Genomic DNA, 55,828 nt, shown 5'->3' with positions numbered 1-55,828 from the left:
ACCTCTGGGGCCACGGAGTCCGTGAACTTGCGCTGTCAGGGCTGGATGCCCTGCGCGGCGCGACGAAGCGCCATGTAATCACCTCGATGATCGAGCACAAGGCGGTACTGGACACCTGTGCGCGACTCACCGACCGCGGCGTTCCGGTGACCTGCCTGCGTCCCGGGGAAGATGGCGTGGTAACCCCGGCGTCGGTCCGGCATGCGATACGCGATGAAACACGGCTCGTATCTATCATGGCCGCCGACAATGAAACAGGGACCTTGAAGCCAAAGTTGTCGTCCTGGCCACGTCGGACGGTTGTGATCTGCCTGTCTTCGGCTTCCCGGCAGTGGGAGGATCGCTGCTCGTGGCGGCCGGCAGGAGCACTTTCATCTGGCTCCTGGCGGCGCTGGTGATGGTGGAGCTTGCCGTGGCCACCGCTTGCGGCCGCCATGGCGTCACGGCAGGGCGATAGCGGTTGCTTCAAAAGGACCCGATACGAACGACACGCTCCACCTCGTCCAACCAGAGCAATTGGACCGGTTCCTGCCCCGCATCCAACCGGATGAGGCCGTTGGTTCCCTCGTTGCCTTCTTCGTCGATGAACTGCTGGATGTTCGGCCGCTCCACGACGGTTCCGATGATGACGCGTCCATCGCGCATATGGAGCTCTGCCAGCAGTTCGGCATCGAGCTGAAGCTGCAGCGCCTTCAGGCGCTGGATGGCGTCAGGGTCAGTATGGATGCGGGGCGCGCGTTGGCTCATGATCAGCTTCCAGTGCGGAGGTGCGTCACACGTTACCTGCGCGCGCGCTAAAGTCACCTCTGCGCGGCGTGCAGCCGGCGCGAATGCCTGCGTGCCCTACGCGGCTGCAGCAGCGTTGGGTGCAGCCTGCCTGATGGAACGCAGCATCTGGGGCGCATAGACACGCTGGCCGGCGGCGCCCACCAGCGCCAGCAGCCGGGGCGCAAGCGGCTCGGCGGACTTGCGCACGCCGGTGAAGTGGACCCAGCAGCCATCGACCTCCGCTGTCACTCCCGGAAGCGTGTGGTCCTGCACCAGGGTGTCGGCCAGGGCCTGCGCCCATGCGTCGCAGGGGTGGCCATCAAGCTCCACGGCGGCGGTGTTGCCGCCAACGTAGAGGTCAGCCAGCTCCACGCGGACCACGCGCGGGGTGGCTGTCTGGAACTGCGGTTCGTGATCCATGGCGGCGTCTCCATCAAACAGGGGGGTTGCGGCCACTATCGTCCGCGCCGGTCATGAAACACGTAGCGGCGGCGTCACCGGTGCATCAACCAGCGCCCTCATTTTCCTCACGTCGCCGCCACGCGGGTCTGCAGCGCACCACGTTAGAGTCAGCACTCCGAACCCTATCCGGGAGGCCACTCGGCTCATGGACAGTATCGTGACGATCGGCACCGCTTGCGGCGCGCTCGCGGCAGTGCTCGTGCCACCAGCGGACACCGCTCGCGTGACCGTATGGCATGCGCTGTACCTGGTCTGGCTGGTCGCCGGAGCATCGGACTTCCTGCTGCACTGGCGCAGCCACATCGAGGCCACCTCCGGGCTTCGGGAGTCCTCGCTGCATCTGCTGCAGATCGCCCTGCTCGGTACCGCTACCGTATTGTGGCTGCTGTTCGCCGACACGCCTGCGCTGTGGTTCGTCCTGCTGGCAATGACCTGCCTGCATGCGCTGACGGGATACTGGGATACCCGCATCGCCTATCCCACCCGCGACATCATTCCCCTCGAGCAGCACGTGCACAGCATCCTGGATCTTGCGCCATGGATCGCACTGGGGGCGATCGGCTTCCCGCTGTTGTCCCCGCATCACTTCCCCACCGCAGCCGCCTTCACGGTGTCCCCTGCCCCGCTTTCAACGTGGACGTTCGCGCTGGTGCCGGGGTTGCTGCTGAGCGTGGTGCCGGGGGTGTATGAATACCATCGGTGCCGACGCTGGGCTGCCCGTGCGCAGGCGCCCGAGGATCGGCGTTGAGCGATCCCACAGCGCGTCGCATGCAGCGAAGGCTGCGCAGCCGACGTCGGCGCAGGTCGTTCACCGGGGTCGACGTCGGCGGCTACTACACTGTGCCTGCGGCGCACCGCGCGCCGCGCTGATCCACTTCTGGAGGTGTCCGATGACAGAGGACGTTCGCCAGTCGGTCCTGGATTCGCTGCGCATCCTGGACTCCGACCCGGAGCCGTTCTTCGACGCGCTCACGCGTGCGGCCTGTGCGATGGCTGGCATGCCGATCGCGCTGATCTCGCTGGTGGACGGCGAACGCCAATGGTTCAAGTCGCAGGTGGGCCTGGACGGGACGCGCCAGACACCCCGCGACATCTCGTTCTGCACGTGGGCGATCGACGCTGACGGCGTGTTCGAAATCGAAGACGCGACGCGGGATCCGCGGTTTTCGGGCAATCCGCTGGTCGTGGGCGCGCCGAACGTGCGGCATTACGTGGGCGTGCCGATCCAGGCCGGCGCTGGCAGCCGGGTGGGTACGCTGTGCCTGCTGAGCCCGGAGCCGGGACGGCTCAGGCCGAACCAGCGCGAGGCCCTGAGCGGACTGGCCGAGGCCGCCGCACGCGGCATGGAACAGCGCGCCATGCTGCTGACGCGGATGGAGGAAGCGGTCAGCCTGCATGCCCGGCTGCAGCGCAGCCAGGCGTTCCTCGAACAGACCAACACCGCTGCAAAAGTGGGCGGCTGGGAGCTCTCCCTCGCAACGGGCGAACTGGCCTGGACCCGCGAAACTCATGTGCTGCACGGCGTGCAGGAAGGCGATGCTCCTTCGCTGCGCCACGCGCTGGCGTTCTATCTGGATGAACACGCCCGGCAGCTTGAAGAGGCGATGGACGCCTGTGCTGCGACCGGCTCGCCGATCGACCTGACCCTGAAGACCAGGCCGAAGGACAACCGCGAAGCGTGGCTGCACATCGTGGGGCGCCGCATCACGGACGAGGCGGGTACGCGCCTGATCGGTGCGATCCAGGACGTCACGGCCCAACGTGCCGCGCTGGAGGCGCTGGGGCAGAGCGAAGCACGCTACCGCCGTCTGTTCCAGCACAGCATGGGCCTGATCTGCACGCACACGCTGGAAGGTGTTGTGACCTCGCTGAACCCAGCCGCATCGTTGTCGCTGGGACGGCCGGAGGCGGAGGTCATCGGTCATTCCCTTGCAGCGATCATCCCGCTGGAAAAGCGCGCCCAGCTGCAAGGCTACCTGGCCCGGATCGTCGAGAACCAGAGCGATTCCGGCGTGATGGAGCTGGTGGCGGAGGACGGTTCACGGCGCTTCTGGATGTACCACAACGTGCTCGACAACGAAGCCGATCCTCCCTACGTGCTGGGCCACGCGCAGGACATCACCACCCAGCACCTGCAGGAGATCCAGCTGCAGGAGCTGGCGATCCGGGATCCGCTCACCCGCTGCTTCAACCGGCGTTACCTGGGCGAACTGGCGCACGACCAGCTGAGCGCGTGGGGCTGCCTGGTGTTTGACCTGGACCACTTCAAGGAGGTCAATGATCAGCTAGGCCACGCAGAGGGCGACGCGGTCCTGATCGCCTTCGTCGAGTTTCTTTCGGTCCGGCTGCAGCCGGGCGAAGTCGTGGTCCGCCTCGGTGGCGACGAGTTCCTGGTGTTCGTCCCGGGCGCGAACCTGGAACGACTGCAGGAACTGGAAGCCAGCTACGCTGAACACGCCTGCCAGGCGCCGATCCGGTTCTCCGCCGGGTGCGCCATCAGCCGCGCCGCAGAGACCGTCGCCGATACCATCAACCGCGCGGACCTGAAGCTGTACGAACGGCGCCGCCGCGAGCGCCCCACCCCCTGACGATCGCGGCTCAGCGGGCCGCGGCCGGGACCGTGACCAGCAGGCGGCCGACATGCCGCGTGGCCCTGCCGAGACCCGGCTCCAGCCCGAGCAGGTAGACATGGCAGCCGTCCACCTTCGCCGCCGAGGACTCCAGCCCTTCGGTGAAGCGCATCTCGCGCTGCAACGCCTCCAGCCAATGCGCCGGAGGCTCCGATTCGAGTTCGATCACCGCCACTGCTTCGCCTTCGTCCAACGGCATGACTTCGATCCTGCGCACCTTCGGCGCCGGTGCGATCCTGCTTTTCTGGGCCATGACCCCTCTCCTCTGCCACGATGATGCTGAAGTTTCCGCAGATCGCGCCAAGACGGCGTCAAAATATCAGCGACGCCTGCGCCGGCGCATGGCCAGCACCTGCCCGGTGACCGCCGTGGCCAGGATCAGGGTGTTGGTGACCACGAATACCGTCGAGCCGACCAGCGCGCTGTAGGCGATGAACAGCACCGAGGCGGTCATCTGGCCGACGAACAACCAGGTGGAGACCGCTTCCACCGAGTCGGCCGTGTGTTGCTTGTAGATCTGCCGCGCCAGGGGTGGCAATCAGCACCGCCGTCGCCGCCCCGCCCAGCAGGTCCGTCAGCCCGGCGCTCATCGCGGCGGCTCCGGTGGAGACGGTGCCTGCCTGCTGCGGGCTATGACCGTAGCGTGTCCCTGCATGTCACGGCACCAGGATCACTTTGCGGCAGTCTTCTTCCTTGCGGTCAAACAGTTCGTAACCCCGCACGGCGTCCTCGAGCGGCAGGCGGTGGGTGATGATCACGCCCGGGTCGAGCGCTCCCTCGCCGATGAGATCTAGCAGTTCCGGCATCAGCCCCTGTACGTGGGTCTGGCCCATCTTGAACGTCAGCCCCTTGTCGAACGCATCGCCGAGCAAGAATCCGTGCAGGAAGCCGGCGTAGACACCGGGAATGCTCACCGTGCCGCAGCGACGCGTGGCGGCGATGCACTGGCGTATCGCCACGCCGCTGCTGCCCTCCACCTTCAGCGTGGTCAGCGCGGTCTCAAGGGCGCTCCCCTCTGCTTCGAACCCCACCGCCTCGATCGACGCATCCACGCCGCGTCCGTTGGTCTGGGTGATGATGTATTCAGCAGGATCTTCGATCTGGGCGAAGTTCACCGGCGTGACCCCATAGGTCTGCACGGCAAAGGCCAGGCGATAGGCCAGATGGTCCACCATGAAGATGGTTTCCGCACCAAGCAGCCGGCAACACGCAGCCGCCATCAGGCCGACCGGCCCGGCGCCGAAGATCGCCACCGTCGAACCGGGCTTCACCCCGGCGTTGATCGCCGCCTGGTATCCGGTCGGCAGGATATCGGACAGGAACAGCACCTGCTCATCGGGCAATGCGTCGGGCACCCGCAGCGGACCCACGTTGGCTTTGGGCACCCGCACGTATTCAGCCTGGCCGCCGGATACCCCGCCGTACAGATGGCTGTAGCCGAACAGTGCCGCGGGCGGTCGTATGCCCTTCCGGTTCAGCGCAGCGCCCTTGCCGGTATTGGTCGTTTCGCAGGCGGCATGCTCGGCCAACCGGCAATGGAAGCACTCCCCGCAGGCCACGACGAACGGCACCACCACCCGGTCTCCCGGCTGCAGCGCGGTGACTCCGCTGCCGACCTCTTCCACGATCCCCATGAACTCGTGGCCGAGCACGTCGCCGGTGTGCAGGTCGGGGATTTTTCCATGGTAGAGGTGCAGATCGGAACCGCAGATGGCGGTGGCGGTCACGCGCAGGATGATGTCATCGGACGCGGCAAGGGCCGGGTCGGGAACGGTGTCCATGCGGACGTCTTTGCTGCCGTGATAGGTCAGTGCACGCATCGAGGGATCCTCACGCTATGGTGGCCCAGTGATAAACCCCGTGCCGTAACCCGCTGGTGACCGCGATGTGGTGGGCACGTGCAACCTCGGCGACACCGCACTCACCTGCGGGCGTGCATCGTCCGCCTGCACGGCCATGCTGCCAGTCCCCGGCACGCAGGCACGCTGCACGGAGACCCCGATGAGCAAGCTACCGTTGAACCCGACCGGCGACGTGGATGACCAGGAAAAGGCGCACACGCCCGACAAACTGCGCAACGAGGATGCGCGGTGGAAGGACAAGGACATGCCGGAATCCGAACACACCGCTACCCCCGACGACTACGAAAAGCCGCCCCGTCCCTGAAGGAGGCCGTCATGGCATTGATCCATTCGATACTGATGGGCGCGGTCGCCGGGATGCGTGCGATGACGCCGCTGGCGGCAGTGACCAACGCCGCGCGCACCGGCACCCTGCCTGCCGACAACCGTGCGCCGCGGCTGTTGTGCAACCCGCTGGCCTCGGCAGGCATGCTGGCGTTGGCCGGTGGTGAACTGCTCGGCGACAAGATGAAAACCGCACCGGACCGGATCGTGCCCGCCGGGATGGTCGCGCGCGTGGCCACCGGCATGCTGGCCGGTGCCGCGCTTGCCCCACGCAGCCAGCGCGGGCTGGGCGCGGTGCTGGGCGCGGGTACTGCGGTCGGCATGGCCTACCTCACCTTCAACCTGCGCATGCGCGCGATCGCACGGTATGGCCAGAAGCCCACCGGCGCGGTCGAAGATGCGATCGCGGTGGGCAGCGCGGCGCTGATCACCCGATGCGCGAAGCGAAGCAACCCCTGAGCGTGCACGCGCCGCCGAGCATCGCTCGGCGCTGCAGGGTCCGTCTGTCTTCCCGGGTTCACGCCGACCTCTGGTCGGCGAGCACCTGGACATGCGCTTACTTGGCGCAGGTCACCTTCTGGTCGTAATCCGTTCCGATGGCAACCTTTGCCAGCGACAGGCGCACGCCCTTGCCGGCCTGCAGGGCCATCGGGATATCGACCTGCTTCATGTCCACCCCGGCACCGCGCACGCAGCGCAGCGGCACGCCCACGCGGGTCCACTCGCCTACCTTGGCCGCCGTCAGCGCCTTGCTGATCGAAACTTCCCCGCGCGTGGTCTTCCCGCTCGTCGCGAGGTAACTCACCCGGGCACCGGCAGGCAGCGTATCGACCCGCAGTGTTGCAATCACGAAAACGTCGCCATTGGTTTCGCGGTCAAGGTCCAGCGGTGCATTGGCCCGCAGTTCGATCAATCCGTTCCCGGCGAAATTGAACTGGCGCCCGCCTTCCTGCACCTCCGTGTTGATCGCGGTCATGGCGACCGAGCCGTCCGCCGTGGTGGCATTGGGATGCACGATATCCATCGCCTCCCCATCGGCGCCGGTCAGGCGCAGCGTGAGCCCGGTCGCAGCCACGCCACGGTCGAACCAGGTGCTGGTGCGCGAGGCGGTGGGGTCGATGCCCGGCTCTTCCGAAAGCAGCTGCAGGTCGCCCTTGTCTGCATAGGTAAGCCCGTAGCCGAACGCGAACTGCGGGTCATAGCCCGGCTGGCCCACGTTGTTGGCGTACTGGTCGGCACGGCGCGGCCACGAGAAACTGAGCTTGCCGCTGAAATCATGCTGGGTCTTGCCATCGGGCCCACGCAGCAGCACATCGGCCACGCCTGCGCCTTCCGATCCCGGCAGCCATGCGGCAACGAAGGCGTCGGCGGCATTGATCTCGCGGTTCAGCCACAGCGGACGCCCGCTGATGAAGACCGCGACGACCGGAATCCCGTCGGCTTTCAGCTTGCGGATCAGCTCCAGATCACCCGAGCGGCCGCCCTTGAACATCAGGTCCGGCAGGTCGCCCTGGAACTCGGCATACGGGTCCTCGCCAAACACCACGATGGCCACGTCGGGCTTGTTTCTGTACGCGCCGTCCAGGGCCAGCTCGGCGTTGCCGCCGGCCGCCTGCACCTGGGCCTTCAGCCCATCCCAGAGGGTATCGGCGTTGGGGAAGTCCTCGCGCCTGGTGCCGTCCCCCTGCCAGGTCAGTGTCCAGCCGCCGGTCTGCTTGGTCATGCTGTCGGCACCATCACCTGCGACCAGCACGCGCTGCTTCGGCGACAGCGGCAGCAGTCCGCCCTGGTTCTTCAGCAGCACCAGCGACTCTCGCACGGCCTGCCGCGCCACGGCGCGATGTTGCGGCGAGCCGAGCAGTTCGAACTTGCCACCCAGTGCACGCGCGGACGGCTTGGGCTTTTCGAACAGCCCCATGCGCATCTTGGCCCGCAGGATCCGGCGCACCGCATCGTCGAGCCGCGCCATCGGCAAGCCCCCCTCCTTGACGTGCTTGACGGTGCTTTCGTACAGCCCCTTCCAGGTATCCGGCGCCATCGCCATGTCCATGCCGGCGATATACGTCTGCGCGCAGTCGGTATTGGTGCAGCCCTTCACCTGCCCGTGTCCGTTCCAGTCGCCGACCACGAAGCCGCCGAAGTTCATCTGGCCTTTCAGCACATCGGTCATCAGCGGCTTGTGGCCGTGCATCTTCTCGCCGTGGAAGCTGTTGAACGAGGCCATCACCGACTGTGCGCCGGCCGCGATGGCCGGCACGTAGCCAGCGGCGTGGATGTCACGCAGCTGCGCTTCGGTGACGGTGGTATCGCCCTGGTCCTTGCCGTTGGTGGTGCCGCCGTCGCCCAGGAAGTGCTTGACCGTGGTCATCACGTGGTGGTCGTCGAGGAAGTCGGCCGCGCCGGCCTTGCCCTGCAGCCCCTCGACGAACACGCCGGCATAGCTGGCGACCAGCGCCGGATCCTCGGAATAGCCCTCGTAGGCGCGGCCCCAGCGGTCATCCTGGGGTACGGCAACGGTGGGTGCGAAGGTCCACTCCATGCCGGTGGTGCGGGTTTCGGCGGCGGTGATGCGGGCGATCTCGCGCAGCAGGTCCGGGTTGCGCGTCGCGCCCAGGCCGATGTTGTGCGGGAACAACGTGGCACCGACCACGTTGCTTTGTCCGTGCATCGCATCGATTCCCCAGATGATCGGGATCGCATGGCCGCCGCCGCTGGTGTCCATCGATGCTTCCCAGTAGGCATCGGCCAGCGCCAACCATTCGGCCGGCTTGGCGTTGTAGCGCCCACCCGGATCGGTCCCGCCGCCGGCCAGCACCGAGCCGAGGCGATACTTCCTGACCTCTGCCGGGGTGATGCTGCCGATGTCGGCCTGCACGATCTGGCCAACCTTTTCTTCCACGCTCATCTTCGCCATCAGGTCGTCGATGCGGCGTTCGATGGCCGCGTCGGCGGGCAGCGGCCAGCTCGGCTGCGGCCACTGCGACGGATGGATCTGGCCGGCGGGCGTGGCCGCATGGGCGGCGCTGCTGCACGCCAGTGCCAAGGCGGCGCACAGCAACAGGGGCTTCAGAGACTTCATGATCGGCGAATTCCTTTCGAATCAGGACGGGGCGCGCTGGCGGCAACGCAGGGACGTTTCTATGTCCGGATTGACAACGCTGTCAACGGCGAAGCTCCCCATGCGCAGGTCACCCCTTGTGCGGCGTAGACCGTGGGCCGTGGATCCGAACCGGTACGCTGCGTCGCAGCATGACCGTGGCGGGAGGTCGGCGCGTGCGGGAGAAAGAAAGTTGCACGCTACTGCATCCAGCGCGCTGTCTGCCGCGTATCTGAAGTACCCCCTCATCCGAGGGAAGAACAGGAGACGCACCGTGCAAGCCACTATCAGGAAGCTCGCCCTCGCTACCGGCCTTGTCGTTCTCGGGTCCATCGCAGCGCCCGCCTTTGCCGCCGATCCGCCGATGGTCGGTGGCGCACCGATGGAGCCGACCAGGACCATTGTCGAGAACGCCAGCGCGTCGAAGGACCACACCACACTGGTTGCGGCGGTGAAGGCTGCCGGCCTGGTGGAAACCCTCAGCGGCCCGGGCCCGTTCACCGTGTTCGCTCCCACCAACGCCGCCTTCAACAAGCTCCCGGCCGGTACCGTGGATACGCTGGTCAAACCCGAAAACAAGGCCGCCCTGTCGAAAATCCTGACGTACCACGTCGTCCCCGGCAAACACACCGCCGCCGAACTGACCGCGGCGGCTACCCGGCAAGGCGGGGCCGCCACGCTTGCCACCGTGCAAGGGGAGCCGCTGACCTTCAAGCTGCACCAGGGCAAGCTCTGGATCGTGGACAACAAGGGAGGCAAGGCGTCGGTCAGCACCGCTGACGTGATGCAGTCAAACGGCGTGGTCCACGTGATCGATACCGTACTGATGCCGAAGTAAGGTTGCATGGCCGGGCGGGCGCCATCCGGCGTCCGCGCCGGGCATGCGGCGAACACACCAGACTGACGCTGCCCTGCCTATTCTCTGGGCACAGTCTGGACGCAGGTAGTGGCATGAAAAAGAGTACCAAGCTCCTGTTGATCGTGGTGATCGGCATCCTGGCGATGGTGGGGCCATCGTGCATCTGGCTGTCGCGCAACGGCAATCCGGATACGCCGCAGGAACCTGGCAAGCATGTGGACAAGAAAGGGGCAGCGCAGCAGCCCGGGCGTTGAACGCGGCGCCTCAGCCGACCAGCGCCAACGCGCGGCGCCCGAGCAGGCCGGCGAGCAGGCGAAATGCGGTGAGTACCCACCCGTCCGCGATGGCCAGCGACACCGTCAGTTCCAGCAGCACGATCACGGCCAGTGCCCATCGCCCCGGCATACGCCAGGCCAACCAGAAGCCCAGCAGGACCCACCCGGTATCGGCAAGCGAGTTGACGACGCTGTCCCCGCTGTAATCCGGCGCCATGTTGGTCGTGTTGTCCAGCAGCGAGATGACGAAGGGCGTGTTTTCCACGACCTCCCACACCGTGCTGCAAGCCAATGCGACCAGCCAAGCGTCTTGCCGTTGCCAGCGCGGCCTCAGCGTGCGCAGCGCCCAGGCCAGCCCGATGCCGAAGCCGCCGTGCAGCAGGGCATACCAGTCCGCCAGATGCTGCGAATTGTGCGAAATGCCGGATCCGGGCTGCCAGGCGAAGGTGTCTCCGCCGCTACATCCCCAGGGGCGCCCGGCGCCGAGCAGCCACAGCAGGTGGACCGCCAGCAGTGCGGCGGTGGCGGTGGTGCGTTGTGCGAAACAGGCGCGCAGCCAAGCATCAGCGCGTCCTGGATACTCGTGGCCGGCGGTGGAATCGGGCCTGTTCATCAGGGCGCTGCACTTCCCTCACTGGCCTCGCATGGGCGTTTGCTAGAGTGGCCTCCCTGTCCCGTTGCCGCCTGCCTACCGTGAGTCCTCTGGTCAATACGCTGGTGTTTCTCTCCACTCTCGCGGGAATGGAGGTGTTCTCCGCGCTGGTGCACCGGCATGTCATGCATGGCTGGGGCTGGGGCTGGCACAGGTCGCACCATGAGCCACGCACGGGACGCTTCGAGCGAAATGATCTGTACGCGGTCGTGTTCGCCGCGATCGCCATCGTGCTGATCTACCTCGGCACGCGCGGCTGGCATCCGCTGGAATGGGTCGGCGCAGGCATGACCGGGTACGGGATGCTTTATTTCATCGCCCATGATGGCCTGGTGCATCGGCGCTGGCTTTTCCGCAATGCGCCGCGCCGCGGCTACCTCAAACGGCTCTACCAGGCCCACCGGATGCACCATGCGGTGCAGGGCCGCGAGGGCTGCGTGTCGTTCGGATTCCTGTGGGCGCCGCCGGTGGACCGGTTGAAGCGCGAGCTGCAGCGCCTGCACGGCGGCCGCGTGGGCAGGACACGCGAACCGCGGTCGTGATCCCAGGCAGGCGTGCCGGTGCGATGCTGCGGCCATCATGCGCGCCCGGGCCGCTGCCAGAGAGTCGCCGGCCTGCCCTGCGCCGCAGCGACCCCGTCACCGCGCGAAGCGCGCGCCTGGTATGCGCCTCGAAGCAGCAGCCGGAGCTTGTCGCCGGTCGAGGTGGATACCCGGTGGTCCCAAGCCGCAGGCCCGAGGGCGCGCACGTGCAGGCCGATTTCGCGGTAGATGCCGTGCGCGGTGGCCACGGCCCAGGCAGAGCGCGCAGGTAGGGCGGGCAGCCCCTTCAGCGCGGAAGCGTAGTAGGTCTCGGCCGATTCCAGCAAACGCGCCACCACGCCCGCCAGCGCCTGCCGGTGCGCCTGATCGGCGTGGTTGCGCGGGTTCAACCCCGCCTGTTCCAGCCAGTCGACGGGCAGGTAGCAACGCCCTGCCTGGGCATCCTCCACCACGTCGCGCGCGATGTTGCTCAGCTGGAACGCCAGTCCCAGGTCGGCGGCGCGGTCAAGCACGGCAGGCTCGGTCGGACCCATGATGTGGCACATCATGATGCCCACCACGCCAGCAACGTGATAGCAGTACTCCAGGGTGTCGTCGAAGGTGCGGTACTCGCGTCCCGCCACATCCATTGCAAAGCCGTCCAGATGTGCCTGCGCATGCCGGGCCGGAATCGCAAACGTACGAACCACTTCCTGCAGGGCGGCAAACGGTGGGTCCTGCAGGAGGGGCTGCTGGTAGGCCAGCGCAGTGCAACGGCGTAGTTCGGCCAGCGCCGCGCCGGTAACCGAAACCGACGCCGGGACGTCGCGATGGCCGAGGACCTGCCCGTCCACGACGTCGTCGCAGTGGCGGCACCAGGTGTACAACAGGGTCGCCCCGCGCCGCGTGCGTGCATCGAACACCCGTGATGCAACGGCAAAACTCTTCGAACCCCGGCTGATGGTCACCCGCGCCTGGCGTTCGAGCGCATCGGTCATCGCCCCGCCTCCTGCAGCATCAGGCCCGCGGTCGCCTTGGCCGATGCCACCACGCCGGGCACCCCGGCGCCGGGATGCGTGCCCGCCCCGACCAGATAGAGATTGGCCAGGGTGCTGTCGCGGTTGTGCGGACGGAACCAGGCGCTCTGGGTGAGCACCGGTTCCAGCGAGAACGCCGAGCCATGGTGTGCGTTGAGCGTGTCGCGGAAATCAAAGGGTGTCACGAAGCGGCTGGTCACCAGGTCTTCGCGCAGGCCGGGTATGTAGTGTTTCTCCAGATAGTCGAAGATCCGCTCTCGGTAGCGCGGCCCCTCCACGTCCCAATCGATGTCAGCGTTGCCAAGGTGCGGAACCGGTGCCAGCACGTACAGGCTGCTGCACCCGGCCGGCGCCAGCGACGCATCGGTGACGCAGGGATTGTGCAGGTACAGCGAGAAATCCTCGGCCAGCTTGTCGCCGTTGAAGATCTCATCAATCAGGCCGCGATATCGCTGGCCGAAGCAGACGGTATGATGGCGCAGGTCTTCGTGACGCGTCCGGAGGCCGAAATACAGCACGAACAGGGACATGCTGGAACGCTTTGCGGCAAGCTTCCTGCCGTGGGCGACGCCACGCGGGTGGTGGCCAAGCAACTGCCGGTAGGTATGCACGACATCGGCATTGGATGCCAGCATGTCCAGCTCGATCCGCTCCCCGTCCTGCAGCGTCACCGCGCAGGCACGGTTGGCCTCCACCTCGATGCGGGCCACATCGGCGTTCAACTTCAGCTCGCCGCCGAGATCCTGGAACAGGCGCACCATCGCGCGTATCAGTGCGCCGGTTCCCCCGCGTGGAAACCACACTCCCCACTCGCGCTCCAGCGCGTGGATCAGGGTGTAGATCGATGAGGTCGCGAACGGGTTTCCGCCCACCAGGAGTGAGTGGAACGAGAACGCCTGGCGCAGGTGCTCGTCCTTGATGAAGCAGGACACCATGCCGTAGACGCTGCGCCATGCCTGCAGGCGCGCCAGCTGCGGTGCGGCTGCCAGCATGTCACGGAAGGACAGGAACGGGACGGCTCCAAGCTTGAGATACCCCTCCTTGAACACCGCGCGCGAGTACGCCAGGAAACGCCGATAGCCTTCGACATCGTCGGGCTGCAGGGCGTGTATCTGACGTTCCAGCGATTGCTGGTCGTTGACATAGTCAAACCGCGTCCCGTCCTCCCAGCCGAGCCGGTAGAACGGATCCACCGGAAGCAGCTCGACGTAGTCGGACATCCTGCGGCCAGCCAGGGTGAACAGCTCCTCCAGCGCGGAGGGGTCGGTGATGACGGTGGGCCCTGCATCGAAGGTGAAGCCGTCGTCCTCATACACATAGGCGCGACCGCCGGGTTTGTCTCGTTTTTCCAGCAGCGTGGTCTGGCAGCCACCGGCCTGCAGGCGGATGGCAAGGGCAAGTCCACCAAATCCGGCACCGATGACGACGGCGCGTTTGGGCGTGGGCATTCAGGAATTCCTTTGCAGAGAAGCATGCGAAGCAAGCGCCGCTCGAGCCGCTTTCAGCAGCGGCACCGGCGGCTTGCCGGAAAGCAGTCTCAGCTTGTCGGCCCAGCCGAGCCTGCCGGCGTAGAAGCGTTCGATGAGCGGCTCAGGCAGGGAGTAGAAGCGCTGCATGACCGTCCAGCGCCGGTTGGCAGGGCCGGCCAGGAACAGCATGCGGTTGAGCATCCGGAAGAAGCCCTGCTGCCGCCAGCGTTGGCGGGTGTAGCGCTGCAGGGAGGCAGACAGTGACGGCGCGTCCAGCCGTGGTAGTTGCGCCACGTGCTCGGCCAGGCGCACGGCTTCGGGAAGCGAATAGCCCGTGGTCGGGTGGAACAGGCCGGCACGCAGACCCACGCTGGGTTGGCCATCAAGCGCGCCATGGAAGGCGTCGAGGTCCCCTGCGAGGGTGATTGGCAACACGCCCTGTTCTTCGCGTAGCACCTGCTGTATTTCCCAGCCCTGCGCGCGCGCGTAGTCGGCGATGTTGTCGCGGAACTGCGCCGCCGACGGGCCCGCACCGTCCACGTAATGGGTGTCTTCGATCAGCAGCAGATCATCTGCGAACGGCAGGGTGTACACGAACCGGTACCCCTCGCCCTGCGCTACGTCCGCATCCATGATGATCGGGAAGCGCAGCCCATGCGGGACCGCGGTGCGCACGACCTGGCCGAGGAAAGCCTGTCTGCCCAGGGTCATGTGCGGGGTCGCCGAAGGGCCGCGGCCGTCGATGACCGCGCCGGCCTGCAACGTGCGTCCATCGGCCAGGCGGACCTGCCCAGGCCCGATGTCCAGCACGCGGCTGCCACAGCACGCCGCCGTGCCCAGACGCTCCCGCAGGCAGGTGTCGAACGTGTCCGCCAGGATGCTGGCGTAGCCGGCGCGCAGCTGCCGGCGGTGCCCGGGAAACCGGACCTGCTGCCCCTGCCAGCGATGCGACACCAGCGGGGCGACCCACGCCCACTGGGATGGCTCCAGGTCGTGCTGGTGGAAGGACCATGTGTGATTGCCGCCCAGGCGGTCGCCAGCTTCCAGCAGCAGCACCCGCAACTGCGGCCGCAGCGACCGCAGGCGCAGGGCGATAAGCCCGTTGGCCAGGCCACCGCCCACCAGGATGAGGTCGTAATCGTGGTGCATCAGGCGACGTGCGCAATGCCGGAGGGGCCGCTGCGCAGCACCCCTTCGATGAGCGCGACGGCGCGGTCGGTGCCGCCGGCCTGGCGGACCGCCTGCCCCAGTTCGGCCGAACGGGCGCCGAACGCCGGCTCGTCGAGCAGGCGCCGCAGCGCACGCCCCATCTCGCGCGAGGAGGTCCACCGAGGGGATGCCTTCAGGCCGGCGCCAGCGTGCACCAGCCGTGCGGCCACGCCGGGCTGATCGAAGGCGATGGGCAGCGCCAACACCGGCACGGCGGCGGTGAACGCATCCATCACGGTATTCAGGCCGGCGTGCGAAACCACCGCATCGGCCCGCTCCAGGACCGCCTGTTGCGGGGCGAAGTCGGTCACCCAGACCTGTCCTGGACGACGCAGCGCCTGCGCTTGCCGGGTGCTCAAGCCGCCGCAGTGTGCGATGAGCAGCTGTACGTCCTGGCTTGCGCACGCCTGCGCTATGCGCTGGAAGGTGCGTTCGCGCTGGCCCTGCAGGGTGCCCAGCGACGCAAATACGAAGGGTCGCCCGGCAGACAGCCCGCTGCCGTCGAACTCCTGCTGCATCGGCTCGCGCAGCGGCCCCACATGCTGCAGCTCGTCGCCGCCGGCGGGGCGGGGGAAATCGAAATCGCGCACCGTCTGGCTGATCTGCAGCCACGGCGACAGGCACTCATGCAGCGCGCCGCGCCGGGACAGTCCGAACGCGGCCGCATGGTGCTCGATCACCCGCCGCTGCGGCGACATCAGATGATCGTATACGCGTGTGCTGGCGGCCTGTATCTCAAGATCGCGTGGACGACGGGAGCAGGACCAGGGCATCACCGGCAACGGAATCCCCGGCTCGCGGTTGACCGGCAGTGCACATGCAACCGACACCCAGGGCATCTGCCGTGCCTCGGCGACCAGGCCACCGGCGGCCTCCATCTGATCGCAGACCAATGCGTCAACGCCAGCCAGCGACAACGCCTGCGGCAACTCGCGGCACAACATGTCCGTGGTCCGCGCAAGATCGGCAATGACCCGCTTCAGGCCCCAGGGAGAGCCCGGGTTGGCCGCGCGGCGCAGGACCGCATCCAGCGATCCAGGCGGATGCGTCTGTTGCCCCAGCGCGACAAACCCGAGGGCGGGGTCCGACAACAGCCGCGCCGCATCGTGCTGATGGAAGAAAGTCACCCGATGCCCTTGCCGCTGCAGGCCGCGGCCGAGCGCCTGCATGGCGCGCCAGTGGCTGGGAAACGGCGGTGCGATGATTCCGACGTGGCTCAAGGCGGGGCATCCAGGAGTTCGCCGTCAAGGAACATCGGCGCGCGCGCCAGCGCGGCCAGGTCAGCACTGCCGGTGCAGAAACAGACGATCTGCAGCTGGCGGATCACCGCCCGGAAGTGATCGACAACCGCTTCGGTCGACTCCAGCGCACTGGTCAGTACTGAAGCGGCCTGGCCGACCATGTCGGCACCGAGACGGATGGCCTTGGCGGCATCGATCCCGTCGCGGATGCCGCCGGAGGCAATGATCGGCAATGATGGCAGCGCCGCACGGGTGGCACGCAGTGCCAGCGCCGTCGGAATGCCCCAGTCGCTGAAGGCCATGGCGATTTCCCGGCCGAGCGGATCCGGAGACCGTTCGCCCTCCACCGCCGCCCAGCTGGTGCCTCCGGCTCCGGCCACGTCGATGACCTGCACCCCGGCCTGTACCAGCTGCCTGGCCACCGAAGCGGAAATTCCAGCGCCGACCTCCTTCACCACCACCGGCACCGACAGCGCGGCGGTCACCGCCGCAATCGCATCCAGTATCCCGCACCAGTCGCGGTCGCCTCCGGATTGCACGGCCTCCTGGAGGGGGTTGAGGTGCACGATCAGCGCGTCGGCGTCGATCATCTCCACGGCGCGCTGAGCCAATGCGATGCCCTTCCCGCGCAGCTGCGCAGCGCCCAAGTTGGCAAGCAGGGGTACGTCGGGCCCGCGCCGGCGCAACTCGTGGGTCAGGCCGTGGTCCAGTCCGGTTTCCAGCGCAACCCGCTGGGAACCTACGGCTAGCGCGATGCCCAGCTCCTGTGCTGCTTCCACCAGATGCAGGTTGATCCGGCTTGCACGCAGCGCGCCACCGGTCATCGAGCTCACCAGCAGCGGCGCACGCAGCGGTCGGCCGAGCAGCGTGGTACGCAGGTCGATGGCATCAAGATGCAGCTCGGGAAGCGCACAGTGTTCGAAACGGTAGGCGGCAAAGCCTGTTTCGGCGCGTTGCCACGCGCGTGCTTCATCAAGCACGATATCCAGGTGGTCATTCTTGCGCTTGACCAGCTCGCTCTGCGGCACGCCCTTGGCGACGGGGACACTCATGTGATGCGGAAGTGCTGGTGGGCGAAGGCGATCAGGTCGTCATGCTGGCCATCAAGCTCTGCCAGCAGGGCGAACGCCCGCTGCAGGTGGGCCTGCAGGCGGCGCTGCACTTCCTCGCGCCCGAGCAGCGTGATCAGCGTGCACTTGCCCGCATCCTTTCCGCCGTCCTTGCCGGACAGCGCACTGTCGTCGCCGTCGCGCAGGTCGTCCTGCAGCTGGAAAGCCTGCCCAAGTTGCACGGCGCACTCCCGTGCGAGCGCCCGCGCGCGCGCACCGGCGCCGGCGGTCATCGCGGCCATTTCCAGCGCTGCACTGAACAGCGCCCCGGTCTTGAGTTCGTTGGTGCGCTGGACGGCCTGGACATCGCGCGCTCCCTCGCTGCCATGCAGGTCGTTGAACTGGCCACAGACCAGGCCCTGGCTGCCAACCGCTGCCGCCAGCGTCGCCAGCAGTTCGCTCCGCAACGGCGCTGGAACGCCTTCCAGCTCCGCCAACACCTGGAACGCTCGGCTCAACAGCGCGACCGAAGCCAGGATGGCCACGTCCTCGCCATGCTGGCGATGCACGGTCGGCTGGCCCCGTCGCAGTTCTGCATTGTCCATGCTGGGCAGGTCATCGAGGATCAGCGAAGCGCCATGCACCATTTCCACCGCGCAGCCCACATCGATGATCGCGTCGTCGGCGTGGCCCATCCCGCGCGCCGCCATCACCATCAACACCGGCCTCATCCGTTTCCCGGCCGTGAGCATGAACTCGCGCATCGCAGTGCAGACCCGGTCGCCCTCCGGACCCGCCGGCAACAGCTCGGCCAGCCGCTGCTGCACCTGGTCGCGCACCATGCGCGGGTCCACGCCCGGTCGCGCCTCATGCGAGGCGTCGCCGAGGTTGACCTCGCTGAGGATGGAGCGGCACCTGATCGCCGTCTGAGTCATGCCGTTGCCGCTGGTTGGGTCGGGCTTCAGCTTCACCGATCCCGCGTGAAGGCGCCGCCATTGGCGGCCAGCTCACTGAAGTGGCGCCCGCCCCTGCCAATCAGGGACAATGGCCCCCGTCCGGGCCGTGCCCGGCCCGCAACAGCATGGACCCGCATCGAGCCGGTCACCGCTCTGCTGTCCATTCCAGGCCTTGTGCCGTTTCTTCCGGATCCGATGTGACTACCACTGCCCCACCCGCCGCGCCCGTGGCCGAAGACCTGCCCCTGACCGACCGCCTGCGCACCGCGCTGGACCTGCTGGAGGCCATCGAGGCCGACCGCAGCGTACTGGATGCGCTGCCCGAAGCCGACCGCGTGCGCCTGCACCAGGTGGTGGCCAAGGTGTATCACCCCGAACCCAAGGCACGCCGGGCAATGCTCAAACAGCAGGCCAAGGTCCGCCACCAGGAGAAGGTGCGCAAGGCTGAAGCGTTGTTGGAACAGACCGGCATCCGCACGCTGCGCCGCAAGCCCGTCTTCAGCACCCCGAATTACTTCCCCCCGCATGCGGCCGGCCTGCATGACGCACGCAACGGGGAAGGCGCCGAAACCGCTGCCGAGCCGGTGCACTCGCCCGAACTGCGCCACTGCTACGTGTGCAAGCAGAAGTTCACTCGGCTGCATCATTTCTATGACCAGATGTGCCCGGCCTGCGCCGAGCTGAACTTCACCAAGCGCACCGAGACCGCCGACCTGCGCGGCCGCGTCGCGCTGCTCACCGGTGGCCGGGTCAAGATCGGTTACCAGGCGGGCCTGAAGCTGCTGCGCGCCGGCGCCGAACTGATCGTCACCACGCGTTTCCCGCGTGATTCCGCTGCCCGCTACGCCGAAGAGCCGGATTTCGCGGTATGGGGCCATCGCCTGCAGGTGTACGGCCTGGACCTGCGCCACACCCCCAGCGTGGAAGCCTTCTGCAGCGAGCTGCTGGCCACCCGCAAGCGACTGGACTTCATCATCAACAATGCCTGCCAGACGGTGCGCCGGCCGCCGCAGTTCTATGCGCACATGATGGCCGGCGAAACGGCCGCGCTGCACGAACTGCCCGAAACCGTGCGCAGGCTGGTAGGCCATTACGAGGGCCTGCGCGGCGCCGAGCTGCTGAGCGATGCCTCGGCGATCGCGCTTCCGGCCGTGCAGGAACGGGGACTCAACGGTGCCGATGGCCTGACCCGCGCCGCCGAGCTGTCCCAGGTGGCCCTGCTGGAAGACGAGCTGGTCGGCCAGCAGCATCTGTTCCCGGAGGGCCGGCTCGACCAGGACCTGCAGCAGGTCGACCTGCGGGGACGCAATTCCTGGCGCCTGCTGATGGCCGAAGTGCCGTCGGTCGAGCTGCTCGAAACCCAGCTGGTCAACGCCATCGCCCCGTTCATCATCAACGCACGGCTGAAGCCACTGATGCTGGCCACGCCCGAGCGTGACAAGCACATCGTCAACGTATCGGCGATGGAAGGCCAGTTCTACCGCAACTTCAAGACCACCCGTCATCCGCATACCAACATGGCCAAGGCCGCGTTGAACATGATGACCCGCACTTCGGCGGCGGATTACCAGAACGACGGCATCCACATGAACAGCGTGGATACCGGCTGGGTGACCGACGAAGATCCGGCGGACATCGCAGCCAAGAAGGTGCAGGAAGAGCGCTTCCATCCACCATTGGACATCGTGGATGGCGCTGCGCGTATCGTCGACCCGATCATCCACGGCTTCAACACAGGCGAGCATGTGTGGGGCCAGTTCCTGAAGGATTACGCACCTACCGATTGGTAAGCCATGCCCCGGTAGTGACCGCCGCTGGTCGTCAGCGCCCGCCTTGGGTGGGTGACGACCGTTGGTCGTCAGCGCCCGCCCTTGGTGGGTGACGCCCGTTGGTCGTCACGCTGTTGCTTGCCGCTGCGCTCGCCGAGCATGGCTCGGCGCTACCGGTTCCCTGTCATCGCGCGAGCGCCATCAGCTCCGCTTTGTCCTGCAGCCCGCGCATCGCGCGCACGTGGTTGCGCAGCAGGCGCAGGTCCTGCTCCCGGCCCAGCGCATCGCTCAACCTGTGCAGCCCCTTGGCCTGTTTCCCGCCGTCACTGCCGGAATGACCCTTGACCAGGCCGCCGTCCAGCCGGGCCATCACCTCCAGCTGCATGCGCAGCCGCCGCACCCTGCGGCGCCACTCATGCAGCGCCTGCGCATCATCGCTGCGGCGGGCACGCGCGGCGGCCTTTTCGACCCTTCGCCGGCTGCGCGCCAACGCCCGCCGAAGATCCGCCTTGCGCACCAACTCCCAGCCCTGCGTATCCAGCTCCAGACCGACGCGCCGCACCACGCGCCGTTTCTTCTGGAAGCCGGGGTCCTGCGCACAGGCGCGCTGCAGCAGGCGGTCACGGCGGGCACCCAGATGCGTGATGACAGGGGCCCAGCCGGAGGCGGAAGCGCCGGCCTGCAGGGATTGCGCGGTGTCTACCAGCACATGCGCATCGCGCAGCGCCGAAAGACCACGACCCAGCCGCTGCAGCGCACGGTCGCTGCGTTGCAGCGGCTGTTCGTCGGTGGCAAACAGGGCCAGCACCGCGCGTAGACGCCGGATCGCCTTGCGGGCGTTGTGCACGCCCACATGGATATCCGGCCGCATCGCCAACGCATCGGCAATGGCCAGGCATTCTTCCTGCACCAGTTGGCGGGCGGCCGCCCCGATCACCGTGGAAGGCATTGCGTACTCCGCAGCGCGACTGCCCGGCAGTCTAGCCGAGATCCCCGTAGGCACCGGCAGTCCACGGGACCTTAACCCCGTCGCCCTATCCTGCTGGCCGGGCACCGATCGCCCGCCCCACCACAAGGAGCGTCCATGAAAAAGCTGCACCTGTCCCTGATCGCCGCCGGCCTGCTTGGCGGCTCCCCGGCCGCCTTTGCCGAGGTCGCCAACCTCACCAACAGCGCCGACGGGGCCAACCGCGAAGCCGGCATCGCCGCCGTCAAACAGAAGCTGCAGGCCGCCTGCACCGATCGCAAGGGGACGCCGGACCTGGCCTCGTTCGAGGTGGTGTTCGAAAAGACCAGTGAGAACCCGAACGTGCCCAAGCCCTACTACGTGGATGGCAAGATGCAGTGCAACCTGCCCTGATGCCGGCGCGTGTCGCCCGGGTGCACCGGCTGATATAGTCGGACGAGCACGACGGGCGTGGTGCCTGTCCACGAACAACAGGGAATTGTCATGGGTCTTCGACAGGCGGTGGCAGGTGCGGTGGGCGGTGTTCTGGCCGACCAGTGGAAGGACTTCTACACGGTGCCGAACGGCCTGCCCTCCACCGCAGCGCTGTTTGCCGCTGCGCCTCGTGGCACCAACGCCGGGCGCGGTTCCAACACCGGCGCCTCGAACCACATCATCAGCAATGGGTCGAAGATCGTCGTGCCCGAAGGCTATGGGCTGCTGCTGCTGCAGGACGGCGCGGTCACCGCCTTCGTCGCCGAGCCGGGCGGTTACATCTGGGAATCGGATGACATCAACTCCCAGTCGATCTTCGCCGGCGACGGCCTGGTCAGTTCGCTGATCCGGCAGAGCTGGGAACGCTTCAAGTTCGGCGGCCAGCCGGGGTCGCAGCAGGCAGCCTTCTTCGTGTCGTTGAAGGAACTGCCGGACAACCGCTTCGGCACCCAGTCGGAAATCTACTGGGATGACGGCTTCCTCGGCACCCAGGTCGGCGCGGTGACCCGCGGTTCGTACACGCTGAAGATCGTGGATCCGATCCTGTTCGTGAAGAATTTCGTTCCGGCAAGCTACCTGCAGCCCGGCGAGGTTTTCGACTTCACCGACCTGGACAATGCGGCAGCCAGCCAGTTGTTCAACGAAGTGGTCGGCTCGCTGGCGCCGGCCTTCAGCCTGTATACCAACGATCCAGGCAAGGGCAACCGCATCAGCAGGCTGCAGCAGGATTCAGTCGGCTTCGCGCAGAGCCTGTCCAGCGCGGTCGAGCAGGGTTACCAGTGGAAGTCCGATCGTGGCCTGGCCATCGTCAAGACCGCCATCGTTTCCATCGAGTACGACGCCAACACCCGTGAGCTGCTCAAGACGGTGCAGCGCGCCGATGCGCTGGGCGGTGCACGCGGCAATTCCAATCTGCAGGCCAGCGTGGCGCAGGGCATCCAGTCGGCCGGCGAAAGCGGCGGTGCCGCCGGGCTGGTGGGCGTCGGCATGGCCTCGGGGATGTTCGGTGCCGGCAGCCTGCAGCAGCCGGTCGCGCCCGCCGCAGCGGCTGCCGATGACACGGTGAGCCAGCTGAAGAAGGCCAAGGAACTGCTCGATCTCGGCCTGATCACCCAGGATGACTACGACAAGCTGAAAGCCAAGGCGCTGGGGCTGTAAACGCCAGGCGACGCCACGATGACCAACCCCAGAAAGCCGCCGCCCCTGCCCGGGGCGGTTTCCCCTGCCGGCCCGGGATCGCCGCAGGACATGCCGCCGCTGCCCGGCAGTTTCGGGGTGGACCCTTCCACCCTGCCCCCGCCGATCCGTGACGAACTGCTGGCGCCGGATCCCATCGCCCTGGACACGTCTGCTACGGAGCTGAAGGACGGACTGAATCGCTGCCCGAAATGTGGATCCAGCGATATCCGCCACGCGCTCGGCGCCGATGTGCTGGTCTGCCAGTACTGCCGCAACGAATGGCACGGCGACCGGATCGAGGAGGCCTTCGGGCTGGGCACGGGCATCGAGGAGCTGCGTGGCGATGTGATCGCCTCCGGCGCGCGGAATATCGACGCTGGTGCGGCCAGCCTGATGAGCTTCAAATGCAACGGCTGCGGCGCGGAAGTCACGATCAACACCGAAAGCAGCATGACGGCGCGCTGCCACTGGTGCCGTCACGTGTTCGGGGTCAACGAACAGGTGGCCAACGGTGCCGTGCCCGATGCGGTGCTGCCGTTCAAGGTCAGCAAGACCGATGCGGTGGCGCGCATCCGCCAGTTCGTGGACAAGCGGCGCTTCTTCGCGCTGAAGGCCTTCAAGGCCGAGTTCACGCCGGAGAACGTCATCGGCGTGTACCTGCCATACATGGTGGTGGACAGCAGCGCCAGCGCCAGCGTGGTGGGCAACGGCGAGATCGAAACGCGGCGTTATACCCGCGGCACCGAGAAGAACAAGAAAACCTACTACGACGCGGATGTCTACCAGGTGGAGCGCCAGCTCGATTTCACCGTCGACGACCTCCCGCTGGAGTCTTCGGCCCGGCGTGGCCGGCTGGACATACAGACCAATACCAACAACATCATCAACACCATCCTGCCCTTCGACACCAAGAACGCGCTGAAATGGAACGCGTCCTACCTGGTGGGGTACTCATCGGAAAAGCGGGACGTGGACATCGAACAGCTGCGACCGCGGCTGGAGGACCAGCTGCTGTCGATCGCCCGCTCCAGGCTGGAGCAGTCGGTGCGGCGCTACGACCGCGGAGTGCGTTGGGAGATGGAAAAAGTCGAGATCCATGGGTCGCGCTGGGTGTCGATGTATGTGCCGGTCTGGCTGTATTCGTACCGCCAGCGTGGCAAGGGCATGCTGCATTACATCGCGGTGAATGGACGCACGGGCGAAACCATGGGCAGCGTGCCGGTGCAGCACTGGAAGCTGCTGCTGGCGGCGCTGGGCGTGGGCACGATCGTCGAAGGCGCGGTCCTCTGGTTCCTGGGAATGACGCTATGAGCAGTGATGGGGGTGGATTGGTGGCGCTGCTTGCGCTGGGTCCGGCCAGCGCGACGGCGCTGTACTGGACGCTTTTCCGTTACTACCGCAACACGGACAAGTCCCATGCATTCGAGCGCGAGACGGCCGTGGCGACCAAGCCGGTGACCGGCAATGACCGCAAGCTGCATACGGTGACCGGCACCGAGCAGAAGCGCATCAGCGGGGACAACGTGCAGGACCACCGGAAACGGGTGAAGAAGATGCCGCCGGACGCCCGACCGGCGTGACCCGTCACGCCGTCGAGTCGCCTGCCGCGTGCCCGGGCCCGATGTCCACGCCGTAGGTCTTCAGGTAATGATCGCGGTGGCCCAGCACATAGGGGTGCAGCTCATGGAAGCACTCACTGCCGCCATCGTCGGTGACCCCGTACGCCGCCAGCAGCGGGTCGCGCAGGGCCGGCGCGATGAACCGCGACACGTAGGCACCGGGGGCATCGGGCGCGAAGGTGTCCGTCCACGCCTGCTGCACCTGTTCGGCGGGAGCATGGAACATCGCAATGACACCGCCATCGACCTCCGAGCGCCGCGCCAGCAGGTAACCATCGGCCGGCACGCGGGCTGGCTTGAAGGTTCCGAGCGTGTAGATGTAGCGCGTCAGTTCGATCTCACCCTTCAGCTGCGGAAACAGCCGGTACAGATCAAACAACATGTGGCGCGTCAGGGTCCGGGGCTCGGGACCCTTGATCTTCAGCAGCTTCTCCACGCGATCCCAGATCGGGAAGGTGCGCGGGGCGGCGACCAGCGTGATCTCGCGGCGCTCCAGCCGGCCGACCTTGAACAGTTCCTGCAGTACCAGATGCATGTCAGACATTGAAATACGTTCCGTTGGCCAAGGCCGCGTGCGGGCATGATAGTGGCATGGCGGGGCAGTTTTGCAGAAGCGCCCGTTTTGCGGTTAGGTTCAAGGCTGGTTCCTGCACCCGGAGCGCCCCCATGCCGACACGGTTCTCGATTCCCCTGCTGGCCACCAGCCTGGCGCTGCTGGCCGCCGCGCACGCCGCCTCCGCCCAGCGCGCAGAACCGCGCGACCCTGGTACGCACGCCTTCAAGGTGATCAACGAGGCCCCCTCTTCGGTGTTCGTGGATGCCACCGCGACCCATGTGCCGACCGCGCCCAGCCTGCATTCCACTGACTCGGTATTCGTCGACGTCAACGGCGATGGTCACCGCGACGTGGTGGTCTCGGTGGAACACGGCGTCAACCGGCTCTACCTCAACGATGGAACCGGAAAGCTGCGCTACGTTCCGGATGCGTTCGGCCGCACGATGCGTGACAACGAACATGTGCGCACTGCGGATTTCAACGGCGATGGTCACGCCGATATGGTGTTCATCAGCGAATCCGAGGAGGTGCACCAGTTGTTCCTCGGCGATGGCAAGGGCGGCTTCACCGATGCCAGTGAGCGCCTGCCAGCCGGCAGCCAGGGCAACGGGCTTGCAGTGGGCGATGTGGATGGCGATGGGCGCGCGGACATCTTCATCGGCAGCACCGGCGAGACAGGCCATGGCGCCGGGGTGCCTGCGCGGGCGTCGCGCAGTCTTCTTTTCCTCAACGACCCCAAACGACCCGGCCATTTCATCGATGCCAGCGCGACCCATCTGCCGCAGGGCGAGGCGCAGACCGAGGGCGTGGCATTGGCCGACATCGATGGCGACGGCGACCTGGACGCGGTGCTGGCCAGCCCGGCGCACCCCAATCGCCTGCTGATCAACGATGGCCGCGGACGATTCAGCGACCAGTCGCATCGGCTGGAACTGAGGGTGCCGATGGAAACCCGTGAAGTGCACGTGGCCGACCTCACCGGTGATGGCCGCCCGGACATCGTGTTCTTCAACATCACCAGCAACAACGCGGCCTGGGACAAGGACCCGCAGACGCGCCTGCTGGTCAACGATGGCAATGGCCGCTTCCGCGATGAGACTGCCGAGCGCCTTCCCGCGCACACGTTTTCCAGCTGGGCCGGGACGGTGGTCGACTTCAACCACGATGGCCACCCGGACCTGCTGGTCGGCGCGATCCAGGTGCCTGGGTTCGTGCCGTTGCAACTGCGTGCGTGGCAGAACGATGGCAAGGGCCACTTCCGGGATGTCACGCTTGCCGTGGTGCCGGGCATCACCGTGGGGCGCAGCTGGAGCATGGGCCAGGGCGACCTGGACGGCGACGGCAGGCCGGATGTGCTGATCGGCGGCTGGGGCACCCAGGCCCGGCTGCTGCTGACGGGCGGGCGCTAGACGGCCGCCGGGTGATCCAGCAGCCGGCGTATCGCCGCGACGACGGCAAGATAGCGATGGCGCTGTACAAGATAGCTGGCGATCAGCACCAGCGCGACCACCAGCACCCCACCGGGTGCGACCGTGAGCGCGGGGATGGCGGTGACCACGGCGACCATCAGCAGCCAGTTGCCGCGCCCGATGACATGGATCTGCCGGCGTCGCATGTCGACCACGACCTGGCCGCGCATCAACGGCGGGTAGCGCCAGCCGAAATGCAGGCCGAAGCTCTCGCGGAACGCATGGCTTCGTTTGTCGAGCGGGCGGAACACCAGGTCCGGCCATTGTTCCGCGGCCACTTCGCGCTCCAGCTGGTGGAAGGGAAATGCCTTCAACGCCGGGTAAGGCGCGGGGATGCGACGACTGAACACCGGCAGCCCCCATGCCCAGTACGGTCGCCACCATGACAGCAGCAGGATCCCTTCGATGACCACGATCGCAAGCAGCAGGACGGCCATCGAGCTTCCTTGAGCATGAAGGCCGAGTATAGCCGCGGAGCCGTGCGGCTTACCGGCAGATGGCCACCGCCCTGGTGCGCTGGTCGATCAGCACAACGGCCTGCTGCAGCGCATGTGCGCCTATCAGCAGCTCGGGATACTTTGCCGACACGCGCACCTCCACATCAGCGAGGCGCAGCTGGCCGATCTCGATCGGCCCCTGCACGGTGGCCCGCTGCGCCTCGACCTGGCTGTTGGTCAACCGCGAGCGGCCGGCTGCTTCCAGGGGTCCGGTGGAAACGGTGTCATACATCGCCCGTGGCAGCACGAAGCTGACGTTGGCGCCGGTATCGAGCTGGCCCAGCACCTGCTCCCCGCCGATCCGCACCGGTACGCGGAAGGCCCGCTCATAACGCAGGACATTCGTGCCCTGGGTGGGAAGCTGCTGGGTGCGGCTGAAGGACAGCATGCGCCGTGGATAGTCGATGACCAGCAGGCCGTCATCGAAGAAACCACGACCCAGTATCCCCATGAACGCCGCCTCCGGGGCGTTGTGCGCGTTGTAGTCGCGCGTGATGACCTCCACGTCGCGCCGGACCACCGCGCCCAGGGCAAGCGAGTCGATCCGGACCGTCTGCACGCTGGCGCTGGACACGCCATCGGAGGTGGTGGCCTGGCCGTGCAACGGCAGGTCGAGCGCGGTGGCCAGGCGGGTGTCGGCGCGGCCGATGCCGCTTGCCCCGGTATCGACGGCGAAGCGGAATGGTCCGCGGCCGTTGACCTGGATCTGGAGATAGATGCGGCCGTCGACGACGTCGAAGGGAACCTGCAGGTCCGGCGCGCGCAGGGGCCGTGCCGCCAGCGCGCACGCGTCATCCGGCGGTGCACTGGCGTCGGCCGCGGTCGCGCCGCTGGACAGCAGGGAACCGGCAAGCACGAAGCAAAGCAGTGGGGCTCGGGGTGGCATCGAACATTCCTTGTCGCGTCGGGTAGGTCGTACACCGGCAGACTGCACGCTGCGCCCCGGCCACTCCAGTGGCATCCGACGAAACCACCCTGCACGCGATGGACCGCACTGGAGCGCCGACCAAGCGCGGCAGCACGTCCACCGAGCGCGGGACAACCTCGGTCAGCGCGCGTCCAGCCGCTCGGCCGGCACGCCCTCCATCGTCATCCGGACCGGCAGGATCAGTCCCTTTTCATCGAAGTACATCCGGTCGATCGCGGTGGCGCGGTGATGGCGGCTGGTCTCTCCCAGCGGGCGACGGTGGTAGACGATGTACCAGTTGTCCGAGCCCGGCGCGTGGATCACCGAGTGGTGGCCGGCGCTGGTGGCGATGGTGGGATCCTGCTGCAGGATCTTGCCGATCCGCTTGAACGGTCCGGTCGGCTTGTCGGCGATGGCGTAAGCCACCGAGTACTCCGGCTCGCCCCAGCCGCCCTCGGACCACATGTAGTAGTAGCGGCCGCCGCGCTTGAACATCAGCGAGCCCTCCACGTATTCCGGTGCGGGGGTGATCTCCTTGTACAGCGTGCCATCCTCGTGCGGCTGCACGCCGGTGAAATCGTCCTTCAGGCGCACGATGTTGGCGTGCTTCCAGCCGCCGTAGATCATGTACCAGGCGCCGTCATCGTCCTCGAACACGAACTGGTCGATCGGCTGGGCACCGTTATGGAAGGTGCCGATCAGCGGCTTGCCCAGCAGGTCGCGGTAAGGACCCTCGGGCCGGTCGGCCACCGCCACGCCGATGCCACCGAGCTCCTGGTCGCTCTTGATGTCGTTGGCGGAAAAGAAGAAGTAATAGCGGCCATCGCGTTCCACGACCGAGGGCGCCCACAGCGCCTCCCTGGCCCACGCGATGGCGTCGGTGGTGAGTACGTTGCGATGCCGGGTCCACTGCACCAGGTCGGGCGAGGAGAATGCATCGAATCCGGTCTGCTCGGCATACGGCGCCGAGCGGGTCGGGAAGATCCAGTACGTGCTGCCGAACACCGCCGCTTCCGGGTCGGCATACCAGCCCGGCAGGATGGGGTTGCCGGATGTCGCCGCCGCAGGCCCAACCGGCCCCGCCGAGGCTGCCGCAGCGGCCACTGCCACAGCAACCAGTGCCGCGCCCACTGCTACCCTCATCTTCGCCATGCCCTGCCCTCCCAGGTGGTTTCGACCGAGTTTAGATCGATTCAGGGCGTGCTGGCCAATCAGTTGTAGAGCTCGTTGACCTCGGTCACCCTGCCATCGCGGAAAATGATCTGGACGGTCTTCTGCGCCTTGTAATATTCCCAGCGCTCGCCCACGTTGCCGCTGTAGTCGGTTTCCAGCTGGATCACCCGGTCCGGCTTGCCTGCCACCTGGGTCACCTTGCCTGCCCCGTCGCCGGTACTCACCAGCTTGTTGCCGAACCGGGCACTGCCGCCTGCCATCGCCGAACCCGCCGCGGCCAGGCACAGCACCAGCATCATCGTTCTCGCGCTCATTCCGATCTCCTTGACGTCGTGGTTGCTCCCGCGCCGCCACTGTGCCACACGTCAAAGGGGACCCGCAGGCCGCGGGCGGCGCTGGCGTGAAGGCACTGCGCCGGTGACATCCTGATCAGCTTCAGCAAGCCACGTTCCCAGCGCTGGGCGGCGGCGATAATCTATGCGGCCAAACACGTCATCCCCGCGCCTCGCCGTGAGAACACCTTGAACCTTGAAGACGGAAATTCGACCCGGGTGGCGCGTGATGCCGAGCGGGTCAAACTGGCGCTCGCCGCCGGGGCGATCGTGGGCACCTGGTTCTGGGATGTCGCGCACGACAGACTCGCCGTGGATGATGCCCTCGCCCGGGCGTTCGGCCTGGATCCGGCGCTGGCACGCAGCGAGCTGCGCCTGGACCAGGTGGTGGCCGCCGTGCACGCTGATGACCGGGACGGCCTGCAGCAGGCAATCGCCGAGGCAGTAGGCCGCGGCGGGCGCTATGTCCACCAGTTCCGGACGCGCGGCGCGGACGGACAGTACCGTTGGCTGGAAGCGGCCGGCCGTGTGGACCTGGATGCGCACGGTCGCGCGATCGACTTCCCCGGCGTGCTGATCGATATCGACGAGCGGCGCCGGCTTGAAGCTGAACGTGACCAGGCGCAGACCCTGCTGCGTTCCTTCGTCGAGGCCGCGCCCGGCGTGGTCTACGCCAAGGACCGCCAGGGCCGCATCCTGATGGGCAACCGCGGCACCACCGAACTGATCGGCATGCCACCGGAGCACTATGTCGGGCGCACCGATGCCGAGCTGCTGGGCGATCCCGGGCAGGCGGCAGCGGTGATGGCCACCGATGAGCGCGTGATGGCCAGCGGCCGCAGTGAGCAGGTCGAAGAAGAAATCAGTTTCCCCGATGGCCGCCGTGCGTTCTGGCTGTCGACCAAGGCGCCGTTGCGCGATGGTGAAGGCGCCGTGGTCGGCCTGGTCGGTACGTCGCTGGACATCACCGACCGCAAGGCCGCCGAAGCCCAGCACCAGGAAATCGAGGAACGCTACCGGCTCGCGGCCCGGGCCACCAATGATGCGATCTGGGACTGGCGGATGGCCGATGGGCACGTCATCTGGAACGAGGCGTTGAGTACGCTGTTCGGGCATGCGGTCACCGCCACCAGCGCGCAATGGTGGCTGGACCGTATCCATCCCGACGACCGTGGCCGGGTGGATGCAGCCATCCACGCGGTGATCGACAGCAGCAGCTCGGCCTGGTCGGGCGAGTACCGCTTCCGCCGTGCCGATGGCAGTTATGCGGCCGTGCTGGATCGCGGTACGGTGCTGCGCGGTCCGTCCGGCGAGCCGCATCGGATGATCGGCGCGATGCTCGACCTGACCACGCGCAAGGCCGCCGAGGCGGCCCTGGCCGAGAGCGAAGAGCGCCTGCGCTCGGCGACCGAAGCCGGGGACATGGGATTCTGGGACGTGGACCTGGTCAACAACGTGCTGATCTGGCCGCCACGCACCAAGGCCATGTTCGGCATCTCCGCGCAGGTCGAGGTGTCCCTGCAGGACTTCTACGACGGCCTGCATCCTGATGACCGGCAGGCGACCACCGCCGCCTTTGCCGCCGCCGCCGACCCGGCCGTGCGCGCGCTCTACGACGTGGAATACCGCACGGTGGGCCGGGAGGACGGCGTGCTGCGCTGGGTGGCCGCCAAAGGCCGCGGGCTGTTCGAAGGGGACCGCTGCCTGCGCGTACTGGGGGTGGCCATCGATGTCACCGAGCGCAGGCTGGCCGAGGCCCGCCTGAAAGAGCTGAACGAGCATCTGGAAGCCCGCGTGCTGGAGGAGGTACAGGAGCGCACGCGCGCCGAAGACGCGCTGCGGCAGAGCCAGAAAATGGAGGCCGTGGGCCAGCTGACCGGCGGCATCGCACATGACTTCAACAACATGCTGGCCACGGTCATCGGGCCGCTTGACCTGCTGGCGGCACGCCTGGGCGACCAGGATCCGCGTGCCAAGCGCTACATCGACATGGCGATCGATGGCGCGCGCCGGGCCGCGCAGCTGACCCAGCGTTTGCTGTCGTTCTCCCGCCAACAGCCGCTGCAGCCGGTTCCGGTGGATGCCAACCGGCTGGTGGCGGGCATGTCGGACCTGCTGGTGCATTCGCTGGGCAGCAGCGTGCGCCTGCAGACGGTGCTGGCCGCCGACCTGTGGTCGACCTTCGCCGACGCCAACCAGCTGGAAAACGTGATCCTCAATCTTGCGGTCAATGCGCGCGATGCCATGCCCGGAGGCGGCCGGCTCACGGTGGAAACGGCCAACTGTGCGCAGCAATGCGCCGAAGCCGGCGGCGTCCCCGTCGGCGAATACGTGCTGATCTCTGTCGCCGACAACGGCAGCGGCATGCCGCCGGAGGTGATGGCCAAGGCCTTCGAGCCGTTCTTCACGACCAAGAAGGTCGGCCAGGGGACCGGACTGGGGCTGTCCCAGGTGTACGGCTTCGTCAAGCAGTCCTGCGGCCACGTGCGCATCGATTCGCGCGTCGGCCAGGGCACCACCGTGATGCTCTACCTGCCGCGCCTGATGGCGGTGCTCGATGCGCCGCCCTCCACTACGGAGGATGTCCCGGTGGCGTCGTCCGGGGGGCAGGAGCTGGTGCTGGTGGTGGAAGATGAGCCGGGCGTGCGCCAGTTCTCCATCGACGCGCTGACCGAACTGGGCTACCCGGTGCTGGCCGCGGACGGCGCCGCCGCCGCGCTCAAGCTGCTCGATGCGCACCCGGCGATCGCACTGCTGTTCACCGATGTGGTCATGCCGGAAGTCAACGGCCGCGAACTGGCCGATGAGGCACTCAGGCGCCGGCCGGACCTGAAAGTGCTCTTCGCTACCGGCTACAGCCGTAACGCGCTGGTGCAGGACGGCGTGCTGGATCCCAGCGTGCAGCTGATCGGCAAACCGTTCAGCGTTGACGAGCTGGCCACGCGCGTACGCGCGGCGCTGGGTTGAGCGCCGTCCGCGCCGGGGATCGCCCGGCGCGGACGTAGCCGGCTTACGGGGTAACCGGAGCCGGCGGTGACGCCGCCGGTGCAGCCGGGGCGGCGACCGTATCCGGCGTCACCCGCCAGATCGTGTTGGCCAGGTCATCGGCAACGATCAACGCACCGCGCGGATCCACGGTCACGCCCACCGGGCGGCCACGGGTCAGCCCGTCTTCGCCGTGGAAGCCGGAGACGAAGTCGATCGGTTCACCGGCCGGGCGGCCGTCACGGAACGGCACGAAGACCACCTTGTAGCCCACGGGCGGATTGCGGTTCCAGCTGCCGTGCTCGCCGACGAACACGCCATCGGCGAACTTGGCGCCCATGGTCGGGCCGGAGAACGAGACACCCAGCGCGGCCACGTGCGAGCCCAGCGCGTAATCCGGCGCGATGGCACTGGCCACTTTCGCCGGATCCTGCGGCATCACCCGCTCATCCACATTCTTGCCCCAATAGCTGTACGGCCAGCCGTAGAACGCGCCCTCTTTCACCGAGGTCAGGTAGTCGGGCACCAGGTTCGGCCCGATCTCATCGCGTTCGTTGACGACCGCCCACAGCGCGCCGGTACCCGGCTGGATCGCCAGCGCGGTGGGATTGCGCAGGCCGGTGGCGAAGGTCTTGTGGGCGCCGGTCGCAGCGTCGATCTGCCACACCACCGCGCGGTCCACTTCGGCAGCCATGCCGCGTTCGGTGATGTTGCTGTTGGAGCCGATGCCCACGTACAGATGGCGGCCATCGGCGCTCGCGGTGAGTGACTTGGTCCAGTGGTGGTTGATCGCCGAAGGCAGCTCGGTGACCGTCACCGGCGCCGCACTGGCGCGGGTCTGCCCTTCGACATAGTCGAACCGTACCAGCGCATCCTGGTTGGCGACATACAGTACGTTGCCGATCATCGCCAGGCCATACGGGGCATTGAGCTTGTCGGCGAAGACGGTCTTCATTTCATACACACCGTCCCCATCGGCATCGCGCAGCAGCGTCAGGCGGTTGCCACTCTTCACCGCCGTGTTGCCCTTGGCCTTGATCTTGCCGGCGATGACATCCTTCGGCTTCAGCTTCGGTGCGTTGCCGCCCCGCCCTTCCGCCACCAGGATGTCACCGTTGGGCAGCACCAGGGTCTGGCGCGGAATGCCCAGGTCGGTAGCGATGGCCGAAATACGGTAACCGGCCGGCACGGTCGGGACGCTGTCGCCCCACGCGGTCGGCTTGGCGATGGTCATGTCCGGCATCAGGTCGCGCTTGGGCGCGGGCATCTCCGGGGTGGCACCGTACTGGTCCACCTGCGGGGCCTTGTTGCTGCAGGCGGCGAGCGCGGCAGCCAGCACCGAAACCGAGAGAATCGTGATCACCTGGCGGCTCATCGGACACCTCCCACGCGCAGGGTGGACAGGCCGATCCAGGTCGCCACCAGCGCCAACAGCGTACCTACCAGCGACATCACCAGGCCGGCCGGCATTACTGCCCAAGCATCACGCGCATGGTGCAGCGAATTGAAGAAGCCCAGCACCCAGGTCACCGCCAGCACCACCACGTAAGCCAGTCCGTGACGATGCCGGGCCAGGCCGACGACGCCGCACAGCAGGGCGAGCGTGGTCATCACCATGGCGCCGATCAGCAGCCAAGCAGCAAAATTGCTCCACTGGATCTCATGACTGCTCCAGTAGGCATAATCCGCCAGCAGCGTTCCGAGGAAAAGCGGAAGCACGCCACCGAGCACGGCGGCATGCACGGGATGTATCGCCCGCACGGGATGAAGGAAGGGGCTGGACGCCATGGCTGTGTGCTCCTGGAAGACGATGAAAGACGGCCGACAGGTTGCCATCGCCGCCTGCTAGAGCGTGTGACGCCGCACGGCTGCCTACGCTTCTCCCACTGCCTTGTAACTCATGAAGCGCTTCGCAGACTCTCAGCGAGGTAACCCTTCAGTTCGTCCAGTTCATAAGGCTTGCCCAGGAACGGCACGTCACGGTGCGCCACCGGCACTACCCCGCGGTAAACCGCGGACAGGAAGAAGAACGGAATTCCGCGCGCCTTCAAGCGATCGGCGACGGAGAACACCAGCCCGTCACGAAGCTCGACATCGAGTACGGCCGCATCAAACGCTTCTTCGTCGAGCGAATGCAGCGCATCTGACAAGGAATAGGCCTGCTCGACCTGGTATCCCTCCCCCACCAGGATGGTCTGCAGCAGCGTGGACAGCTCAAGCTCGTCTTCGACCACCAGGATCCTGGGTGCTGCGCCGTTCTCGGTGCGGGTGCGGGTGTCGGGGCGGTTCATGGCATCGGCAACACATCTCATGCGCACAGTGTCCATCAGCCCTCTGTGCGGCGGTGTGATGGACGCGCAAGGAATTCTTCACGGTGGCGCGCTCAAGCGACTTCGGCAACCGGCCCTGGCGCTGCCATCGCGGTGCCCGTGTGGGAGGCGGAGAATCGCGCCAGCTCACGGTTGGATACTGCCTGGCTGGCCGAGCATCCCGGGCAGGTCAACACGCGCGCACCGGTGACCGTCGCCATGCCATGGCCATCGCGTGCCGAGAAAGCGCGGTCGCAGCGCTGGCAGCAGGCATCGATGCGGTACAGGTGGACGATCCGCAGCGAGGTCGGCTCCTGCAGGCAGGAGACATCACGGATATCGAACGACCCGGTATTGGGTCGCACGAAGCTGCCCCAGCTCTTGCGCCAATAGGAAGTGGGGACCATGCGGAGTGTCTGCCAGGACGAAAGGATGGAAAGAGCATAGGCAGCCCGGCGTGCAGTGCGGGTGCAGGCCCGGGTTGAGGGAGCGTGAAGCGCGCGATCACGGTGCTCGCACGGAACGCGCGCCACCATGCGGACATCAACGAGTCAACCAGGGGCAATGCAGTGCGAGCGTTCAACATCGCGACGATGATCATGGTGCTGTTCGGTGCCATCTGCCTGGGCCTGCAGGGCCAGTTCCAGATCGACCTGATCGGGCTCGCCTGCGGCATTGACAGTCCGTGGCCGCGTGCGGTCTACGCATTGATCGGGCTTTCCGGACTGTGGCAGGCGATCTGGCTGGCCACGCACAAGCCCACCGCGCAACTGGTGTGATCGCCCCCTGCGGCAAGGGGGCGTTGCACGCCCCCCGGCCCGTCCTGCCGTCAACTACGGCATTCGAACACGGTGACGCTGCGCGGCGGGGCAAGGAATTCGGTTGAGCCCTTGGGCACCGACTGGCGATCCAGCGCTTCATCGGTGGACACCATCAGCTTCCAGTGCAGCGGCGTCTGCTCGTCATCGGGCAGCTTGAAGGACACCCCTTCGTGCCATGCATTGATGAGGATCAACAGGGTGGCATCGTTGGCATGCTCGCGCACCCCGGAATGCTGCGCCTTGCCTTCCAGCACCAGGCCCACCGATCGCGCGCCGGCATCGCTCCAGTCAGCCTCCTGCATCTCCGCCCCGCTCGGATTGAGCCAGGTCAGGTCCTTGACCCCGGCTTCTTCGCTGTAGCGCCCGTTGAGGTAGCGGCCACGGGTCAGGATCGGGTAGCGGCGGCGCAGTGCCGTCAGTTCGCGCACGAACTCCGCCAGCCGTCCTTCGCTTGGGTCCCGCTGCCAGTCGATCCAGGCGGTTTCGTTGTCCTGGCAATACGTATTGTTGTTGCCGCCTTGGGTCTGCGCACGTTCATCGCCGGCCAGCAGCATCGGCGTGCCCTGCGCCAGCAGCAGCGTGGCCAGCAGGTTCTTCATCTGCCGCTCGCGCAGTGCGTTGATCGCCGCGTCATCGGTCTCGCCTTCAGCGCCGTGATTGCATGAACCATCATGGTTGGACCCGTCCTGGTTGTCTTCGCCGTTGGCACTGTTGTGCTTTTCGTTGTAGCTGACCAGGTCATGCAGGGTGAACCCATCGTGGGCGGTGATGAAGTTGACCGATGACCACGGGCGACGACCACGGCGATCGAACAGGTCCGCCGATCCGGTGAAGCGCGTGGCGAACTCGGCCAGCATGCCCTCGTCACCCTTCCAGAAGCTTCGCGCGTTGTCGCGGAATTTGTCATTCCATTCCGCCCATCCCGGCGGGAAACGCCCGACCTGGTAGCCGCCCGGCCCGCAATCCCACGGTTCGGCGATCAGCTTGACCTGCGACAGCACCGGATCCTGTCCGCAGGCGTCCAGGAACCCGCCGCGCTGGTCGAACCCACTCGGTTCCCGGCCCAGGATGGTCGCCAGGTCGAAGCGGAAGCCATCAACGTGCATGTCCTGTGCCCAGTAGCGCAGCGAATCGGTGACGAACCGCATCGCCTGCATGTTGCTCAGGTTGAACGTGTTGCCGGTGCCGGTGTCGTTGATGTAATAGCGCTTGTCGTCGGCAAGCCGGTAGTAGGTTGCGTTGTCGATGCCCTTGAAGGACAGCGTCGGGCCCAGCTGGTTGCCTTCGGCGGTGTGGTTGTACACCACGTCCAGCACCACTTCCAGGCCCTTGCGGTGCATCGCCTTGACCATGTCACGGAACTCGTCGCGGTGTCCGCTGGCCAGGTAGCGGCTCTTCAGCGCGAAGAAGGCCAGCGTGTTGTAGCCCCAGTAATTGCGCAGGCCTTTCTCCAGCAGGTGGCTGTCATCCAGGTAGGCCTGTACCGGCAGCAGTTCCACCGCGGTGACCCCCAGCCCCTTGATGTAATCCAGCACCGCGTCGTGTGCCAGGCCGGCACAGGTGCCCCGCGCTGCTTCGGCGACGTCGGGATGGCGCATCGTGTAGCCGCGCACATGCGTTTCGTAGACCAGGGTCTGGTTCCAGGCGGTCAACAGGCGCTGGTCATCTTCCCAGTCATAGTCGTCGTGCACCACCACGGCCTTGGGCATGAACGGTGCACTGTCGCGCTCGTCGAAACTGAGATCCGCATCGGGGTGGCCGATGGTGTAGCCATACAGCTCATCGCTCCAGGTGAGGTCGCCTTCGATCTCCCGCGCATACGGATCAAGCAGCAGCTTGTGGTGGTTGAATCGATGGCCTTCGGCAGGCGCGTACGGGCCATGCACGCGATAGCCGTAACGCTGGCCCGGCTTTACGTCTGGCAGGTAGCCGTGCCAGACCTCGTTGGTGTACTCGGGGAGCTCGATCCGTTCTTCGTTGCCGGCGTCGTCGAACAGGCACAGATCGACCCGGGTGGCGTGCGCGCTGAACAGCGCGAAGTTGGTGCCCTTGCCGTCAAACGTGGCGCCCTGGGGGAACGGTCGGCCTTCACGGACGCGCGAGGGGGTGGCATAACGGGCGTGTACGGTATCGCGCATGGTCTGCTCGCTGGGCAGGCGGCGGAAGTGCGGCCTGGGACGCGCAAGAGTCTGCTGCGGCCCGTGCAGGCGATGTCATGGGCGGGCCGGCAGCGCATCGACGCCCTGCGCGCACGCTGCGTCGGCGATCACGATCGCGCGCATTCCTTGCAACGATGCAGTAGCGTGGGCCCCTGCCCCGACATGCTCCAAGGACTGCCATGAACTATGTCATCACTGGTCAATCGTTCCTCGCCTTCGCCGCCTTCATGGGGATCGGCCTGCTGATCCTGCTGCTGGCCATCACGTTGGTCGCGCTGATCACCCCGCACAAGGAAATCACCTTGATCCGGCAGGGCAACAAGGCGGCTGGCATCGGCATGGCCGGTGCCCTCGTCGGCCTGGCGCTGCCGATCAATTCGGTGATCAGCCACTCGGTGTCGCTGGTGGATGCCGCGATCTGGGCGGCCATCGCTGCGGTGATGCAGATGCTGGCCTTCGGTATCTCGCGCGCCATCATCACCCGTCGCGGACCGGACCAGATCGACGCTGGCAACGAAAGCGCCGGCTGGTTTTCGGCAGGCGTGGCAATTGCCGTAGGCTTGGTGAACTCTGCCGCGATGGTGCCCTGAACCGGTTGCTGTTCAAGGCAGGGCTTCAAGATCGGCCATGCCGCAGTGGTCCCCGCGCACCGGATTACAAGTCACCGCTGCCCCCTGCGGCAGCGGAACCTGGTAACCCGTGCCGAAGCGCGGATCGGGCCAGAGATAATCCGTCGATACATACTGCGCCCCGCTGGTCAGTGCCGCCTCGCGCCGCCGGGTATCCCCGGTACGCGCCTCACGGGTTTCCGCATCGGCACGGGTGCGCACGATGAAACCCTGTTTCACCGCGCGGCGGATCTGGCCCGCCTGGCCGATCGGGTCGTTGAGCGTCATGTAGGCAGCGGCCGGTGAATCGGCATCGGTGTTGACGAACAACACCCTGCCCTGCAATGAACGGCGATCGCCCCGATACAGCGCCACCTTTTCCGGACCTTCGTCCAGCGCGAACAGGAAGCGTCCACGGGCCTGCTCCAGCGCCGGCCAGTTTCCCGCCAGCACCGCCTCGCGCAGCGTCGGGTAGCCGGCCTGCACGTCATCGGGCACGATCAGTTTCTCCGGCCCGAGCACCGTGCGGATCTCCGCATCCAGCGCGTCGAACGCGGCCACATCGAAGCGCAGCGCATCGATACCACCCAGCCGGGCGTTCTGGTCATCCTTGGCGTTGACCAGCAGGAGGATCGGCGCGTGCCGGGGATGCGCATCGGACCACGCGCGCAGCTGCCGCAGGCACTGCAGCAGTCTGGTGCAGCTGCTGGCATTGTCCAGGCCGGGCATGTGCAGCACCTTGAAGCCCGGCCGCTGCAGGTCCGGGTCGGCCGATCCGGCCGCGTAATGGCCGCCCTGCGGATCGAAATTGACGTCCAGCTCGATCTGGCGCGCCCCGTGCTGCAGCTGCTCGACCAAAGGACGGTGGGCGTAGTCCAGCGCCTGGGCCATGCCCGGCTGCTGGATTGCCAGTGCCTGCAGACGGGCTTGTGGCATCGGTAGCTTGTAACTGTTGTGGGTGCCGACGGCAAGCACATCGTTGATGCGCAGCACCGGAGGCGCGGCGGAGGCGCCGGCGGCCAGCGCCAGCAACAACAGCAAGGTGGAACGGCGCCTGCGGGAGAATGCCACGTGCAACGACCTGTCAGCTTCGAGGCCCCGCAGTCTGCCGGCGGCCGCATACACACAGATGACAGTTGGCACCTGTTAGTATTCCTGCTAACGGAGCTGAAAGCGCTGCGGATCGTCGACTGAAGCCTTCAGATTGCCCTTGCTGTCCGTCTCACAGCCTGAGACGCGCCCTCCCTAGCGTGGCCCCATGGAAACCCTGCGCAAACTCGAAATCCTCGCCGACGCGGCAAAGTATGATGCCTCGTGCGCCTCCAGCGGGGCCGGCAAGCGCGACTCGAAAAAGTCCGGTGGCATCGGCAGCACCGAAGGGTCCGGCATCTGCCACAGCTATACCCCGGACGGACGCTGCGTCTCCCTGCTGAAGATCCTGCTCACCAACTTCTGCATCTACGACTGCGCCTACTGCGTGAACCGCGTATCGAGCAACGTGCCGCGCGCCCGCTTCCGCGTGGCCGAGGTCGTCGCGCTGACGTTGGACTTCTACAAGCGCAATTACATCGAGGGGTTGTTCCTGTCCAGCGGGATCATCCGCAGCGCCGACTACACGATGGAACACATGGTGGAAGTGGCACGCCAACTGCGCGAAGAACACCGCTACGCCGGCTACATCCACCTCAAGACCATCCCCGAGGCCTCGCCGGAACTGCTGGCGGCAGCGGGAAAGTACGCCGACCGCCTGTCGATCAACGTCGAGCTGCCGACCGAAGCCGGCCTTGCCGCGTTCGCGCCGGAGAAGACCATGCCCACCATCCGCGGCGCGATGGGTGAGCTGCGCTGGCGCATCGAGGAGTCCAAGGAGGAGCGCGCTCGTCCTTCCGTGGTGGCCACCCCGCACCGCAGCGCACAGAAGCGCGCGCCGAAGTTCGCGCCTGCCGGTCAGAGCACCCAGATGATCGTCGGTGCCGACGGTGCCAGCGACCGCGACATCCTGACCACCTCCGACCAGCTGTACGGCAATTACCACATGCGTCGGGTCTACTATTCCGCCTTCAGTCCGATTCCCGATGCCAGCAAGGCACTGCCGCTGCAGCCCCCGCCGCTGCAGCGCGAGCACCGTCTGTACCAGGCCGACTGGCTGCTGCGCTTCTATGGTTACGGTATCGAAGAGATCACCGACACTACCCAGGACGGCATGCTGGACCTGGACATCGACCCGAAGATGGCCTGGGCGCTGCGCCATCCCGAGCAGTTCCCGGTGGACCTCAACCTGGCACCGAAGGAACTGCTCCTGCGGGTGCCGGGACTGGGCGTACGCAACGTCAAGCGCGTGCTGATGGCGCGCCGCCACGGCCGCCTGCGGGTGGCCGACGTGGCGCGGCTGCGCGCGCCGATGCGCAAGCTGCTGCCGTTCGTGCAGCTGCTGGACCACCATCCGCACCGTCGGCTGGATGATCCGGCCAGCCTGCGCGCCAGCCTGGCGCCCCCGCCGCGGCAGGGTTCGTTGTTCGGCGAAAGCCTTGCCAGCTGAGATGCAGCGCTGGTCGGCACGGATCGATCCGCCGTGGTCACTGGATGGCTGGCGGGCGGCCGCGCGCCTGGGGCTTGCTGCAGCGGTGGCACCTGAACAGATCGACTGGCTGGAGGGCACCGAGGCCTCGCTGCTGGATACGCCGGCGCTGGCGGGCGCGGCAACGTCGGGCGCCGGCGGCGGCGCACCCGGCCCACGCGTGTCCAAGGCCTTCCTGGAACTGGCGGCCAGCGTGTTGTGCCATCGCGATCCGCAGCGCCTGCCGCTGCTGTACCGCTTGCTGTGGCGGATAGCCCACGGCCAGCGCGAGGTGCTGTCCAACCCCGCCGATGCCGATGTGCTGCGCGCCAATGCGCTGGCGCAGGCGGTACGCCGCGATTCGCACAAGATGAAGGCCTTCGTGCGTTTCCGCCAGGTGCCCGGCGAGGACGATGCGTTCATCGCCTGGTTCGAACCGGACCACCATATCGTGGACCGGGTCGCGCCATTTTTCGCGCGCCGCTTCGCCGGCATGCGCTGGGCCATCCTGACACCCTCGCGCAGTGCGTACTGGGATGGCAGCCAACTGAGCGACGGCCCCGGTGCGCAGCGCAGCGACGCCCCTGCCGATGATTCACGCGAGGAGCTGTGGCGCACCTACTACGCCAGCATCTTCAACCCGGCGCGGTTGAATGAGCGGATGATGCGCCAGGAGATGCCGGTGAAATACTGGAAGCACCTGCCCGAAGCCACGTTGCTGCCGCGGTTGGTGCGCGATGCCGGTACGCGCGTGGAGGAAATGCATGCGCGCCAAGCATCGGCGCCGCAGCGCCGGATTCCCGGGGCACCGTTGCTGCCGTCGGCAGCCGCCGCACGCGCCGCCGAGGCCCTTCCCGATTCACTCACCGCGCAGCGACACCGCGCCGCCGCCTGCCGGCGCTGCGCACTGTGGGAACCGGCCACCCAGACCGTGTTTGGCGAAGGACCGGCCGATGCGCGGGTGATGCTGATCGGTGAGCAGCCCGGAGACCGAGAGGACCTCAGCGGCCGACCGTTCGTGGGGCCGGCCGGCCAGTTGCTGGATCGCGTGCTCGCCGAGGCCGGCATTGATCGGACCACGCTCTACCTGACCAACGCGGTGAAGCACTTCCGCTTCCAGCGCCGTGGCAAAGTCCGCGTGCACCAGCGCCCCGACCGCGAGCACGTGCAGGCCTGCCGTTCCTGGCTGGCAGGTGAGATCGAACAGGTGCGTCCGGATACGGTGGTGTGCCTGGGCGCGACGGCCGCCTCGGCGCTGCTCGGCGCCGCGTTCCGTTTCAGCGAAGGGCGTGGCCAGTGGCACACCCTGCATGACGGCACCCCGGCGCTGGTCACCGTGCATCCGTCCTGGGTGCTGCGCCAGGGCGAGGGGGCAGCGCGCGAGGCCGCCCATGCGCTGCTGCTGGCCGATATCAGGAAGCTCGGCGGACCGCCGGCAGTTTGATCCTGGCCCAGGTGGGCGCATGGTCACTGGCCTTCTCCTGCAGGCGCACCCAACGGTCCACGCCGGCTTCGACCAGTCCCGGCGCCAGCACCGGATTCAGCAGCAGGTGGTCGATGCGCAGGCCGCGGTCGCGTTGCGCGTGCTGGCGGAAATAGTCCCAGAAGGTATATACCCGCTGCTCACCGGAACAGGACCGCAGTGCATCGGTCCAGCCCTGCGCCAGGAGCTTCTGGTAGGCCTCGCGCACCGCCGGCTGGATCAGCGCATCCTTCTTCCACGCGGCGGCGTCGTACACATCCTCATCGGTGGGAATGACGTTGAAATCACCGAGCATGGCCACCGGATGCTCCAGCTTCACCAGGGTGCGGGCATGCCGCGTGAGCCGCTGCATCCACGCCAGCTTGTAATCATATTTCGGCCCCGGCTGCGGATTACCGTTGGGCAGGTAAAGCGCGGCCACCACGATGCCGTGCACCGCCGCCTCGATATAGCGCGCCTGGGTATCCGCTGGTGCGCCGGGAAGGCCGCGGCGACTCTCCACCGGGACGCTGCCGCGGGCCAGCAGGGCAACGCCGTTCCACGACGCCTGGCCCTGCCATATCGCCCCGTAGCCCGCGCCTTCGATGGCGGCGATCGGGAACCCGCTGTCGGTCGCCTTCAGTTCCTGCAGGGCGACGATATCCGGCTGTTCCTGCTCCAGCCACGCCAGCAGGTGCGGCAGACGGCTGTTGATGCCGTTGACGTTGAAGGTCGCGATCGTCAGCGTGCGCGAACGGGGCATGCGGCACCTCGGTTGCTGCGGATGGACCGGCACAGGATGGCGCGGGCAGGCTGAAAGCCGCGCGAGGACACCGCCGCCGTAGAATGAAGCATGCTTTCCCTGTCCGGCCTGTTCCTCGCCGCCCTCATCGCCGCCACCCTCCTGCCCGCCCAGTCCGAGGCGGTGCTGGTGGCCCTGCTGCTGGACGGCGGCGATCCGGTCCTGCTGGTCGCGGTGGCGACCGCCGGCAACGTGCTGGGATCGCTGGTCAACTGGTGGCTCGGCCTGCAGGTGCAGCGGTTCCAGGGGCGTCGCTGGTTCCCGGTATCGCCAGCACGGCTGCAACGCGCGCAGGCCTGGTATCGACGTTACGGGCGCTGGTCGCTGCTGCTGTCGTGGGCTCCGGTGATCGGCGACCCGATCACCCTGGCGGCCGGCGTGATGCGCGAGCCGCTGCGGGTGTTCCTGCCGCTGGTATTCATCGCCAAGGCCATGCGCTACATCGTGCTCGCTTTGGTGACCCTGGGGCTGATGTAGACCGGTAGCGCCGATGCATGGTCGGCGAGCGCAGCGGGCCCTTGGTGCATCACCGGAACGGATGAAATTCCGTTGACACGAGGCCATCGGGCGGTCTGATATTCTGCAGCGCCTCCCCCATCGTGCATCCTGCCCGTCGTCGTCGATGCCAGTACCTGACCCGGCCCTGCCGCCTACCCGTGCCGAGCGCCTGAAACGCGCCACCCATGAAACGCACGAGCGGCTGGACCAGCGCATCATGGCCCAACGCATCTTCGAAAGCCGCGAACGCTTCGCCGCCTTCCTGCGCGTGCAGCACCGCCTGCACCAGCACGTGGACAGTCTCTACGCCGCACCGGCATTGCAACCGCTACTGCCCGACCTGCCTGCCCGGCGCCGGCTGGAAGGGATCAGCCGCGACCTGTCCGACCTGCAGTCACCGCTGCCTGCGCCGGTCCCCGTACTGCCCGCCACCCTGCCCCTGCCCACCGTGCTGGGCTGGTTGTACGTGGCCGAGGGATCCGCGTTGGGCGGTGCGGTGATCTACAGGCTGGCTGCCCCGCTGGGCGTGGACCGGGCCTTCGGCGCACGCCATCTTGCTCCTCCTGCCGGGGGCGTTGCGGCCCATTGGCGCCGCTTCACCACTGCCTTGAATGCCATCGCGCTGCCCGCGGCGGACGAACGGCACGTCGAGGACGGCGCACGCGCTGCCTTCGCTGCCGTGGGCAGGTTCGTAACCGAGGAGTTCCCATGAACGACGCCCCTGATGTCGACCTGGATCTATCCAGCTGCGCGCGTGAACCGATCCATACGCCCGGGGCCATCCAGCCATACGGGGTGTTGCTGGTGGTGGACCCGCTGTCGATGCGGGTACAGGAACGCGCCGTAAGCCAGGCGCAGGTGCTGGAGGACTTCGGTGATCCGCTGGACCAGCATCTGGACCGGGTGCTCGGCGGCGCGCTGGTGCCCTATCGACGACACCTGGACCTGCTGGCACCGGAATCCACGGTGTTCCTCGGCTCGGTCCAGCTGGGGCGGTCCGGTCGCCACCATGCGCTGGCGCACCGCAGCGAAACCCATTTCATCATCGAACTGGAAGAGCCGGTCGACGGCGAACCCGGCTCCCTGGAAGACCTGTACCCCCACATACGCCGCTTCATGGGCGAGGTCGAGGTGGCTCCGGACATCGCTTCGCTGTGCGAGATCGGTGCGCGCCACGTGCGCGACCTGGCCGGTTTCGACCGCACGCTGATCTACCAGTTCGACAAGGACTGGAACGGCGCGGTGGTGGCCGAGGATCGCAATGACCGGCTGCCGTCCTACATGGACCTGCGCTTCCCCGAATCGGATATCCCGGCGCAGGCACGTGAACTGTATCGCCGCAACCGCGTGCGGCTGATCGCCGACAACGACTACCGGCCGGTGCCGCTGCTGCGCAGTGCAGGCCTGGCCGGCGCCGCCCCCACCGACCTCAGCCTGGCGGTCCTGCGCAGCGTTTCGCCCGTGCACCTGCAGTACATGCGCAACATGGGAACCGGCGCCTCGCTGTCGGTGTCGCTGCTGGCAGAAGGCCGTCTGTGGGGACTGGTGTCCTGCCACAACCAGTTGCCGCGCCGCGTGCCCTACCACGTGCGCACCGCGTGTGAGTTCATCGGACAGATCCTGTCGCTGCAGATCGCCTTGAAGGAGCGCGCATTGGCGGTGGAGGAGCGCATCGCGCGGCGCGCCATCCAGGTCCGCCTGCTCGGGCGGATGGCCGGCGACGAAGATTTCATGGCAGCGCTGGGTCGCGACCAGAAAAGCCTGCTGGACCTCACCGGCGCCACCGGCGCGGCAATCGTCCACCGCGGCCAGTGCGTGCTGCTGGGGCAGACCCCGGGCCAGACCGACGTCAACGCGCTGGTGGACTGGCTGACCCGCCATCACCCCGCCGAGGACGTGTTCCACACCGATGCCCTGCCCGCGATCTGGCCGGAAGCGGCGGCCTTCGCCGACCTCGCCAGCGGCGTCATGGCCATTTCGATCTCGCAGCTGCACGACAGTTTCGTGCTGTGGTTCCGCGCCGAAGTCATGCGCACGGTGCGCTGGGGCGGCGAGCCCCGCAAGGCCGCCGTCGACGGCAGGCTCTCGCCGCGGCTGTCCTTCGAGGCATGGAAGGAAACGGTGCGCGAGCAGTCCACGCCCTGGCAGGACGTGGACCGCGACGCAGCGATCGAGCTGCGCACGGCCATCGTGGACATCGTGCTGCGCAAGGCCGAGGAAATGGCCGAGCTCAATGAACAGCTGCTGCGCAGCAACAAGGAGCTGGAGGCGTTTTCCTATTCGGTCAGCCACGACCTGCGCGCGCCTTTCCGCCACATCGTCGGCTATTCCGAGCTGCTGGGCAGTTCGGCGGCGGACAAGCTGACCGACACCGAAAAACGCTTCCTGGCCACGATCGTGGAATCGGCCAAATCTGCCGGCACGCTCGTCGATGACCTGCTCAGTTTCTCGCAGATGGGCCGCTCCAGCATGGGCCTGGTGAGCGTGGATGTCGCCACGCTGGTGGAAGACGTGCGGCGCAACCTGGTGATGGAAACCGGCGGGCGCAGCATCACCTGGTCCATCGCACCATTGCCGCGGGTCGAGGCCGATTCCAGCATGCTGCGGCTGGTATGGCAGAACCTGCTGGGCAATGCGATCAAGTTCACCCGTGACAGCGCCGAGCCGACCATCGAAATCGGCCACGAAGACAACGGCAGCGAGCACCTCTTCCATGTCCGCGACAACGGCTGCGGGTTCGACATGCGCTATGTCGACAAGTTGTTCGGGGTCTTCCAGCGACTGCACCACGCCGACGAGTTCGAAGGCACCGGTATCGGGCTGGCCAACGTCCACCGCATCGTCAGCCGGCACGGCGGCCGCACCTGGGCCGAAGGCGAGCCGGGCGTCGGCGCTACGTTCCATTTCACCTTACCGTATTCCCAACGAGGTACTGCATGAGGGACCTGCGACCGATCCTGCTCGTGGAAGACAATCCGAAAGACGCCGAGCTGACCCTCGATGCGCTGGCGCGCTGCCAGTTGCTCAACCAGGTCACCCATGTGCGCGACGGGGTCGAGGCACTGCAGTACCTGCGCGGCGAAGGCGCCTGGAAGGACCTCAACCACGGGGGCCCCGTGGTCGTGCTGCTCGACCTGAAGCTGCCCAAGTTGAACGGCCTGGAAGTGCTGGCCGAGGTGCGCGGTGACCGCCACCTCAGCCGCACCCCGATCGTGATGCTGACGTCCTCGCGCGAAGAGCAGGACCTGGTGCGCAGCTACGAGCTGGGCGTCAATGCGTTCGTCGTCAAGCCGGTGGACTTCAAGGAATTCTTCGACGCCATCCAGGGTCTGGGCATGTTCTGGGGCATCACCAACAATCCGCCGCCGCATCCCATCCGCCCGCCAGGCCAAGGCCGCACGAATGACTGAAACACCCAGGGATGCGCCGATCCGCATCCTCATGCTCGAGGACAGCGCGCTCGACGCGGAACTGATCCAAGCGCAGCTGTCCCGCGCGCGCATGGCGTTCGTGATCCAGCGCGTGTGGACGCGGGAGGCGTTCCTCGCCGAGCTCGATGGTGATCGCCACGACGTGATCCTTGCCGACCACGTCCTGCCCGGCTTCGATGGCGACACCGCATTGACCCTGGCCAGCGAGCGGGTGCCGCAGCTGCCTTTCATCTTCGTCTCCGGCACCCTGACCGAAGAACTGGCCGTGCAGGCGCTGACCCGCGGCGCGCGCGACTACGTGGTCAAGCAGCGCCTGCAGCGCCTGCCCGATGCCATCCTGCGCGCCATCCGTGAAGCGGAAGCCAGGGAGAAGCTTCGCCGGGCCGAGGTGGAACTGAAACAGAGCCGCGACCGCCTGCAGTTGATCACCGATTCGATGCCCGCCCTGATCGCCCACCTGGGCCCGGACCATCGTTACCGGTTCGCCAACAATGCGTACCAGGCCTGGCATGGGCGGCCGCCAGCGGAGATGATCGGCCTGCAGATCAGTGACGTGGCCGGCCCGGGCATGTTCGACGCCGCCCTGCCCCACCTGCAGCAGGTGCTGCAGGGTCAACGGGTCAGCTTCGAGCTGGAGGTCCCGCGCGCCGACGGGAGTGCACGCCATGTGCTGCTCGACGGCGTCCCGGAGATCGCCGCCGATGGCCAGGTGGCCGGCTACTACACCCTGGCCCGCGACATCAGCGACCTCAAGCAGGCCGAGCTGTTGCTGCGTGATGCCAACGAATCGCTTGAACAGCAGGTCGAACAGCGCACCGCCGACCTGCGCCAGAGCGAAAGCCGGCTGCAGGCCGTGTTTGAATCCAGCTTCCAGCTGCAGGTGCTGATCAGCCCGGAGGGCCGCGTGCTGGATGCCAACCGGGCATCGCTGGCGGCGATCCTGGCAGAGAAAAGCGATGCCAGCGGCCGCCTGTTCTGGGACTCCGCCTGGTTTTCGGGCAGCCCGGATGCGGCCACCGCCGTACACGGCGCCGTGCAGGCCGCCGCCGCCGGCAACGAATCCAGGCAGGAACTGGAGCTGCAGCTGCCCACCGGCACCCGCTCGTTCGAGTTTTCCTTCCGCCCGCTGCTCGATCACCACCGGACGGTCACCGCGGTGGTCTCCGAAGCGGTGGAAACCACCGCACGGCGGCAGGCCGAAGAGGCGCTGCGGCAGAGCCAGAAGATCGAGGCGGTTGGCCAGCTGACCGGTGGCATCGCCCATGATTTCAACAACATCCTGACCGTGATCGCCGGCAACGTGGAGCATGCCAAGCTGCTGACCGATCGCCTCGGCGAGCAGGCAGGCCCCGTTTCGCGTCCGCTGGACAACGCACTGAAGGGGGTGCTGCGCGCGGCCAGCCTCACCCAGCGCCTGCTGGCCTTCGCACGCCGCCAGCCGCTGCTGAACCAGGCGGTCAACCTCAACGAGCAGGTGCAGGGCATGCAGGACATGCTGCAGCGTGCGCTCGGCGAACTGGTCAGGCTGGAGATCGCGACCGCGCCGGATGTGTGGTGCGTGGAGGTCGATCCGGGCCAGCTGGAAGCTTCCATCCTCAACCTGGCGGTGAACGCGCGCGATGCGATGCCCGACGGCGGTACGCTGGTGCTGGAGACGGGCACCAGCGTGCTGGATGAGGAGTTCGCCGAACAGAATCCGGGCGTCCCGCCCGGGCAGTACGCAGTGCTGCGGGTGCGCGATGATGGGCATGGCATGGACGCGGACACCATGGCCCGGGTGTTCGAACCGTTCTTCACCACCAAGGAAGTCGGTCGCGGAACCGGTCTCGGCCTGTCGATGGTGTATGGCTTCGTCAAGCAGTCCGGTGGCCACGTGCAGCTGGATTCCACGCCCGGCAGCGGCACGGTGATCACCATGCTGTTCCCGCGTTCCAGCCTGCCGCTGCCGGGCCCGCGGCTGGCCGAGGACAATGGCTATGCCGAGTACGAGGCACGGGATGAAATCATCCTGGTGGCCGAAGACAACGACGACGTGCGTGCCTATACCGTAGAAGCGCTGCGCCAGTTCGGCTACCGCGTCCTGGAAGCGCATGACGGGCCATCGGCGCTGCGCCTGCTGGATCGTCCCGATGTGGACGTGGACCTGCTGTTTTCGGACATCGTGATGCCCGGCATGACCGGCTGGGAGCTTGCCCGCCAGTCACGCCAGCGCAAGCCCACGCTGAGCATCCTGTTCACTTCGGGCTATCCGCGCGACCACCAGTCCAACAACCAGCTTGGCCGGAACATCGCGATCCTGCCCAAGCCGTTCACCCGCATCGACCTGGCACGGGCGGTGCGTGGCACCCTGGACGAAGAACGCGGCGGCTGACCGGCCCGCCCGGCGCGCGGCAGGTCCGATCTGCCCGTCGGCGGCCACGCACCGTTGATGCGGCCGCTGGCATGCTGGACCGTCCTCGATGACCGGCCTGCCCTTTGACTGATCCCGCCGCCGCACCTGCAGGGCCTTCGCCTGCGCGAAAACTCCGCCGCTGGCTGTTGCGCGTGGCCTGGATCGCCGTGTTGATCGTGGCCGCCGGTGCGCTCTGGAACAGTCGCTGGGCCGCGGTGCCACGCGCGATGTGGGAGATCTCGCGGATGCCCACGCCCACCGCCCTGCCGGTACCGGTCGAAGGCGTACGCGCGCGCCAGGTGGCCGACACCTTCGGTGCGCCACGCGGCGCCGATCGCACCCATGCCGGGGTGGACATCTTCGCCGCACGCGGCACCGCCGTGCGCAGCGCCACCCGCGGCATCGTGATGGACGTGCGCGAGGGCGGCCTGGGCGGGCGCCAGGTGTGGATCCAGGGGCCCGCGCGGGAACGCTATTACTACGCCCACCTGGATGGATGGCGGGACGGGCTGGCGCGCGGCGAGGTGGTCGATGCGGGCACACTGCTGGGTTACGTCGGGGACACCGGCAATGCGAAAGGCACGCCGCCGCACCTGCATTGGGGCATCTACGGCGCGCAGGGCGCCTACGATCCGCTGCCCCTGCTGAAGGCCTGGGCAGCACGCCCGCCATCTGAGTCGAGTCGCTGACCCCGCGCGCCTCTGCTCGTTTCTCCCTCCGGGTGTCGGTTCACCCCCTGACTACTTGGCTGCGGCCATGCTGGAGTCCTCGGCGCCCTGCCTGGATCGGAGCGCCGCGATCCCCTCAGCCATGCCTGCACCCGCCATAGAGGATCCGCCTTGCATGAATACCCCTCCCGAATTCGCGCTCAGCCGGCGCACCCTGCTCAAGCTCGGCGCGGGCTCGGCATCGGTGCTGGTCGCCCCTGCCGCCATGGCTGACGTGCCTGGAATCGGCACCCCCGCGCGCGCGCCGGTCACCGCCGAGGTGGCTTTCAAGGTCAATGGCCGAGCGCGCGCACTGAAGCTGGATACGCGTGTCACCCTGCTGGACGCGCTGCGCGAGCACCTGCACCTGACCGGCACCAAGAAAGGCTGTGACCACGGCCAGTGCGGCGCCTGCACGGTGATCGTCGACGGCCGTCGCATCAATGCCTGCCTGAGCCTGGCGGTGATGCACGAAGGTGCCGAGATCACCACCATCGAGGGCCTGGGATCACCCGATGACCTGCACCCGATGCAGGCCGCCTTCGTCAAGCATGATGGCTACCAGTGCGGCTATTGCACGCCCGGGCAGATCTGCTCGGCCGTTGCGGTACTGAAGGAAATCAAGGAAGGCATTCCCAGCCATGTCACCGCCGACCTGACCGCGCGCAGCGAGGCCAGCGCTGAAGAAATACGCGAGCGCATGAGTGGCAACCTGTGCCGCTGCGGTGCCTATTCCAACATCATCGAAGCCATCGAAGACGTCGGAGGCCAGCGCGCATGAGAGCCTTCACCTACGAACGCGCACGCACTCCGGCCGAAGCCGCCGCTGCGGCCGCCCGCACCCAGGGAGCCCGCTTCATCGCCGGCGGCACCAACCTGCTGGACCTGATGAAGCTGGAGATCGAGATCCCCAGCCATCTGATCGACGTCAACGGACTCAAGCTGGATACGATCGAGGCCACCGAGGACGGCGGCGTGCGCATTGGCGCGCTGGTGCGCAACACCGACCTGGCCGCCGACAGCCGGATCCGCCGCGACTATGCCCTGCTGACCCGTGCGCTGGTCGCAGGCGCGTCCGGACAGTTGCGTAACAAGGCAACCACCGCCGGCAACCTGCTGCAGCGCACCCGCTGCCCCTATTTCTACGATACCGCCCAGCCCTGCAACAAGCGCCTGCCCGGCAGCGGCTGCGCGGCCATTGGCGGCGTCAGCCGGCAGCTGGCGGTGATCGGCACCAGCCCATCGTGCATCGCCACCCATCCCAGCGACATGGCCGTGGCCATGATGCTGCTGGATGCAACGGTAGAGACCGTGCGCGCCGACGGCAGCACGCGCCGCATCGCACTGGATGATTTCTACCGCGCACCGGGAAAGACCCCGCACATCGAGACGGTGCTGGAGAAGGGGGAGCTGATCACCGCGGCCCTCCTGCCTGCCCCACTGGGCGGCACCCACATCTACCGCAAGGTGCGCGACCGCGCGTCCTACGCGTTCGCGCTGGTTTCGGTCGCCGCCGTGCTGCAGGCCGACTGCAGCGGCCGCGTGGCATTGGGTGGGGTGGCCTACAAGCCATGGCGCAGCGATGCCGCCGACGCGCTGTTACCGCAGGGCGCGCGTGCGGTGATCGGCAACCTGCTGCAGGGCGCCACGCCCAGTCCTGAAAACCAGTTCAAGGTACAGCTTGCCGAACGCACGCTGGCCTCGGTCCTGCTGCAGGCGAGGAGCTGATCCATGAAATTCGATACCCCCGCAGGCACCAATCCCATCGACCAGATGAAGGTGGTCGGCAAGCCGCTGGATCGCATCGACGGCCCGCAGAAGACCACCGGACATGCCCGTTATGCGTATGAGTGGCACGACGTCGCCGCATCGCCCGCCTATGGCTACGTGGTCGGCGCCGGCATCGCCAAGGGACGGGTCAGCGCGATGGACCTCGACGCCGCACGTGCCTCGCCCGGCGTGCTCGCCATCGTCACCGCCGACAACGCCGGCCCCCTGCACAAGGGCGACCGAAATACCGCCCCGTTGCTGGGTGGCCCGCAGGTCGACCACTACCACCAGGCACTGGCACTGGTGGTGGCCGAAACCTTCGAGCAGGCGCGCGCCGCCGCGGACCTGGTCCGGATCCGCTATGCCCCGAGCAAGGGGGTGTTCGACCTTGACGCTGCGAAAAAGGCCGGAAACAAGCTGCAGGACACCGATCCCGATGCACGCGTGGGCAACTTCGAGAAAGCCTACGGCGATGCACCGGTGACGCTGGACGCCACGTACCACACGCCTGACCAGTCGCACGCGATGATGGAACCGCACGCCTCGCTGGCGGCCTGGGAGGGTGACCAGCTGACCGTGTGGACCTCCAACCAGATGATCGCCTGGGGAAAGAAAGACCTGGCCACCACGCTCGGCCTGCCGGAGGACAAGGTGCGGCTGGTGTCGCCGTTCATCGGCGGTGGCTTCGGCGGCAAGTTGTTCATCCGTTCCGACGTGGTACTGGCCGCTTTGGGCGCGCGTGCGGCCAAGCGTCCGGTCAAGCTGGCGCTGCAGCGCCCGCTGATCGCCAACAACACCACCCACCGGCCTGCCACTGTGCAGCGTATCCGGCTGGGTGCCACGGCCGAAGGCACGCTCACCGCGATCGGACATGAGTCGTGGTCGGGCAACCTTGCCGGCGGTTCGCCGGAAGAGGCGGTACAGCAGACCAAGCTGTTGTATGCCGGCGCCAATCGACTGGCCGGCCTGCGCCTGCACACGATGGACCTGCCGGAAGGCAACGCCATGCGCGCACCGGGGGAGGCACCGGGGCTGATGGCGCTGGAAATCGCCATGGACGAAATGGCCGAGAAGCTCAAGCTGGACCCGGTCGAATTCCGGATCCGCAACGATACCCACGTGGACCCGTCCAATCCCGAACGGCCGTTCTCGCAGCGGCAGCTGGTGCAGTGCCTGCAGCAGGGCGCGCAGCGCTTCGGCTGGGACAAGCGGTCCGCCGCGCCAGCCCAGCGCCGCGATGGCCGCTGGCTGGTCGGCATGGGCGTGGCCGCCGGCTTCCGCAACAACCTGGTGATGAAGTCCGGCGCGCGGGTGCGGCTGGACGGCCAGGGCCATGTCACCGTGGAAACCGACATGACCGACATCGGTACCGGCAGCTACACCATCCTCGGCCAGACCGCTGCGGAAATGCTCGGCGTCAGCCTGGACCAGGTCACGGTGAAGCTGGGGGATTCCAGCTTCCCGGCCTCGGCCGGCTCGGGCGGCCAGTGGGGCGCCAACAGTGCCACCGCCGGCGTGTTCGCGGCCTGCACCAAGCTGCGCGCGGCCATTGCCGGCAAGCTCGGCTACGACGCGGACAGCGCCACTTTCGCCGACGGCAAGGTCCGCGATGGCAACCGCTCGGCGGCGCTGGGCAAGGCCGCCGCCGATGGTGACCTGGTGGTCGAAGACAGCATCGAGTTCGCCAGCCTGGAAGAGAAGTACCAGCAGTCCACCTTCGCTGCCCATTTCGTGGAAGTCGGCGTGGACGTGGCCACCGGCGAAAGCCGCATCCGCCGCATGCTCGCCGTCTGCGCCGCCGGCCGCATCCTCAATCCGAAGACCGCGCGCAGCCAGGTGATCGGTGCGATGACGATGGGCATCGGCGCGGCGCTGTCCGAAGAGCTTGCCGTGGATACCCGCCTGGGCTTCTTCGTCAACCACGATCTGGCCGGCTATGAAGTGCCGGTGCATGCCGATGTCCCACACCAGGAGGTCGTGTTCCTGGACGAAGCCGATGCGATCTCTTCGCCCATGAAGGCAAAGGGCGTGGGTGAGCTGGGCCTGTGCGGTGTCAGCGCCGCGGTGGCCAACGCAATCTACAACGCGACCGGCGTGCGCGTGCGCAGCTACCCGATCACGCTGGACAAGCTGCTCGGTGGACTTCCGGACATCGCATGACCCGGCTGCCTGCTATCCCGATAGTGGACGTGCCCGACGCCGGGATGGCCCGGGTGGTGGAGGCCGCGGCCGCTGCCTGCACCGCTGGCCAGCCGGTGACGCTGGCGGTGGTGCTGGAGACCGAAGGCTCGACCTACGCGCGGGCCGGCACCCTGGTGCTGTTCGGTGAACACACGCACGTCGGTTGGCTCAGCGGGGGCTGCCTGGAGCCGGAGATCGAGCGCATGGCACGGGAGTGCGCCACGAGCGGTCGCATCGGCTGGATGGAGATCGATACCCGCGACGATTCCGCGTTGTTCTCCGGCAACGCGGTGGGCTGCCGCGGCTGCCAGCGCCTGCTGCTGTTGCCGTTGTCCGCGCTGCCTGGGGTCGCCGCGGTGCTGCAGGGATGGTTGCGCGGCGAGGGTCCGATGCGGCTCGATGTGGACGCCGGCGGCGGCGTGCGCATCGGCTGTGCAGAGGTCGCGGTGGATCAGCGCCTTCCCTCCGATTGCTGTGGTTTCGATGCGCCGCAGGGACTGTGGTCGCTGCGCTGGATGCCGCCACCGCGCACCCTGATGCTCGGCGCCGGCCCCGAGGTGGCGGCGCTGTGGCCAACGCTGCGGCGCCTCGGCTGGCAGGTCCGGGTAGCGGACCCGCGCGCAACGTGGCGCTCGCGCAGCCCGGTCGAGGTGGAGCCACTGGCTGCCTCGACCGCGCTGGCCAATACCCCCGCCGTGCCCGATGTCGTGCTGGTGATGCATCACAATTTCGAACTCGACCTGCAGGCGCTGGAGGCGCTGGCACCCTGCCCCGTGCCGTTCATCGGCCTGCTGGGCCCGACCCGGCGCCGCGATGACCTGTTCTCGTTGCTGCCTGATGCCGCCCGGCACGCGTTGCAGCCACGCCTGCATGCGCCGGTTGGGCTGGACCTGGGGGGGCGCGGCCCCGACGCCATCGCACTGAGCATTGCCGCCCAGCTGCAATCGTGGCGCCATGATGTCTTGGCGCCCGCGTGAGTGAGCGCGGTGGGCATGCGGTGGTGCTGCTCGCCGCCGGCAGCAGCACGCGGCTGGGCCAGCCCAAGCAGCTGCTGCGCCGCGACGGCGAAACCCTGTTGCACCGTGCGGCACGTATCGCGCTGGAGACCGGCCCGGAGGTCCTCGTCGTTGTGCTGGGCAGCGATTCGTCTGCGTACCAGGCCGCGCTCCAGGACCTGCGGTACGAGATGGTGATCAACGAAAACGCCGCCAGCGGCATGGCCGGCAGCCTGCAGGCTGCTGCATCGCACGTGGCCGGCCATGCGCAGGTGCTGGTGCTGATGTCGGACCAGCCGGCGCTTTCGAGCGCGCACCTGCAGTGCCTGCTGGAGGGTGCACGCCGGTCACGCTCCGGCTGCGCGGCTACCCGCCTGCAGGGGCTGGCCGGCGTGCCTGCGGTGGTGCCCGGTGACTGGTTCAACGCGTTGCCGCAAGGCGCGTCGAATGTGGGCTTCCGTGCCCGCCTGCGCGCGCTCGCCGACGATGCGCTGCTGCTGTTGCCGGCAGGCGGGATGGAACTGGACATCGACACCCCGCAGGACCTGGCGCATGCGCGCGCCTTGGGACTGCTGGACCCCTGATCCCCAACCCGTTCTGCGTCGGCGATGACGGGCGGGGCCGGACGCTGGGGCTGTGCGGGGGACGGCAAAAGCCGCTCCTGCGGGCCTCGTTTCGCGCCATCCATGGCACTCAACGCCCCCGCCCAGCCCCACCGCCCGACCCCCTGACAGGTTCCGGGCGCCCCCACCCCCCTATCGACAACACCACCCCATACTCCCGTCCCCCGGCCGCCCA

55 protein-coding genes and 1 pseudogene (1 of these 56 cut by a window edge) are annotated in these 55,828 nt (G+C 67.3%); 30 read left to right on the top strand and 26 right to left on the bottom strand.

Annotated elements, in window-relative coordinates:
* On the top strand, positions 1 to 78 hold the 3' end of the coding sequence (locus tag CXG43_RS19335; RefSeq protein ID WP_198551480.1) for an aminotransferase class V-fold PLP-dependent enzyme. Its footprint begins 759 nt before the window's first position; the window shows 78 of its 837 coding nt (coding positions 760-837); its start codon lies beyond the left edge, outside the window; it ends in the stop codon at positions 76 to 78.
* Between the two features lie 387 nt (positions 79 to 465).
* Here the strand turns inward: CXG43_RS19335 and CXG43_RS16800 are convergent, their stop codons facing one another.
* The gene (locus CXG43_RS16800; RefSeq protein WP_101101053.1) at positions 466 to 747 is read right to left on the bottom strand and encodes a DUF3247 family protein; all 282 of its coding nucleotides are present in this window, start codon (positions 745 to 747) and stop codon (positions 466 to 468) included.
* A gap of 96 nt (positions 748 to 843) precedes the next feature.
* Positions 844 to 1,188: a hypothetical protein gene (locus CXG43_RS16795; RefSeq protein ID WP_101101051.1), complete on the bottom strand. Its 345-nt coding sequence runs from the start codon at positions 1,186 to 1,188 to the stop codon at positions 844 to 846.
* A 265-nt stretch (positions 1,189 to 1,453) separates the two neighbouring features.
* Between CXG43_RS16795 and CXG43_RS16790 the strand changes: the two genes are divergently transcribed.
* Entirely contained in the window at positions 1,454 to 1,978 is a 525-nt protein-coding gene (locus tag CXG43_RS16790; protein WP_101101169.1) for a hypothetical protein, read from the top strand.
* Positions 1,979 to 2,120: 142 nt separating this feature from the next.
* On the top strand, positions 2,121 to 3,818 hold the full coding sequence (locus CXG43_RS16785) for a diguanylate cyclase (RefSeq protein WP_101101049.1): 1,698 nt from the start codon (positions 2,121 to 2,123) through the stop codon (positions 3,816 to 3,818).
* A gap of 10 nt (positions 3,819 to 3,828) precedes the next feature.
* On the opposite strand, the gene CXG43_RS16780 is transcribed toward CXG43_RS16785, so the two are convergent.
* The 3 genes and pseudogenes from CXG43_RS16780 to CXG43_RS16770 all read right to left on the bottom strand — a co-directional run bounded on the left by CXG43_RS16780 (position 3,829) and on the right by CXG43_RS16770 (position 5,680).
* Positions 3,829 to 4,113 carry a hypothetical protein gene (locus tag CXG43_RS16780; RefSeq protein ID WP_101101047.1) on the bottom strand — a complete coding sequence of 95 codons (285 nt, stop codon included), beginning with the start codon at positions 4,111 to 4,113 and terminating at the stop codon, positions 3,829 to 3,831.
* Positions 4,114 to 4,179: 66 nt separating this feature from the next.
* A pseudogene (locus tag CXG43_RS16775) lies at positions 4,180 to 4,450 on the bottom strand (hypothetical protein).
* Positions 4,451 to 4,516: 66 nt separating this feature from the next.
* Positions 4,517 to 5,680, bottom strand: a complete 1,164-nt coding sequence (locus CXG43_RS16770) for a zinc-dependent alcohol dehydrogenase (protein ID WP_101101045.1) — start codon at positions 5,678 to 5,680, stop codon at positions 4,517 to 4,519.
* Between the two features lie 181 nt (positions 5,681 to 5,861).
* Between CXG43_RS16770 and CXG43_RS19325 the strand changes: the two genes are divergently transcribed.
* Both CXG43_RS19325 and CXG43_RS16765 read left to right on the top strand, forming a co-directional pair.
* On the top strand, positions 5,862 to 6,026 hold the full coding sequence (locus CXG43_RS19325) for a hypothetical protein (protein ID WP_182656071.1): 165 nt from the start codon (positions 5,862 to 5,864) through the stop codon (positions 6,024 to 6,026).
* A gap of 11 nt (positions 6,027 to 6,037) precedes the next feature.
* Entirely contained in the window at positions 6,038 to 6,505 is a 468-nt protein-coding gene (locus CXG43_RS16765; RefSeq protein WP_101101043.1) for a DUF4126 family protein, read from the top strand.
* 97 nt (positions 6,506 to 6,602) lie between these two features.
* Here the strand turns inward: CXG43_RS16765 and CXG43_RS16760 are convergent, their stop codons facing one another.
* Entirely contained in the window at positions 6,603 to 9,125 is a 2,523-nt protein-coding gene (locus tag CXG43_RS16760) for a glycoside hydrolase family 3 protein (RefSeq protein ID WP_101101041.1), read from the bottom strand.
* Positions 9,126 to 9,417: 292 nt separating this feature from the next.
* On the opposite strand from CXG43_RS16760, the gene CXG43_RS16755 reads away from it, so the two are divergent.
* On the top strand, positions 9,418 to 9,981 hold the full coding sequence (locus tag CXG43_RS16755; protein WP_101101039.1) for a fasciclin domain-containing protein: 564 nt from the start codon (positions 9,418 to 9,420) through the stop codon (positions 9,979 to 9,981).
* Positions 9,982 to 10,094: 113 nt separating this feature from the next.
* Positions 10,095 to 10,256 (top strand): hypothetical protein, encoded by a 162-nt coding sequence (locus tag CXG43_RS19215; protein WP_157825123.1) that lies wholly within the window; start codon positions 10,095 to 10,097, stop codon positions 10,254 to 10,256.
* A gap of 10 nt (positions 10,257 to 10,266) precedes the next feature.
* Here CXG43_RS19215 and CXG43_RS16750 read toward each other — a convergent pair whose 3' ends face one another.
* A complete protein-coding gene (locus CXG43_RS16750; protein WP_101101037.1) occupies positions 10,267 to 10,890 on the bottom strand; it encodes a DUF2585 family protein in 624 nt (207 codons plus the stop codon).
* An 80-nt stretch (positions 10,891 to 10,970) separates the two neighbouring features.
* Between CXG43_RS16750 and CXG43_RS16745 the strand changes: the two genes are divergently transcribed.
* Positions 10,971 to 11,471 (top strand): sterol desaturase family protein, encoded by a 501-nt coding sequence (locus CXG43_RS16745; RefSeq protein WP_101101035.1) that lies wholly within the window; start codon positions 10,971 to 10,973, stop codon positions 11,469 to 11,471.
* Between the two features lie 35 nt (positions 11,472 to 11,506).
* Here CXG43_RS16745 and CXG43_RS16740 read toward each other — a convergent pair whose 3' ends face one another.
* The 6 genes from CXG43_RS16740 to CXG43_RS16715 are packed head-to-tail and all read right to left on the bottom strand — an operon-like array spanning position 11,507 to position 18,390.
* Complete coding sequence (locus CXG43_RS16740) at positions 11,507 to 12,448, bottom strand: phytoene/squalene synthase family protein (protein WP_101101033.1); 942 nt, start codon at positions 12,446 to 12,448, stop codon at positions 11,507 to 11,509.
* Positions 12,445 to 13,935 carry a phytoene desaturase gene (locus CXG43_RS16735; RefSeq protein WP_101101031.1) on the bottom strand — a complete coding sequence of 497 codons (1,491 nt, stop codon included), beginning with the start codon at positions 13,933 to 13,935 and terminating at the stop codon, positions 12,445 to 12,447. Before CXG43_RS16735 ends, CXG43_RS16740 begins: the two co-directional genes overlap by 4 nt.
* Entirely contained in the window at positions 13,936 to 15,105 is a 1,170-nt protein-coding gene (gene crtY, locus CXG43_RS16730) for a lycopene beta-cyclase CrtY (RefSeq protein WP_101101029.1), read from the bottom strand. It lies immediately after the preceding gene.
* Entirely contained in the window at positions 15,105 to 16,385 is a 1,281-nt protein-coding gene (locus CXG43_RS16725; RefSeq protein ID WP_101101027.1) for a glycosyltransferase, read from the bottom strand. Before CXG43_RS16725 ends, crtY begins: the two co-directional genes overlap by 1 nt.
* On the bottom strand, positions 16,382 to 17,458 hold the full coding sequence (gene fni, locus CXG43_RS16720; protein WP_198551482.1) for a type 2 isopentenyl-diphosphate Delta-isomerase: 1,077 nt from the start codon (positions 17,456 to 17,458) through the stop codon (positions 16,382 to 16,384). The genes CXG43_RS16725 and fni overlap by 4 nt, the downstream gene beginning before the upstream one ends.
* The gene (locus CXG43_RS16715; protein ID WP_198551483.1) at positions 17,455 to 18,390 is read right to left on the bottom strand and encodes a polyprenyl synthetase family protein; all 936 of its coding nucleotides are present in this window, start codon (positions 18,388 to 18,390) and stop codon (positions 17,455 to 17,457) included. Before CXG43_RS16715 ends, fni begins: the two co-directional genes overlap by 4 nt.
* A gap of 218 nt (positions 18,391 to 18,608) precedes the next feature.
* Here CXG43_RS16715 and CXG43_RS16710 point away from each other — a divergent pair, with 218 nt between their 5' ends.
* Positions 18,609 to 20,201 (top strand): SDR family oxidoreductase, encoded by a 1,593-nt coding sequence (locus CXG43_RS16710; RefSeq protein ID WP_101101026.1) that lies wholly within the window; start codon positions 18,609 to 18,611, stop codon positions 20,199 to 20,201.
* Positions 20,202 to 20,364: 163 nt separating this feature from the next.
* On the opposite strand, the gene CXG43_RS16705 is transcribed toward CXG43_RS16710, so the two are convergent.
* Entirely contained in the window at positions 20,365 to 21,129 is a 765-nt protein-coding gene (locus tag CXG43_RS16705) for a CHAD domain-containing protein (protein WP_101101024.1), read from the bottom strand.
* Between the two features lie 135 nt (positions 21,130 to 21,264).
* Between CXG43_RS16705 and CXG43_RS16700 the strand changes: the two genes are divergently transcribed.
* From CXG43_RS16700 to CXG43_RS16685, 4 genes are all read left to right on the top strand, one after another.
* Positions 21,265 to 21,540 (top strand): hypothetical protein, encoded by a 276-nt coding sequence (locus CXG43_RS16700; RefSeq protein WP_101101022.1) that lies wholly within the window; start codon positions 21,265 to 21,267, stop codon positions 21,538 to 21,540.
* Positions 21,541 to 21,630: 90 nt separating this feature from the next.
* On the top strand, positions 21,631 to 22,779 hold the full coding sequence (locus CXG43_RS16695; protein ID WP_101101020.1) for an SPFH domain-containing protein: 1,149 nt from the start codon (positions 21,631 to 21,633) through the stop codon (positions 22,777 to 22,779).
* An 18-nt stretch (positions 22,780 to 22,797) separates the two neighbouring features.
* Positions 22,798 to 24,111 (top strand): hypothetical protein, encoded by a 1,314-nt coding sequence (locus CXG43_RS16690; protein WP_101101018.1) that lies wholly within the window; start codon positions 22,798 to 22,800, stop codon positions 24,109 to 24,111.
* Positions 24,108 to 24,380 (top strand): hypothetical protein, encoded by a 273-nt coding sequence (locus CXG43_RS16685; protein ID WP_101101016.1) that lies wholly within the window; start codon positions 24,108 to 24,110, stop codon positions 24,378 to 24,380. The genes CXG43_RS16690 and CXG43_RS16685 overlap by 4 nt, the downstream gene beginning before the upstream one ends.
* Positions 24,381 to 24,384: 4 nt before the next feature.
* Here CXG43_RS16685 and CXG43_RS16680 read toward each other — a convergent pair whose 3' ends face one another.
* Complete coding sequence (locus CXG43_RS16680; protein ID WP_101116332.1) at positions 24,385 to 24,963, bottom strand: hypothetical protein; 579 nt, start codon at positions 24,961 to 24,963, stop codon at positions 24,385 to 24,387.
* A gap of 122 nt (positions 24,964 to 25,085) precedes the next feature.
* Between CXG43_RS16680 and CXG43_RS16675 the strand changes: the two genes are divergently transcribed.
* Positions 25,086 to 26,384, top strand: a complete 1,299-nt coding sequence (locus tag CXG43_RS16675) for a VCBS repeat-containing protein (RefSeq protein WP_101101013.1) — start codon at positions 25,086 to 25,088, stop codon at positions 26,382 to 26,384.
* Here the strand turns inward: CXG43_RS16675 and CXG43_RS16670 are convergent.
* The 4 genes from CXG43_RS16670 to CXG43_RS16655 all read right to left on the bottom strand — a co-directional run bounded on the left by CXG43_RS16670 (position 26,381) and on the right by CXG43_RS16655 (position 29,335).
* Positions 26,381 to 26,881, bottom strand: coding sequence for a hypothetical protein (locus CXG43_RS16670; protein WP_101101011.1), 501 nt, complete (start codon positions 26,879 to 26,881; stop codon positions 26,381 to 26,383). The two genes, CXG43_RS16675 and CXG43_RS16670, sit on opposite strands and share 4 nt — an antisense overlap.
* A gap of 49 nt (positions 26,882 to 26,930) precedes the next feature.
* Positions 26,931 to 27,827, bottom strand: coding sequence for an aspartyl protease family protein (locus CXG43_RS16665; protein WP_101101009.1), 897 nt, complete (start codon positions 27,825 to 27,827; stop codon positions 26,931 to 26,933).
* Positions 27,828 to 27,989: 162 nt separating this feature from the next.
* Positions 27,990 to 29,000 (bottom strand): glycoside hydrolase family 43 protein, encoded by a 1,011-nt coding sequence (locus tag CXG43_RS16660; protein WP_232767845.1) that lies wholly within the window; start codon positions 28,998 to 29,000, stop codon positions 27,990 to 27,992.
* Positions 29,001 to 29,059: 59 nt separating this feature from the next.
* Positions 29,060 to 29,335, bottom strand: coding sequence for a DUF2845 domain-containing protein (locus CXG43_RS16655; RefSeq protein WP_157825122.1), 276 nt, complete (start codon positions 29,333 to 29,335; stop codon positions 29,060 to 29,062).
* Between the two features lie 207 nt (positions 29,336 to 29,542).
* Between CXG43_RS16655 and CXG43_RS16650 the strand changes: the two genes are divergently transcribed.
* Positions 29,543 to 32,320: a PAS domain-containing sensor histidine kinase gene (locus CXG43_RS16650; protein WP_232767844.1), complete on the top strand. Its 2,778-nt coding sequence runs from the start codon at positions 29,543 to 29,545 to the stop codon at positions 32,318 to 32,320.
* A 43-nt stretch (positions 32,321 to 32,363) separates the two neighbouring features.
* On the opposite strand, the gene CXG43_RS16645 is transcribed toward CXG43_RS16650, so the two are convergent.
* The 4 genes from CXG43_RS16645 to CXG43_RS16630 form a co-directional block, all read right to left on the bottom strand.
* A complete protein-coding gene (locus tag CXG43_RS16645) occupies positions 32,364 to 33,713 on the bottom strand; it encodes a sorbosone dehydrogenase family protein (protein WP_101101005.1) in 1,350 nt (449 codons plus the stop codon).
* A complete protein-coding gene (locus CXG43_RS16640) occupies positions 33,710 to 34,126 on the bottom strand; it encodes a DUF2231 domain-containing protein (protein ID WP_101101003.1) in 417 nt (138 codons plus the stop codon). The genes CXG43_RS16645 and CXG43_RS16640 overlap by 4 nt, the downstream gene beginning before the upstream one ends.
* Before the next feature lie 110 nt (positions 34,127 to 34,236).
* Positions 34,237 to 34,665, bottom strand: a complete 429-nt coding sequence (locus tag CXG43_RS16635) for a response regulator (protein ID WP_223181677.1) — start codon at positions 34,663 to 34,665, stop codon at positions 34,237 to 34,239.
* 56 nt (positions 34,666 to 34,721) lie between these two features.
* Entirely contained in the window at positions 34,722 to 35,054 is a 333-nt protein-coding gene (locus tag CXG43_RS16630) for a hypothetical protein (protein WP_101100999.1), read from the bottom strand.
* Between the two features lie 84 nt (positions 35,055 to 35,138).
* Between CXG43_RS16630 and CXG43_RS19320 the strand changes: the two genes are divergently transcribed.
* The gene (locus tag CXG43_RS19320; protein WP_198551484.1) at positions 35,139 to 35,426 is read left to right on the top strand and encodes a DUF378 domain-containing protein; all 288 of its coding nucleotides are present in this window, start codon (positions 35,139 to 35,141) and stop codon (positions 35,424 to 35,426) included.
* Positions 35,427 to 35,476: 50 nt separating this feature from the next.
* On the opposite strand, the gene glgX is transcribed toward CXG43_RS19320, so the two are convergent.
* Positions 35,477 to 37,606 (bottom strand): glycogen debranching protein GlgX, encoded by a 2,130-nt coding sequence (gene glgX / locus CXG43_RS16620; RefSeq protein WP_101100997.1) that lies wholly within the window; start codon positions 37,604 to 37,606, stop codon positions 35,477 to 35,479.
* A gap of 200 nt (positions 37,607 to 37,806) precedes the next feature.
* On the opposite strand from glgX, the gene CXG43_RS16615 reads away from it, so the two are divergent.
* On the top strand, positions 37,807 to 38,217 hold the full coding sequence (locus tag CXG43_RS16615) for a DUF350 domain-containing protein (RefSeq protein WP_042612938.1): 411 nt from the start codon (positions 37,807 to 37,809) through the stop codon (positions 38,215 to 38,217).
* A gap of 12 nt (positions 38,218 to 38,229) precedes the next feature.
* Here CXG43_RS16615 and CXG43_RS16610 read toward each other — a convergent pair whose 3' ends face one another.
* The gene (locus CXG43_RS16610) at positions 38,230 to 39,306 is read right to left on the bottom strand and encodes a phosphatidylinositol-specific phospholipase C1-like protein (RefSeq protein ID WP_198551485.1); all 1,077 of its coding nucleotides are present in this window, start codon (positions 39,304 to 39,306) and stop codon (positions 38,230 to 38,232) included.
* A gap of 187 nt (positions 39,307 to 39,493) precedes the next feature.
* Between CXG43_RS16610 and CXG43_RS16605 the strand changes: the two genes are divergently transcribed.
* The gene (locus CXG43_RS16605; RefSeq protein ID WP_101100993.1) at positions 39,494 to 40,774 is read left to right on the top strand and encodes a putative DNA modification/repair radical SAM protein; all 1,281 of its coding nucleotides are present in this window, start codon (positions 39,494 to 39,496) and stop codon (positions 40,772 to 40,774) included.
* 1 nt (position 40,775) lies between these two features.
* Positions 40,776 to 42,236: a UdgX family uracil-DNA binding protein gene (locus CXG43_RS16600; RefSeq protein ID WP_101100991.1), complete on the top strand. Its 1,461-nt coding sequence runs from the start codon at positions 40,776 to 40,778 to the stop codon at positions 42,234 to 42,236.
* Here CXG43_RS16600 and xth read toward each other — a convergent pair.
* Positions 42,205 to 43,017, bottom strand: coding sequence for an exodeoxyribonuclease III (xth, locus tag CXG43_RS16595; protein ID WP_101100989.1), 813 nt, complete (start codon positions 43,015 to 43,017; stop codon positions 42,205 to 42,207). The genes CXG43_RS16600 and xth overlap by 32 nt on opposite strands.
* A 90-nt stretch (positions 43,018 to 43,107) precedes the next feature.
* Here xth and CXG43_RS16590 point away from each other — a divergent pair, with 90 nt between their 5' ends.
* The 11 genes from CXG43_RS16590 to CXG43_RS16540 all read left to right on the top strand — a co-directional run bounded on the left by CXG43_RS16590 (position 43,108) and on the right by CXG43_RS16540 (position 55,614).
* Positions 43,108 to 43,533, top strand: coding sequence for a YqaA family protein (locus CXG43_RS16590; protein ID WP_101100987.1), 426 nt, complete (start codon positions 43,108 to 43,110; stop codon positions 43,531 to 43,533).
* A gap of 145 nt (positions 43,534 to 43,678) precedes the next feature.
* On the top strand, positions 43,679 to 44,266 hold the full coding sequence (locus tag CXG43_RS16585) for a biliverdin-producing heme oxygenase (protein WP_101100985.1): 588 nt from the start codon (positions 43,679 to 43,681) through the stop codon (positions 44,264 to 44,266).
* Complete coding sequence (locus CXG43_RS16580; RefSeq protein WP_101100983.1) at positions 44,263 to 46,494, top strand: ATP-binding protein; 2,232 nt, start codon at positions 44,263 to 44,265, stop codon at positions 46,492 to 46,494. The genes CXG43_RS16585 and CXG43_RS16580 overlap by 4 nt, the downstream gene beginning before the upstream one ends.
* A complete protein-coding gene (locus CXG43_RS16575; protein ID WP_101100981.1) occupies positions 46,491 to 46,964 on the top strand; it encodes a response regulator in 474 nt (157 codons plus the stop codon). Before CXG43_RS16580 ends, CXG43_RS16575 begins: the two co-directional genes overlap by 4 nt.
* Positions 46,957 to 49,356 carry a PAS domain-containing protein gene (locus CXG43_RS16570; RefSeq protein ID WP_101100979.1) on the top strand — a complete coding sequence of 800 codons (2,400 nt, stop codon included), beginning with the start codon at positions 46,957 to 46,959 and terminating at the stop codon, positions 49,354 to 49,356. Before CXG43_RS16575 ends, CXG43_RS16570 begins: the two co-directional genes overlap by 8 nt.
* 104 nt (positions 49,357 to 49,460) lie before the next feature.
* Entirely contained in the window at positions 49,461 to 50,066 is a 606-nt protein-coding gene (locus CXG43_RS16565; protein ID WP_101100977.1) for a M23 family metallopeptidase, read from the top strand.
* Positions 50,067 to 50,220: 154 nt separating this feature from the next.
* Complete coding sequence (paoA, locus tag CXG43_RS16560; protein WP_101100975.1) at positions 50,221 to 50,865, top strand: aldehyde dehydrogenase iron-sulfur subunit PaoA; 645 nt, start codon at positions 50,221 to 50,223, stop codon at positions 50,863 to 50,865.
* A complete protein-coding gene (locus CXG43_RS16555; RefSeq protein ID WP_101100973.1) occupies positions 50,862 to 51,812 on the top strand; it encodes a xanthine dehydrogenase family protein subunit M in 951 nt (316 codons plus the stop codon). The genes paoA and CXG43_RS16555 overlap by 4 nt, the downstream gene beginning before the upstream one ends.
* 3 nt (positions 51,813 to 51,815) lie before the next feature.
* The gene (gene paoC / locus CXG43_RS16550; RefSeq protein WP_101100971.1) at positions 51,816 to 54,014 is read left to right on the top strand and encodes an aldehyde oxidoreductase molybdenum-binding subunit PaoC; all 2,199 of its coding nucleotides are present in this window, start codon (positions 51,816 to 51,818) and stop codon (positions 54,012 to 54,014) included.
* Positions 54,011 to 55,012 (top strand): XdhC/CoxI family protein, encoded by a 1,002-nt coding sequence (locus CXG43_RS16545; protein ID WP_101100969.1) that lies wholly within the window; start codon positions 54,011 to 54,013, stop codon positions 55,010 to 55,012. The genes paoC and CXG43_RS16545 overlap by 4 nt, the downstream gene beginning before the upstream one ends.
* Positions 55,009 to 55,614 (top strand): nucleotidyltransferase family protein, encoded by a 606-nt coding sequence (locus tag CXG43_RS16540; protein ID WP_101100967.1) that lies wholly within the window; start codon positions 55,009 to 55,011, stop codon positions 55,612 to 55,614. Before CXG43_RS16545 ends, CXG43_RS16540 begins: the two co-directional genes overlap by 4 nt.
* Positions 55,615 to 55,828 lie beyond the last annotated feature (214 nt).

The organism is Stenotrophomonas sp. Bg11-02, assembly GCF_002836635.1.
Classification (GTDB): Bacteria; Pseudomonadota; Gammaproteobacteria; order Xanthomonadales; family Xanthomonadaceae; genus Stenotrophomonas; species Stenotrophomonas lacuserhaii.
Note: the sequence above shows the minus strand (reverse complement) of the source record. Positions and strands in the feature narration are given on the sequence as shown.

Bases quoted from the DNA above. Each gene is read 5' to 3' on its own strand.
- CXG43_RS16800 (WP_101101053.1), bottom strand. From the start codon at position 747: ATGAGCCAACGCGCGCCCCGCATCCATACTGACCCTGACGCCATCCAG.
- CXG43_RS16795 (WP_101101051.1), bottom strand. From the start codon at position 1,188: ATGGATCACGAACCGCAGTTCCAGACAGCCACCCCGCGCGTGGTCCGC.
- CXG43_RS16785 (WP_101101049.1), top strand. From the start codon at position 2,121: ATGACAGAGGACGTTCGCCAGTCGGTCCTGGATTCGCTGCGCATCCTG.
- CXG43_RS16780 (WP_101101047.1), bottom strand. From the start codon at position 4,113: ATGGCCCAGAAAAGCAGGATCGCACCGGCGCCGAAGGTGCGCAGGATC.
- CXG43_RS16770 (WP_101101045.1), bottom strand. From the start codon at position 5,680: ATGCGTGCACTGACCTATCACGGCAGCAAAGACGTCCGCATGGACACC.
- CXG43_RS19325 (WP_182656071.1), top strand. From the start codon at position 5,862: ATGAGCAAGCTACCGTTGAACCCGACCGGCGACGTGGATGACCAGGAA.
- CXG43_RS16765 (WP_101101043.1), top strand. From the start codon at position 6,038: ATGGCATTGATCCATTCGATACTGATGGGCGCGGTCGCCGGGATGCGT.
- CXG43_RS16760 (WP_101101041.1), bottom strand. From the start codon at position 9,125: ATGAAGTCTCTGAAGCCCCTGTTGCTGTGCGCCGCCTTGGCACTGGCG.
- CXG43_RS19215 (WP_157825123.1), top strand. From the start codon at position 10,095: ATGAAAAAGAGTACCAAGCTCCTGTTGATCGTGGTGATCGGCATCCTG.
- CXG43_RS16750 (WP_101101037.1), bottom strand. From the start codon at position 10,890: ATGAACAGGCCCGATTCCACCGCCGGCCACGAGTATCCAGGACGCGCT.
- CXG43_RS16740 (WP_101101033.1), bottom strand. From the start codon at position 12,448: ATGACCGATGCGCTCGAACGCCAGGCGCGGGTGACCATCAGCCGGGGT.
- CXG43_RS16735 (WP_101101031.1), bottom strand. From the start codon at position 13,935: ATGCCCACGCCCAAACGCGCCGTCGTCATCGGTGCCGGATTTGGTGGA.
- crtY (WP_101101029.1), bottom strand. From the start codon at position 15,105: ATGCACCACGATTACGACCTCATCCTGGTGGGCGGTGGCCTGGCCAAC.
- fni (WP_198551482.1), bottom strand. From the start codon at position 17,458: ATGAGTGTCCCCGTCGCCAAGGGCGTGCCGCAGAGCGAGCTGGTCAAG.
- CXG43_RS16715 (WP_198551483.1), bottom strand. From the start codon at position 18,390: ATGACTCAGACGGCGATCAGGTGCCGCTCCATCCTCAGCGAGGTCAAC.
- CXG43_RS16705 (WP_101101024.1), bottom strand. From the start codon at position 21,129: ATGCCTTCCACGGTGATCGGGGCGGCCGCCCGCCAACTGGTGCAGGAA.
- CXG43_RS16700 (WP_101101022.1), top strand. From the start codon at position 21,265: ATGAAAAAGCTGCACCTGTCCCTGATCGCCGCCGGCCTGCTTGGCGGC.
- CXG43_RS16695 (WP_101101020.1), top strand. From the start codon at position 21,631: ATGGGTCTTCGACAGGCGGTGGCAGGTGCGGTGGGCGGTGTTCTGGCC.
- CXG43_RS16690 (WP_101101018.1), top strand. From the start codon at position 22,798: ATGACCAACCCCAGAAAGCCGCCGCCCCTGCCCGGGGCGGTTTCCCCT.
- CXG43_RS16685 (WP_101101016.1), top strand. From the start codon at position 24,108: ATGAGCAGTGATGGGGGTGGATTGGTGGCGCTGCTTGCGCTGGGTCCG.
- CXG43_RS16680 (WP_101116332.1), bottom strand. From the start codon at position 24,963: ATGTCTGACATGCATCTGGTACTGCAGGAACTGTTCAAGGTCGGCCGG.
- CXG43_RS16675 (WP_101101013.1), top strand. From the start codon at position 25,086: ATGCCGACACGGTTCTCGATTCCCCTGCTGGCCACCAGCCTGGCGCTG.
- CXG43_RS16670 (WP_101101011.1), bottom strand. From the start codon at position 26,881: ATGGCCGTCCTGCTGCTTGCGATCGTGGTCATCGAAGGGATCCTGCTG.
- CXG43_RS16665 (WP_101101009.1), bottom strand. From the start codon at position 27,827: ATGCCACCCCGAGCCCCACTGCTTTGCTTCGTGCTTGCCGGTTCCCTG.
- CXG43_RS16660 (WP_232767845.1), bottom strand. From the start codon at position 29,000: ATGGCGAAGATGAGGGTAGCAGTGGGCGCGGCACTGGTTGCTGTGGCA.
- CXG43_RS16655 (WP_157825122.1), bottom strand. From the start codon at position 29,335: ATGAGCGCGAGAACGATGATGCTGGTGCTGTGCCTGGCCGCGGCGGGT.
- CXG43_RS16645 (WP_101101005.1), bottom strand. From the start codon at position 33,713: ATGAGCCGCCAGGTGATCACGATTCTCTCGGTTTCGGTGCTGGCTGCC.
- CXG43_RS16640 (WP_101101003.1), bottom strand. From the start codon at position 34,126: ATGGCGTCCAGCCCCTTCCTTCATCCCGTGCGGGCGATACATCCCGTG.
- CXG43_RS16635 (WP_223181677.1), bottom strand. From the start codon at position 34,665: ATGGACACTGTGCGCATGAGATGTGTTGCCGATGCCATGAACCGCCCC.
- CXG43_RS16630 (WP_101100999.1), bottom strand. From the start codon at position 35,054: ATGGTCCCCACTTCCTATTGGCGCAAGAGCTGGGGCAGCTTCGTGCGA.
- glgX (WP_101100997.1), bottom strand. From the start codon at position 37,606: ATGCGCGATACCGTACACGCCCGTTATGCCACCCCCTCGCGCGTCCGT.
- CXG43_RS16615 (WP_042612938.1), top strand. From the start codon at position 37,807: ATGAACTATGTCATCACTGGTCAATCGTTCCTCGCCTTCGCCGCCTTC.
- CXG43_RS16605 (WP_101100993.1), top strand. From the start codon at position 39,494: ATGGAAACCCTGCGCAAACTCGAAATCCTCGCCGACGCGGCAAAGTAT.
- CXG43_RS16600 (WP_101100991.1), top strand. From the start codon at position 40,776: ATGCAGCGCTGGTCGGCACGGATCGATCCGCCGTGGTCACTGGATGGC.
- xth (WP_101100989.1), bottom strand. From the start codon at position 43,017: ATGCCCCGTTCGCGCACGCTGACGATCGCGACCTTCAACGTCAACGGC.
- CXG43_RS16590 (WP_101100987.1), top strand. From the start codon at position 43,108: ATGCTTTCCCTGTCCGGCCTGTTCCTCGCCGCCCTCATCGCCGCCACC.
- CXG43_RS16585 (WP_101100985.1), top strand. From the start codon at position 43,679: ATGCCAGTACCTGACCCGGCCCTGCCGCCTACCCGTGCCGAGCGCCTG.
- CXG43_RS16580 (WP_101100983.1), top strand. From the start codon at position 44,263: ATGAACGACGCCCCTGATGTCGACCTGGATCTATCCAGCTGCGCGCGT.
- CXG43_RS16575 (WP_101100981.1), top strand. From the start codon at position 46,491: ATGAGGGACCTGCGACCGATCCTGCTCGTGGAAGACAATCCGAAAGAC.
- CXG43_RS16570 (WP_101100979.1), top strand. From the start codon at position 46,957: ATGACTGAAACACCCAGGGATGCGCCGATCCGCATCCTCATGCTCGAG.
- paoA (WP_101100975.1), top strand. From the start codon at position 50,221: ATGAATACCCCTCCCGAATTCGCGCTCAGCCGGCGCACCCTGCTCAAG.
- CXG43_RS16555 (WP_101100973.1), top strand. From the start codon at position 50,862: ATGAGAGCCTTCACCTACGAACGCGCACGCACTCCGGCCGAAGCCGCC.
- paoC (WP_101100971.1), top strand. From the start codon at position 51,816: ATGAAATTCGATACCCCCGCAGGCACCAATCCCATCGACCAGATGAAG.
- CXG43_RS16545 (WP_101100969.1), top strand. From the start codon at position 54,011: ATGACCCGGCTGCCTGCTATCCCGATAGTGGACGTGCCCGACGCCGGG.